At 63.2% G+C, this 52,544-nt stretch carries 58 protein-coding genes and 1 pseudogene (1 of these 59 only partly in view); 23 read left to right on the top strand and 36 right to left on the bottom strand.

Annotation, left to right across the window (positions count from 1 at the left end; all coding sequences use genetic code 11):
• Positions 1-324, top strand: a 324-nt coding sequence (locus C4S71_RS09240; RefSeq protein WP_200825265.1) for a transposase, incomplete at its 5' end; no start/stop codon positions are given.
• Positions 325-373: 49 nt separating this feature from the next.
• Here C4S71_RS09240 and C4S71_RS09235 read toward each other — a convergent pair.
• The 6 genes from C4S71_RS09235 to C4S71_RS09210 all read right to left on the bottom strand — a co-directional run bounded on the left by C4S71_RS09235 (position 374) and on the right by C4S71_RS09210 (position 3,972).
• A complete protein-coding gene (locus C4S71_RS09235; RefSeq protein WP_086510381.1) occupies positions 374-973 on the bottom strand; it encodes a Crp/Fnr family transcriptional regulator in 600 nt (199 codons plus the stop codon).
• An 89-nt stretch (positions 974-1,062) separates the two neighbouring features.
• Positions 1,063-2,001 (bottom strand): sensor domain-containing diguanylate cyclase, encoded by a 939-nt coding sequence (locus C4S71_RS09230; RefSeq protein WP_103968940.1) that lies wholly within the window; start codon positions 1,999-2,001, stop codon positions 1,063-1,065.
• Between the two features lie 160 nt (positions 2,002-2,161).
• Positions 2,162-2,425, bottom strand: coding sequence for a Txe/YoeB family addiction module toxin (locus C4S71_RS09225; RefSeq protein ID WP_103968939.1), 264 nt, complete (start codon positions 2,423-2,425; stop codon positions 2,162-2,164).
• Positions 2,422-2,664, bottom strand: coding sequence for a type II toxin-antitoxin system Phd/YefM family antitoxin (locus tag C4S71_RS09220; protein ID WP_103968938.1), 243 nt, complete (start codon positions 2,662-2,664; stop codon positions 2,422-2,424). The genes C4S71_RS09225 and C4S71_RS09220 overlap by 4 nt, the downstream gene beginning before the upstream one ends.
• An 85-nt stretch (positions 2,665-2,749) precedes the next feature.
• Entirely contained in the window at positions 2,750-3,412 is a 663-nt protein-coding gene (locus C4S71_RS09215; protein WP_103968937.1) for a dihydrofolate reductase family protein, read from the bottom strand.
• Positions 3,413-3,495: 83 nt separating this feature from the next.
• Positions 3,496-3,972 carry a LabA-like NYN domain-containing protein gene (locus C4S71_RS09210; RefSeq protein WP_103968936.1) on the bottom strand — a complete coding sequence of 159 codons (477 nt, stop codon included), beginning with the start codon at positions 3,970-3,972 and terminating at the stop codon, positions 3,496-3,498.
• A gap of 192 nt (positions 3,973-4,164) precedes the next feature.
• Between C4S71_RS09210 and C4S71_RS09205 the strand changes: the two genes are divergently transcribed.
• The 5 genes from C4S71_RS09205 (at position 4,165) to C4S71_RS09185 (ending at position 8,981) form a co-directional block, all read left to right on the top strand.
• A complete protein-coding gene (locus tag C4S71_RS09205) occupies positions 4,165-5,013 on the top strand; it encodes a MurR/RpiR family transcriptional regulator (RefSeq protein WP_086510378.1) in 849 nt (282 codons plus the stop codon).
• Positions 5,014-5,280: 267 nt separating this feature from the next.
• A complete protein-coding gene (locus tag C4S71_RS09200) occupies positions 5,281-6,318 on the top strand; it encodes a TRAP transporter substrate-binding protein (RefSeq protein ID WP_103968935.1) in 1,038 nt (345 codons plus the stop codon).
• A gap of 15 nt (positions 6,319-6,333) precedes the next feature.
• Entirely contained in the window at positions 6,334-6,975 is a 642-nt protein-coding gene (locus C4S71_RS09195) for a TRAP transporter small permease (RefSeq protein ID WP_086510376.1), read from the top strand.
• Positions 6,972-8,276, top strand: coding sequence for a TRAP transporter large permease (locus tag C4S71_RS09190; protein WP_086510375.1), 1,305 nt, complete (start codon positions 6,972-6,974; stop codon positions 8,274-8,276). The genes C4S71_RS09195 and C4S71_RS09190 overlap by 4 nt, the downstream gene beginning before the upstream one ends.
• 3 nt (positions 8,277-8,279) lie before the next feature.
• Positions 8,280-8,981 carry an aspartate/glutamate racemase family protein gene (locus C4S71_RS09185; protein WP_103968934.1) on the top strand — a complete coding sequence of 234 codons (702 nt, stop codon included), beginning with the start codon at positions 8,280-8,282 and terminating at the stop codon, positions 8,979-8,981.
• A gap of 9 nt (positions 8,982-8,990) precedes the next feature.
• Here the strand turns inward: C4S71_RS09185 and C4S71_RS09180 are convergent, their stop codons facing one another.
• The 7 genes from C4S71_RS09180 to C4S71_RS09150 form a co-directional block, all read right to left on the bottom strand.
• Complete coding sequence (locus tag C4S71_RS09180) at positions 8,991-11,201, bottom strand: OsmC domain/YcaO domain-containing protein (protein ID WP_103968933.1); 2,211 nt, start codon at positions 11,199-11,201, stop codon at positions 8,991-8,993.
• A 305-nt stretch (positions 11,202-11,506) separates the two neighbouring features.
• Positions 11,507-12,127 (bottom strand): ASCH domain-containing protein, encoded by a 621-nt coding sequence (locus C4S71_RS09175; RefSeq protein WP_103968932.1) that lies wholly within the window; start codon positions 12,125-12,127, stop codon positions 11,507-11,509.
• Between the two features lie 38 nt (positions 12,128-12,165).
• Positions 12,166-12,912 (bottom strand): SDR family oxidoreductase, encoded by a 747-nt coding sequence (locus tag C4S71_RS09170; protein WP_200825264.1) that lies wholly within the window; start codon positions 12,910-12,912, stop codon positions 12,166-12,168.
• On the bottom strand, positions 12,909-13,475 hold the full coding sequence (locus C4S71_RS09165; protein ID WP_103968930.1) for a dihydrofolate reductase family protein: 567 nt from the start codon (positions 13,473-13,475) through the stop codon (positions 12,909-12,911). The genes C4S71_RS09170 and C4S71_RS09165 overlap by 4 nt, the downstream gene beginning before the upstream one ends.
• A complete protein-coding gene (locus tag C4S71_RS09160) occupies positions 13,472-13,990 on the bottom strand; it encodes a GNAT family N-acetyltransferase (RefSeq protein WP_086510370.1) in 519 nt (172 codons plus the stop codon). Before C4S71_RS09160 ends, C4S71_RS09165 begins: the two co-directional genes overlap by 4 nt.
• A 30-nt stretch (positions 13,991-14,020) precedes the next feature.
• On the bottom strand, positions 14,021-14,404 hold the full coding sequence (locus C4S71_RS09155; protein ID WP_103968929.1) for a nuclear transport factor 2 family protein: 384 nt from the start codon (positions 14,402-14,404) through the stop codon (positions 14,021-14,023).
• A 41-nt stretch (positions 14,405-14,445) separates the two neighbouring features.
• Positions 14,446-15,021 (bottom strand): MAPEG family protein, encoded by a 576-nt coding sequence (locus tag C4S71_RS09150; RefSeq protein WP_146064595.1) that lies wholly within the window; start codon positions 15,019-15,021, stop codon positions 14,446-14,448.
• A gap of 250 nt (positions 15,022-15,271) precedes the next feature.
• On the opposite strand from C4S71_RS09150, the gene C4S71_RS09145 reads away from it, so the two are divergent.
• The gene (locus tag C4S71_RS09145) at positions 15,272-15,910 is read left to right on the top strand and encodes a DUF2931 family protein (protein ID WP_103968927.1); all 639 of its coding nucleotides are present in this window, start codon (positions 15,272-15,274) and stop codon (positions 15,908-15,910) included.
• Between the two features lie 63 nt (positions 15,911-15,973).
• The gene (locus C4S71_RS09140; RefSeq protein ID WP_307718941.1) at positions 15,974-16,423 is read left to right on the top strand and encodes a DCC1-like thiol-disulfide oxidoreductase family protein; all 450 of its coding nucleotides are present in this window, start codon (positions 15,974-15,976) and stop codon (positions 16,421-16,423) included.
• A 19-nt stretch (positions 16,424-16,442) separates the two neighbouring features.
• Here C4S71_RS09140 and C4S71_RS09135 read toward each other — a convergent pair whose 3' ends face one another.
• Both C4S71_RS09135 and C4S71_RS09130 read right to left on the bottom strand, forming a co-directional pair.
• Positions 16,443-16,916, bottom strand: a complete 474-nt coding sequence (locus C4S71_RS09135; RefSeq protein WP_103968926.1) for a GFA family protein — start codon at positions 16,914-16,916, stop codon at positions 16,443-16,445.
• A gap of 98 nt (positions 16,917-17,014) precedes the next feature.
• Positions 17,015-17,887, bottom strand: a complete 873-nt coding sequence (locus C4S71_RS09130) for a DUF3626 domain-containing protein (RefSeq protein WP_103968925.1) — start codon at positions 17,885-17,887, stop codon at positions 17,015-17,017.
• Between the two features lie 203 nt (positions 17,888-18,090).
• Here C4S71_RS09130 and C4S71_RS09125 point away from each other — a divergent pair, with 203 nt between their 5' ends.
• Positions 18,091-18,771 carry a type 1 glutamine amidotransferase domain-containing protein gene (locus C4S71_RS09125; protein ID WP_086510363.1) on the top strand — a complete coding sequence of 227 codons (681 nt, stop codon included), beginning with the start codon at positions 18,091-18,093 and terminating at the stop codon, positions 18,769-18,771.
• A 19-nt stretch (positions 18,772-18,790) separates the two neighbouring features.
• Here the strand turns inward: C4S71_RS09125 and C4S71_RS09120 are convergent, their stop codons facing one another.
• Positions 18,791-19,804 carry a GlxA family transcriptional regulator gene (locus tag C4S71_RS09120; protein WP_160113375.1) on the bottom strand — a complete coding sequence of 338 codons (1,014 nt, stop codon included), beginning with the start codon at positions 19,802-19,804 and terminating at the stop codon, positions 18,791-18,793.
• A 212-nt stretch (positions 19,805-20,016) separates the two neighbouring features.
• Here C4S71_RS09120 and C4S71_RS09115 point away from each other — a divergent pair, with 212 nt between their 5' ends.
• Positions 20,017-21,408: an FAD-binding oxidoreductase gene (locus C4S71_RS09115; protein WP_103968923.1), complete on the top strand. Its 1,392-nt coding sequence runs from the start codon at positions 20,017-20,019 to the stop codon at positions 21,406-21,408.
• A 93-nt stretch (positions 21,409-21,501) separates the two neighbouring features.
• Positions 21,502-22,095 (top strand): LysE family translocator, encoded by a 594-nt coding sequence (locus C4S71_RS09110; RefSeq protein WP_103968922.1) that lies wholly within the window; start codon positions 21,502-21,504, stop codon positions 22,093-22,095.
• Positions 22,096-22,133: 38 nt separating this feature from the next.
• Here the strand turns inward: C4S71_RS09110 and C4S71_RS09105 are convergent, their stop codons facing one another.
• Positions 22,134-22,967: an AraC family transcriptional regulator gene (locus tag C4S71_RS09105; RefSeq protein WP_086510359.1), complete on the bottom strand. Its 834-nt coding sequence runs from the start codon at positions 22,965-22,967 to the stop codon at positions 22,134-22,136.
• Positions 22,968-23,209: 242 nt separating this feature from the next.
• Here C4S71_RS09105 and C4S71_RS09100 point away from each other — a divergent pair, with 242 nt between their 5' ends.
• Positions 23,210-24,736 (top strand): sensor domain-containing diguanylate cyclase, encoded by a 1,527-nt coding sequence (locus C4S71_RS09100; RefSeq protein WP_103968921.1) that lies wholly within the window; start codon positions 23,210-23,212, stop codon positions 24,734-24,736.
• Positions 24,737-24,791: 55 nt separating this feature from the next.
• Here C4S71_RS09100 and C4S71_RS09095 read toward each other — a convergent pair whose 3' ends face one another.
• The 4 genes and pseudogenes from C4S71_RS09095 to C4S71_RS23030 all read right to left on the bottom strand — a co-directional run bounded on the left by C4S71_RS09095 (position 24,792) and on the right by C4S71_RS23030 (position 29,373).
• Positions 24,792-26,144, bottom strand: coding sequence for a cytochrome P450 (locus C4S71_RS09095; RefSeq protein ID WP_103968920.1), 1,353 nt, complete (start codon positions 26,142-26,144; stop codon positions 24,792-24,794).
• Between the two features lie 116 nt (positions 26,145-26,260).
• Entirely contained in the window at positions 26,261-27,973 is a 1,713-nt protein-coding gene (locus tag C4S71_RS09090) for a methyl-accepting chemotaxis protein (RefSeq protein WP_103968919.1), read from the bottom strand.
• Between the two features lie 120 nt (positions 27,974-28,093).
• Positions 28,094-29,269, bottom strand: a pseudogene (locus C4S71_RS09085) (methionine gamma-lyase); the annotation flags it as partial.
• On the bottom strand, positions 29,206-29,373 hold the full coding sequence (locus C4S71_RS23030) for a pentapeptide repeat-containing protein (protein ID WP_422666847.1): 168 nt from the start codon (positions 29,371-29,373) through the stop codon (positions 29,206-29,208). The pseudogene C4S71_RS09085 and the gene C4S71_RS23030, both read right to left, overlap by 64 nt.
• Positions 29,374-29,516: 143 nt before the next feature.
• Here C4S71_RS23030 and C4S71_RS09075 point away from each other — a divergent pair, with 143 nt between their 5' ends.
• The 4 genes from C4S71_RS09075 (at position 29,517) to C4S71_RS09060 (ending at position 32,615) form a co-directional block, all read left to right on the top strand.
• The gene (locus C4S71_RS09075) at positions 29,517-29,972 is read left to right on the top strand and encodes an Lrp/AsnC family transcriptional regulator (RefSeq protein ID WP_103968918.1); all 456 of its coding nucleotides are present in this window, start codon (positions 29,517-29,519) and stop codon (positions 29,970-29,972) included.
• 85 nt (positions 29,973-30,057) lie between these two features.
• Positions 30,058-30,963: a cation diffusion facilitator family transporter gene (locus C4S71_RS09070; RefSeq protein WP_086510353.1), complete on the top strand. Its 906-nt coding sequence runs from the start codon at positions 30,058-30,060 to the stop codon at positions 30,961-30,963.
• 77 nt (positions 30,964-31,040) lie between these two features.
• Entirely contained in the window at positions 31,041-31,658 is a 618-nt protein-coding gene (locus C4S71_RS09065) for an exopolysaccharide biosynthesis protein (RefSeq protein WP_086510352.1), read from the top strand.
• A 9-nt stretch (positions 31,659-31,667) separates the two neighbouring features.
• On the top strand, positions 31,668-32,615 hold the full coding sequence (locus C4S71_RS09060) for a threonine ammonia-lyase (protein ID WP_103968917.1): 948 nt from the start codon (positions 31,668-31,670) through the stop codon (positions 32,613-32,615).
• 18 nt (positions 32,616-32,633) lie between these two features.
• Here the strand turns inward: C4S71_RS09060 and C4S71_RS09055 are convergent, their stop codons facing one another.
• Positions 32,634-33,236 (bottom strand): LysE family translocator, encoded by a 603-nt coding sequence (locus C4S71_RS09055; protein WP_103968916.1) that lies wholly within the window; start codon positions 33,234-33,236, stop codon positions 32,634-32,636.
• A 98-nt stretch (positions 33,237-33,334) separates the two neighbouring features.
• Between C4S71_RS09055 and C4S71_RS09050 the strand changes: the two genes are divergently transcribed.
• Positions 33,335-34,732, top strand: a complete 1,398-nt coding sequence (locus C4S71_RS09050) for an aminotransferase-like domain-containing protein (protein ID WP_086510349.1) — start codon at positions 33,335-33,337, stop codon at positions 34,730-34,732.
• A 56-nt stretch (positions 34,733-34,788) separates the two neighbouring features.
• Here the strand turns inward: C4S71_RS09050 and C4S71_RS09045 are convergent, their stop codons facing one another.
• From C4S71_RS09045 to C4S71_RS09025, 5 genes are all read right to left on the bottom strand, one after another.
• Entirely contained in the window at positions 34,789-35,580 is a 792-nt protein-coding gene (locus C4S71_RS09045) for a DUF2182 domain-containing protein (RefSeq protein WP_200825263.1), read from the bottom strand.
• Positions 35,577-36,212 carry a DUF1326 domain-containing protein gene (locus C4S71_RS09040; protein WP_235014277.1) on the bottom strand — a complete coding sequence of 212 codons (636 nt, stop codon included), beginning with the start codon at positions 36,210-36,212 and terminating at the stop codon, positions 35,577-35,579. Before C4S71_RS09040 ends, C4S71_RS09045 begins: the two co-directional genes overlap by 4 nt.
• A gap of 59 nt (positions 36,213-36,271) precedes the next feature.
• Complete coding sequence (locus C4S71_RS09035) at positions 36,272-36,853, bottom strand: TetR/AcrR family transcriptional regulator (protein WP_103968914.1); 582 nt, start codon at positions 36,851-36,853, stop codon at positions 36,272-36,274.
• 127 nt (positions 36,854-36,980) lie between these two features.
• Positions 36,981-38,201 carry an acetate/propionate family kinase gene (locus tag C4S71_RS09030; protein WP_103968913.1) on the bottom strand — a complete coding sequence of 407 codons (1,221 nt, stop codon included), beginning with the start codon at positions 38,199-38,201 and terminating at the stop codon, positions 36,981-36,983.
• Positions 38,198-39,616 carry a bifunctional enoyl-CoA hydratase/phosphate acetyltransferase gene (locus C4S71_RS09025; protein WP_103968912.1) on the bottom strand — a complete coding sequence of 473 codons (1,419 nt, stop codon included), beginning with the start codon at positions 39,614-39,616 and terminating at the stop codon, positions 38,198-38,200. Before C4S71_RS09025 ends, C4S71_RS09030 begins: the two co-directional genes overlap by 4 nt.
• Before the next feature lie 153 nt (positions 39,617-39,769).
• On the opposite strand from C4S71_RS09025, the gene C4S71_RS09020 reads away from it, so the two are divergent.
• Positions 39,770-40,171, top strand: coding sequence for a RidA family protein (locus C4S71_RS09020; RefSeq protein ID WP_086510345.1), 402 nt, complete (start codon positions 39,770-39,772; stop codon positions 40,169-40,171).
• A gap of 12 nt (positions 40,172-40,183) precedes the next feature.
• On the opposite strand, the gene C4S71_RS09015 is transcribed toward C4S71_RS09020, so the two are convergent.
• From C4S71_RS09015 to C4S71_RS08975, 9 genes are all read right to left on the bottom strand, one after another.
• Entirely contained in the window at positions 40,184-41,179 is a 996-nt protein-coding gene (locus tag C4S71_RS09015) for a substrate-binding domain-containing protein (RefSeq protein ID WP_086510344.1), read from the bottom strand.
• A gap of 115 nt (positions 41,180-41,294) precedes the next feature.
• Entirely contained in the window at positions 41,295-41,813 is a 519-nt protein-coding gene (locus C4S71_RS09010) for a gluconokinase (protein ID WP_234245756.1), read from the bottom strand.
• 15 nt (positions 41,814-41,828) lie between these two features.
• Positions 41,829-43,112 (bottom strand): TRAP transporter large permease, encoded by a 1,284-nt coding sequence (locus tag C4S71_RS09005; protein ID WP_103968911.1) that lies wholly within the window; start codon positions 43,110-43,112, stop codon positions 41,829-41,831.
• 3 nt (positions 43,113-43,115) lie between these two features.
• Positions 43,116-43,706 (bottom strand): TRAP transporter small permease, encoded by a 591-nt coding sequence (locus C4S71_RS09000; protein ID WP_103968910.1) that lies wholly within the window; start codon positions 43,704-43,706, stop codon positions 43,116-43,118.
• A gap of 67 nt (positions 43,707-43,773) precedes the next feature.
• Positions 43,774-44,844 carry a TRAP transporter substrate-binding protein gene (locus tag C4S71_RS08995; RefSeq protein ID WP_103968909.1) on the bottom strand — a complete coding sequence of 357 codons (1,071 nt, stop codon included), beginning with the start codon at positions 44,842-44,844 and terminating at the stop codon, positions 43,774-43,776.
• Between the two features lie 202 nt (positions 44,845-45,046).
• A complete protein-coding gene (locus C4S71_RS08990; protein WP_103968908.1) occupies positions 45,047-46,135 on the bottom strand; it encodes a serine hydrolase in 1,089 nt (362 codons plus the stop codon).
• Between the two features lie 37 nt (positions 46,136-46,172).
• Positions 46,173-47,279 carry an acyltransferase family protein gene (locus tag C4S71_RS08985; RefSeq protein WP_103968907.1) on the bottom strand — a complete coding sequence of 369 codons (1,107 nt, stop codon included), beginning with the start codon at positions 47,277-47,279 and terminating at the stop codon, positions 46,173-46,175.
• A gap of 54 nt (positions 47,280-47,333) precedes the next feature.
• Positions 47,334-47,687, bottom strand: a complete 354-nt coding sequence (locus C4S71_RS08980; RefSeq protein ID WP_086510335.1) for a hypothetical protein — start codon at positions 47,685-47,687, stop codon at positions 47,334-47,336.
• A gap of 81 nt (positions 47,688-47,768) precedes the next feature.
• Positions 47,769-48,419 carry a LysM peptidoglycan-binding domain-containing protein gene (locus C4S71_RS08975; RefSeq protein WP_160113374.1) on the bottom strand — a complete coding sequence of 217 codons (651 nt, stop codon included), beginning with the start codon at positions 48,417-48,419 and terminating at the stop codon, positions 47,769-47,771.
• A gap of 290 nt (positions 48,420-48,709) precedes the next feature.
• Here C4S71_RS08975 and glnH point away from each other — a divergent pair, with 290 nt between their 5' ends.
• The 5 genes in view from glnH to C4S71_RS08950 are tightly spaced (at most 46 nt apart) and all read left to right on the top strand, a layout consistent with a single transcriptional unit that may run on beyond the window.
• A complete protein-coding gene (gene glnH / locus C4S71_RS08970; protein ID WP_086510343.1) occupies positions 48,710-49,447 on the top strand; it encodes a glutamine ABC transporter substrate-binding protein GlnH in 738 nt (245 codons plus the stop codon).
• A 46-nt stretch (positions 49,448-49,493) separates the two neighbouring features.
• A complete protein-coding gene (gene glnP / locus C4S71_RS08965; RefSeq protein WP_086510333.1) occupies positions 49,494-50,150 on the top strand; it encodes a glutamine ABC transporter permease GlnP in 657 nt (218 codons plus the stop codon).
• The gene (gene glnQ, locus C4S71_RS08960) at positions 50,147-50,875 is read left to right on the top strand and encodes a glutamine ABC transporter ATP-binding protein GlnQ (RefSeq protein WP_103968905.1); all 729 of its coding nucleotides are present in this window, start codon (positions 50,147-50,149) and stop codon (positions 50,873-50,875) included. Before glnP ends, glnQ begins: the two co-directional genes overlap by 4 nt.
• Entirely contained in the window at positions 50,865-51,920 is a 1,056-nt protein-coding gene (locus C4S71_RS08955) for a C45 family autoproteolytic acyltransferase/hydrolase (RefSeq protein WP_086510331.1), read from the top strand. The genes glnQ and C4S71_RS08955 overlap by 11 nt, the downstream gene beginning before the upstream one ends.
• Positions 51,889-52,544: the 5' portion of a MurR/RpiR family transcriptional regulator gene (locus tag C4S71_RS08950; protein ID WP_235014275.1), read on the top strand. It continues 271 nt past the right edge of the window; only the first 656 of its 927 coding nucleotides appear in the window; the start codon lies at positions 51,889-51,891; its stop codon lies off the right edge, out of view. Before C4S71_RS08955 ends, C4S71_RS08950 begins: the two co-directional genes overlap by 32 nt.

Below are 52,544 nucleotides of genomic sequence, written 5' to 3'. Positions count from 1 at the left end.
AAGTACCCCAGAGCCATGGAGTGCCTGGCCAAGGATCGGGAGGAGCTGCTGGCGTTCTATGACTACCCGGCAGAACACTGGGTGCATATCCGCACCACCAACCCGATCGAATCGACCTTCGCCACGGTCCGCCTGCGGAGCAAGCGCAGCCGGAACTGCGGCTCCAGAGCGACGACCCTGGCGATGGTCTTCAAGCTGCTTCAGAGCGCCCAGAAGCGCTGGAAGCGGATCAAGGGGTTCAACAAGCTGGAGCTGGTCGTGAACAACGTCCAGTTCAAGGACGGCGAACCCTTGACCGATCAGTCAGACAGGACTGCCGCCTGACCTGCCATACACAGGATTTGACAATAACTCCTGGTTGTAGTCGAGGATGTCAGGATGCATCCTTCTCCTCCATCTGCCGAAGCTTGATGCGTGCCTTGATTCGGCTGAGGGCAACGGGCGTGACTCTAACGTAGCCTGCTATGTCCCGATCCGTCACTCGCTCGGCGATGTGCGGGTACTCTTCGATGAAACGCTGATAGCGCTCCTCCGCGGAGAGTGTGAGCAGGTCGCGCTCACGCGCCTCTTTGCGAAAGCCATAGAGCTCGAAGCCTTTCCGGAGGGCACGCTGCCATTGTGGATGTTTGTCGCCTAGCTGATCCAGCAGGTGGTATGGCAACGATTCGACCGAAGCCGGGCAAGCGGCAACGGCGCTGAAGCTGGTGACACCACCAGGCAAAAGGGCGGCAAGACTGGCGAAGAACCTGTCTTCGGCAGCGAATGCCTTGACCCAGGCATCGCCGTCGCAGGTTTCGTAGATCATCTTGATGATCCCAGTCTCGACGAAGTAAACGTAGGGGCGCGCCATGCCAGATAGAAAAAGGGTTTCGCCCGACTCTAGTGTCTTGCGCCGAAGTGAAGGCTCGACGAGATGCCACTCAGGAAGTGGGCAGCCCGCCAGCCGCTCGAGAATTTCCTTTGCCGCGCTCACAACCCCTCACCGCTCATTAACTCAGGTTAACTCTGACCGTACATCACCAAGGGAGGCTGGCGCCAACTCCATCTCCTGAGACAGGTCAATCACGCCCCAACGATACGGTCCCGCCCGCTCTGCTTGGCCTGATAGAGCCGCCGATCCGCCTGTTCGATCAGGCTGGCCGGGATCCCCCCTTCCGCCGGGGTAGCGGTTGCCACGCCCATGCTGACGGTAACGAGGTGTGAGACGTCGGAAGCGCGATGCGGGATGGCTGCATCAGCCAGGGCAGCTCGACAGCGCTCTGCCACCTGACAGGCGGCTTCCAGGTCCGTTTCCGGCAATACGAGAGCGAACTCTTCGCCGCCGAAGCGTGCCAGCAAGTCGCGAGGCCGCGCGGCAGCGGTACTTACGATTTGCGCAACCCGGCGCAGGCAGTCGTCGCCGGCGAGATGGCCGTAGTAGTCGTTGTAGAGCTTGAAACAGTCGATATCGAGCATGATGAACGAGAGAGGCTGGCCGGCTCGCTTGGCACTGGCCCACTCCGACTCCAGCACGGAGTCGAGCAGGCGTCGGTTGGCAACACCGGTGAGGCCGTCCTGATACGAGAGCTCCTCGAGCTCCCGTTGCAGCTGCATCAGCTTCTCTTCGCTCTTCTTGCGCTCGCTGATGTCGAACATGAAGCCGACCAGCGCTTCGCCTTCGCCGGCACCGTTGCGTACTACGTGCACGACGTCACGAATCCACACGTAGCTGCCGTCGGCCTTCAGGGCGCGGTAATCCGCCTCATGATCGATCCCATTCCTGGACTGTTCGATACAGAAGCCAACCACCCGCTCGCGATCCTCAGGGTGCATGCGCTCGACCCAGTCGTCGACGCTGACCCAACTGCGCGGCGACCATCCCAGCAGGCGCTCGACCTGCGGCCCAATGTAGGAGAAACGCATGGTCTCCAGGTCGATTCTCCAAGGGATGGCCTGGGTAGACTCCAGCAGTGTTTTGTAGACGGCGGTGTCTACGCTCAACGGCGCGGCATCGTCACTCATGGCGCGTGGGCTCCACTAGGCTGGTATGCGCGTCCGTGCCGGATCGAACCTTTTCATGACTCAGTGTGCCACAAAGTGGGTGGCAGCAGACTAGAAATGCCATTAATGGAGGCGATAGTTTTAATTATCGAGAAAGCTGGTAGCCCCTCTTCTCGGGATCTTACTCGTAGTGGCTCCAGAGCCTGAGCACCTTCACGATGCGCTCGCCTTCGAGCACTTGGTAAACCAAGCGATGCTGGATATTGATCCGCCGTGAGTAGGCACCCGCCAGATCACCGACGAGTTTTTCAAAGGGTGGCGGTTTGCGGTAGGGATCTTGCGAAATCAGTTCCAACAGCTCCTGAGCCTTGGGCTTCAGGCCGCTAGCGGCCAGTTTTCTTGCATCCTTCTGAGCCTGCTTGGTGTAGACCAATCTCCATGTCACCAGTCCAGCTCCCCATCACACTCATCGACGGGTGTCTCCATCCCCTCGCGGATGGACTCCCGCATGCCGGGAACCGAGAGCAGGTACAGCGTTTCTTGTATGGCAGCCCAATCTTCTTCTGAAACCAACACGGCCTTGTTCCGTTTGCCCATGATGACGATCGGCTGGTGAGACTCGGCAGTTTCATCTATCAACCGGTACAGGTTGCTGCGAGCTTCCGTAGCGGTAATTCCGGTCATGACGCACCTTTGCATTCACTACTACATTATTCAGCAGTGTACGCCTTCCGGTACGTACGTCAATGCGAACGTGTCATGATGGATATCAGTTCGCTCTTGCTGCGCTTTTCCTGAGTACCATATGGGCCACCTTTTCCGTTGCTACCCGCTCTGCGCAGCGATAGCCGAGCGCGCGCATGTCGAGTCCGGTGAACAGGTGCTCCCCGGCGCCGAGCAGTACCGGGGTGACGGCAAGGTGAAGCTCATCGACGAGCTGCGCACGCAGGTACTGCTGCACGGTCGCTATACCGCCTCCCAGGCGTACGTCCTTATCTCCTGCGGCTTCGCGGGCGCGCTCCAGAGCTGCATGAATGCCTTGGGTGACGAAGTAGAACGTCGTGCCATCCGGCATCTCGACGGGATCGCGAGGATGATGGGTCAATACGAAGACCGGCATGTGAAACGGCGGGTTGTCGCCCCACCACCCCTTCCAGCCCTCATCCGGCCAGGGGCCGCGTACGGGACCGAACATGTTGCGGCCCATGATCCAGGCGCCGACATTCTCGAAGCCGCGGGTTACGAAATCGTCGTCGGGGCCGGTTTCTCCGCCCGTCTGGCCCAGCACTCTTCGCTGGAAAGTCGCGGTCGCAAACTGCCAGTCCTGATTCTCCAGACCGTTGATACCCATCGGATTTTCCAGGCTCTGCTCGGGGCCGGCGGCAAAGCCGTCCAGCGAGATACTGAAGCAGAAAACGCGTAGCTGGCTCATCGTGGCCTCCGTTGAGTGCGTATCTGCCAGTAGTCGAACTATCCGCATGGGATTCGACATCCCACCGGCCAGCACGGCCCCCTCTATGACAGCAGGAGCCTCTCATCGATGGGCTTGAACTCGTTGGCGGCGCTCATCAGTGAGTTAGCCGTCAACTGCGGTACGCCATAGACCTCCACCACCTTCCCATGGACTTGTCGGATCTTGTCGACCAGCAGGGCGAAATCGCCGTCGCCCGAAACCAGCACGATGACGTCCGCCTGCTCGGCGTACTCGATGGCATCGAGGGTAATGCCGACGTCCCAATCGCCTTTGGCGGAACCGTCCGCCCTTTGAATGTAGGGCTTCAGCTTCACCTCGAAGCCGATGGCGCGAAGGATGTTCTGAAACTCCTGCTGCTTCCGGTCGCCCCTGTCGATGGCATAGGCGATGGCCTTGACGACTTCCCTGCCGGCAGTGACTTCGGCCCAGAACTTGTTGTAATCGAAATTGCGCTTATACGCTTGGCGCACCGTGTAGTAGACGTTCTGGACGTCCACGAATATCGCCACCTTGTCCATTGGATAGCCCCATTGTTGTATCGCTCCAGTGACACCAAACGCAGCGCCCTGAGCCAGTATGAACTGACCCGGGGCGCTTGTGTGCTCCAGTCATGGCTTTTGCTAGCTTTCACCGCCAGGCCCGCGGTCCGATGGTTGCGGCACCGTTGCTCACCGGACATGATGTCTGAAACCACAGTTTCAGGAGTCGGCATGGCCAGATCCTCGCAGACGCGTTCCTTCCTCGCCCGAGTGCGCAGCGCCCTGCCCTCTCTGCACCCGGCCGAGCGCCGGCTGGGCGAGTTCGTATGCGATTTCCCCGGTGAAATCGCCAGCTACGATGCCCAGGAGCTGGCAAAGTTTGCCGGGGTCTCCAAGGCGACGGTGTCGCGCTTCGTACGCCGGCTCGGCTACGAGAGCTACGAGGCGGCGCGCAAGCACGCCCGCGAGGAGCAGACCACCGGCTCGCGCCTCTTCCTGCAGAGCGCGGCCCTGGAGCCGGGCGAGCGCTCTCTGGCGCTCAATCTCGACCAGGGCAAGGACAACCTCGACCGGACCTTCTCGGCGATCACCCAGGCGCAGGTGGACGCCGTGGCCCGGGCCATCCTCGACGCCCGCAAGACCTGGGTCATTGGCTTTCGCGCCAGCCACCCTTTCGCCGACTATCTGCGCTGGCAGCTCACCCAGGTGGTGGAGCAGGTGGTCAGCCTGCCCGGCGGCGGCGAGACCCTGGGCGAGCACCTGGTCAGCGTGCGCCCGGAGGACTGCGTGATCGTCATCGGCCTGCGTCGCCGGGTGGCGATCACCGAGCAGGTGCTGGCCGAAGCCCGTGAGAGCGGCGCCCGGGTGCTCTATATCACCGATGAGGGACTAGCCCCGGACCCCAGCGTCACCTGGCACTTCCGCTGCTGCACCCTTGCCGCCGGGCCGCTGTTCAACCACACCGCCGTCATGGCGCTCTGCCACCTGCTGGCCATGCGCACCATCGAGCTTGCCGGTGACGACTCGCGCCGCCGCCTGCGCCGTATCGAGACGCTGAACGATAAGCTCGAAGAACTGTAGGAAGCCGGCACCATCCTGGCGCATGGCGCTACCAATCTGCACACTTTCCGGGCAAAAAAAGAAACACCCGCGCGGCGGACTAATAGGCGATTCTGAAGTAATTGGCTGTTTTCGTTATGAAACTACAGTTTCTTGAATGCGATGGCATGAAACTTGGATCACTCAAGGCGACTGCCGCCGCCTGAACGCGGCGGGCCGACACCGCCACCTGGCGCCCAGCGGAGCCGTACTCCCTCCCAAGGTGCCACCGATGACAGGACCAAGACCATGCTGAAACGTAACGCTCTGGTAACCGCCGTCTCCGCCGCCCTGATGGCCTCCGCCGCCCAGGCCAGCGCGCTGTCGATCCAGGTGCTGGGCCAGCCCGCCGGCTCCGGTCTGATCGCCCAGCAGAAGGAGCAGCCCTTCTTCACCAACCTGGCGGAAAACACCGGTCTGGATATCACCGTGCAGTACCTGCCGGTGGACGTGGCGGGGGTTCCCGACACCGACGGCCTGCGCGTGCTACGTTCCGGTCTCTTCGATATCGTCTCCCTGCGCGGCCCCCAGGTGAGTCGCGATGAGCCCTCCATCCTCGGGCTCGACCTGATCGGGCTCAATACCAGCTTCGAGGCCGGCCGTGAGCACGTCGCCGCCTTCTACGATTACGTGGACAACCGCCTGCAGGAGCGCTTCAACGCCAAGCTCTTGGGCACCTGGCCCGCCGGCCCCCAGGTAATCTTCTGCCGCGGCGAGATCGGCGGCCTGGATGACCTGCGCGGCAAGCGCGTGCGCGTGGGCGACCAGAGCGCGGCCAACTTCGTCGGCCAGCTCGGCGCCACCGGCATCTCGATGCCCTTCGGCGACGTCCAGCAGTCGCTCTCCCGCGGCGTGATCGACTGTGCCATTACCGGCCCTGCCTCGGCCAACTCCGGCGGCTGGCCGGAAGCCACCACCACGGTACTGCCCATCGCCTTGCAGCTGGCCATCAACGGCTACGCCATCAACCTCGATACCTGGAACAGCATGACCGAGGAGCAGCAGACCCAGCTCGAGTCGGCCATCGCCGAGCTGAGCGACGAGATCTGGACCTACTCCGAGGAGCTCTATGAAGACGCCATGCGCTGCAACGCCGGCGAGACACCCTGCGAGTACGGCACCCTCTACTCCCTCACCGAAGTGCCGGTGACCGAGGAGGACCTGGCCAAGGTGGCCGCCGCAGTGGAAGAGGTCTCCCTGCCGATCTGGGCTCGCCAGTGCAATGCCGCCGCTGCGGACTGCGAGGACGTGTGGCGCGATACCGTCGGCCAGAAGCTCGGCCTCTGAGCCCGGGAGGCGACGATGACGATCTATGCTCGCATTCTCGGCATGCTGTTTGGCGCCATGATGCTGCTGCTCGCCCTGCTGATCACGGTGGAAACCGTGATCCGCAAGGCCTTCTCGATGTCGCTCGGCGGGGTCGACGAGCTGGGTGGCTATGCCATTGCCATCGCCGCCCCGCTGGCGTTCTGCGTGGCCATGGTCGAGCAGTCCCATATCCGCATCAACCTGGTGCACATGCGCCTGCCCTTCAGGGTGCAGGCGGTGCTCAACGCCCTGGCCGCCCTGACCCTCGGGCTGCTTGCAGCCTTTCTGCTCTATTTCACCATCCAGACTGTCCAGGACACCCGGCTCTACGGCTCCATCGCCCAGACGCCGCGGGCCACGCCGTTGATCTACCCGCAGACCGTGTGGCTGATCGCCATGGTCGCCTTCACCCTGGCCGCCGCGGTGCTCACCGCGCAGGCCATGGGGCTGCTGGCGAAGGGCGACTGGAAGGCGCTCAACCGCCGCTTCGGGCCGAGTTCGACCCAGGACGAGCTGGCAGCGGAGCTCGAGGACCTCAAGCAGCGCGAACAGCAATCGGACGAGCCGCTGCTCGACGAGCCGCAGGCGGATGAATCCCCTACCGGCGACCCGGCGCGCAAAGGAGGCCAGTCATGAGCATTCCCCTGATCGCCACGGCGTTCTTCATCATGCTCGGCCTGATGCTGCTGAGCATCCCGGTGGCCGTGGCCATCCTCTTCGTCGGCGTGATCGGCGGCTACCTGATGCACGGATTCCCCCTGGTGGACATGATGGGCGGCGTGGTTTGGAGCAGCCTGAACAGTCCCTCCATGCTGGCGATTCCGCTGTTCATGCTGCTCGGCGAACTGCTGCTGCGCGGCGGCATTGCCGACCGGATGTACGCAGCGCTCTCGGTGTGGTTCAACCGCCTGCCGGGCGGGCTGCTGCACACCAACATCGCCACCTGCACGCTCTTCTCCGCCACCTCGGGCTCGTCGGTGGCTACCGCCGCCACCGTGGGCACCATCTCGCTGCCGGCGCTGCAGAAATACCGCTATCCGGTGCGCCCCTCGCTTGGCTCTCTGGCTGCCGGGGGCACTCTGGGCATCCTGATTCCCCCCAGCATCAACCTGCTGGTCTACGGCCAACTGGCCAATACCTCGGTCAGTCAGCTGTTCGCCGCCGGGCTGATCCCGGGCCTTACCCTGGCCCTGCTCTTCTCCGTCTACCTTTTCATCGCCCACGGCAAGGCGGGCAGCAGCGCCATGGTGGAAGTCAACCTGCCGCTGCGAGAGAAGCTTGCCCTCTCGCGCCACTTGGTGCCGCCCTTCGTCATCTTCGGGGTAGTGATGGGCAGCATCTACGGCGGGGTCGCAACGCCCACCGAATCCGCGGCCATCGGGGTGATGATCGCCCTGGCCTTCATCGTGGGCGGGGGCAAACTGAGCCTCGACCTCTTGATTCACTGCTCGCTGCACGCCGCCAAGACCACCGGCATGGTGATCATCGTGCTGATGTGCGCGCTGCTGCTCAACGTGACCCTCTCGATGCTGGGGGTGACCCAGGCGCTGACCCAGTGGGTGGCGAGCTTCGGTCTCACCCAGGTGGGCCTGCTGCTGGTGCTGCTGCTCTTCTACGTAGTGCTCGGCACCTTCATGGATGCCATGTCGATGCTGGTGCTGACGGTGCCGATCACCGTGCCGATGGTGATGGCCGTTGGCGTGGACCCCATCTGGTTCGGCATCTTCATCGTGCTGATGTGCGAGATCGCCTTGATCACGCCGCCGGTGGGCATGAACCTCTTCGTGGTGCAGGGGGTGCGCAAGGATGGCGGCAGCTTCAACGACGTGATTTGGGGCTCGCTGCCCTTCGTGGCGATCATGGCGCTGTTCACGCTGGCCATCATGGTCTGGCCTCAGATCGTGATGTGGCTCCCCGACCTGTTGGCGGGGCGCTGATCGATGACCCATTACCCTGGAGACGCCACTCCGCCGGCCCCCGTTCGCGTGCTGGCCATCAACCCCAACACCAACCCGACCGTCACCCAGCGAGTGCGGGAGGTGCTGCAGGCCCAGGCACCGCCCGGCGTGATCATCGAGGCGGAGAGCCCGCACCAAGGGCCCCGAGCGGTGGAAAGCGGGCAGGACAAGACCCGCGCCGCCGGCCACGTGATGGCGCTGATCGAAAGCCGCATGGCGCAAGGCTACGCCGGCTATATCCTCGCCTGCTTCGATGACATCGCCGTCGCCGAGGCCCGCGCTCTGACCGGCGCCCCGGTGATCAGCCTGGCGGAGGCCGGCATTCGCCGCGCGGACGCCACCGGCGGCCCCTTCACGGTGATCACCACCTTCGAGGGCGCCGTGGCCACCATTGAGTCGCTCTGCGAGTACTACGGCGTGAAGGAGCGCTGCCGCGTCGTGGCCACCGGCATCGGCGTGAGCGAGACCGCGGCGCGCACCACCCTGGCCGAGACGCGGTTGGCGAGCCTCTGCGAGGGAGCCCGCGCGGAGGGGGCTCGAGCCATCGTACTGGGCTCCGGCGCCTTCGCCGGACGCGGCGCGCAGCTTGCCAGGCGCCACGGCCTTCCGGTGATGGACGGCTTCGCCGAGGCGCTGGCCTTCGTGCTGCGCCAGGCGGAACCCTTGAGAGCCCGGAGCACCTAGCGCCTTCGCTCAGGTGGGAGTGCACGCCCCTGCGCGCCTGGCGCGGTGGGCGTGCAGCTTCTTGTAGCTCTCGATCAGACGCTGATGCTTCTCCAGGCCTTCGAGCTGCATGTTGGTGGGCGTGAGGCCATGGAAACGTACCTCGCCGGTGACAGAGCCGACCACCGCGGCCATGGTCTTCTCACCGAACATGCGGGTGAGGTTGTGCAGGTAGTCGTCGAGTTCCAGCTCGTCGTCGAGCACGATCTCCAGCACCGCGGCCATGGCCTGGTAGAACAGCCCGCGCTCCACGGTGTTGTCGTTGTACTGCTGGAACATCTCGACCCGCTCCAGGGCCTCTTCGTGCTGCCCAAGCGCCAGGTGGATCAGCAGCTTCAGCTCAAGGATGGTGAGCTGGCCCCACACGGTGTTCTCGTCGAACTCGATACCGATCAGGGTGATGATGTCCATGTGCTCGTCGAGCTGGCTCTCCTCCAGGCGCTCAAGCAGCCCGGCGAGCTGCTCGTCGCTCAGGGCGTGGAGGTTGAGGATGTCCTCGCGGTAGTCCAGCGCCATGTTGGTGTTGTCCCAGATCAGGTCCTCCACCGGGTACACCTCGGAGTAGCCCGGCACCAGGATGCGGCACACCGGCGCGCCCAGGTCCTCGTGCACGGCCATGTAGGCCTCGAGCCCCAGCTCTTCCAGAATGCCGAACAGCGTGGCTGCTTCTTCATCCGTACTGTTGGAACCGCTGCCGGAGAAGTCCCAATCGGCGAACTCGAACTCGCTCCTGGCACTGAAGAAGCGCCAGGAGACCAGCCCCGAGGAGTCGATGAAGTGCTCGACGAAGTTGTTGGGTTCGGAGACGGCCTGGGAATTGAAGGTCGGCGGCAGGAAGTCGTTCAGACCCTCGAAGCTGCGGCCCTGCAGCAGCTCGGTGAGGCTGCGCTCCAGTGCCACCTCGAAGCTGGGGTGGGCACCGAAGGAGGCGAACACACCGCCGGTGCGCGGGTTCATCAGGGTCACGCACATGACCGGGAACTGGCCGCCCAGCGAGGCGTCCTTGACCAGCACCGGGTAGCCCTGGGCCTCCAGCGCCTGGATGCCTTCGAGGATGCCCGGGTAGCGCTCGAGCACCTCCATGGGCACGTCCGGCAGCGCCAGTTCCTGTTCGAGGATCTCGCGCTTCACCGCCCGCTCGAAGATCTCGGAGAGACACTGCACCTGCGCTTCAGGCAGCGTGTTGCCGGCGCTCATGCCGTTGCTGAGGTAGAGGTTCTCGATCAGGTTGGAGGGGAAGTAGACCGTCTCGCCGTCCGACTGGCGCACGAAGGGCAAGGCGACGATGCCCCGCTCCCGCTTGCCGGAATTGGTGTCGATCAGGTGCGAGCCGCGCAGCTCGCCCTCCGGGTCGTAGATCTCGCGGGTGTAGTCGTCGAGGATGCCTGCGGGCAGCTCGTCGTTGGGCCCGGGCTTGAACCACTCCTCGTTGGGATAGTGGACGAAGGCGCTACCCGCGATCTCTTCGCCGAAGAACTGGTCGTTGTAGAAGAAGTTGCAGCTCAGGCGCTCGATGAACTCGCCCAGCGCCGAGCACAGCGCGCTCTCCTTGGTGGCGCCCTTGCCGTTGGTGAAGCACATCGGCGAGGCGGCATCACGAATGTGCAGCGACCACACGTGGGGCACGATGTTGCGCCAGGAGGCGATCTCGATCTTCATGCCCAGCTCCGCCAGCATGGCGGACATGTTGGCGATGGTCTGTTCCAGCGGCAGGTCCTTGCCCTCGATCCAGGTGTAGGAGGCCTCGTCGGGCTGCACCATCAGCAGGGCCTGGGCGTCCTCGTCGAGGTTCTCCACCGTCTCGATCTGGAACTCGGGGCCGGTCTGCACCACCTTCTTGACGGTGCAGCGGTCGATGGAACGCAGGATGCCCTCGCGGTCTTTCTCGGAGATGTCTTCCGGCAGTTCGACCTGGATCTTGAAGATCTGGTTATAGCGGTTCTCCGGGTCGACGATGTTGTTCTGCGAGAGGCGGATGTTCTCGGTGGGGATGTTGCGCGCCAGGCAGTAGACCCGCACGAAGTAGGCCGCACACAGCGCGGAAGACGCCAGGAAGTAGTCGAACGGGCTTGGTGCCGAGCCGTCGCCCTTGTAGCGAATGGGCTGGTCGGTAATGACGGTGAAATCGTCAAACTTGGCTTCAAGCCTGAGATTTTCGAGAAAATTGACTTTGATTTCCATGACGGGCTACCGATGGGGAAGTGTTGCTGGCGCAGGCCGAGGCGCGCAGTCTATCACACCGCCCGGGTGCTTTCGGTAACCGACGGCAAGGGGGAAAGCTCGACGATACGTCGTGAGGCGGAGGATGAAGCCGTGGGGAGCCTGGCGGTAGGGCAAACAAGAATCTACCCGGCAAACTGGTTACCGGGTAGTTCCCTGCATACTTGTGTTTTTTCGTCAGAGCCGTCTCTGCGGCTTTGTTTACGCAAATTAACGTTGAGTAACGCTGAAAGCAACATAGACATTAGGCTAAAGCATGGCCGCTCTCAGGTCGTCGTACTCGGCTCTCTCACTATGGTGCAGTCCTCATGTTGCAGTGCTTCGAGCACTCTCCGGCCCCGCGGAGAGAGCCGATAGCCCGTGCCCAGGCTCTCTGTCAGGCCCAGATTCTTGAGCTTGCGCACGTTGAGCTTGAAGGCTTCCTTCTCCAGATCCATCATCTCGCACAGTTCCCCAGCGCGGACACCGGGACGGTTCCCTATCACTTCCAGCGTCTTTCGAGTCCACGGCCCATGTGCGGCTCGCTCATCCAGCCGCCGCAAACGCTCGCGCAAGCCCCGGATTTCCTCATTCGTCAGCTCCGTCGATTCGCGAAGGGCTATCCGAGGATCGGGGCGCAACTCACCCAGCTCGATTTTGTAGAACTCACCTTCACTACGCCGGGAGAGTTCGCGCAGCAGTGCCTCGCGGGATTCATAGCCAGCCTGCACCGCATCCTGCTCGGAGATCTCCTCGAGCGCGACCTGAGTCACCGACACGATGGGCAGCTCGCCCACGGCGGTAAGCAGCGTACCTCCTGACTTTACGGTTGGTCGCTGCCAGCGCCGAAAGGCCAACGTCACGCGGCCATCACGAATCTTTTCGAGAAACGCCTTCTTGAACAGCACGGCTATTGCCTCCCTTCCCCGCCTGATACTCCGCACCGCTATCTTCCGCCAGTTACGTCCAACAGCGTGCCGGTAGAGTACGAGGCTTCGTCGGAGAGCAGCCAGAGGATGGCGCGGGCCACCTCTTCCGGCTGGCCGCCGCGCTGCATGGGCACGCCCGCCTTCACGCGCTCGACCCTGTCGGGCTCGCCCCCGCTGGCATGGATCTCGGTGTAGATCACCCCGGGGCGCACGGCGTTGACACGGATGCCCTCGCCCGCGACCTCCTTGGCCAGGCCGATGGTGAAGCTGTCGATGGCGCCTTTGGCAGCGGCGTAATCGACGTACTCATCCGGCGCGCCGAGCCGCGAGGCGATGGAGGAGACGTTGACGATCGCCCCGCCCTGCCCGCCGTGCCGGGTCGACATCCGCCGTACGGCCTCCCGGGCGCAGAGAAAGCTGCCGATCACGTTGGTGGTCAGTACCCGGTTCAGGCGCGCGGCGTCCATCTCCTCCACTCGCATCTGCCTTTCCAGGATACCGGCGTTGTTGACCAGCGCCGTGACCGGTCCGAGCTTCTCGTCGACTTCGGCAAACAGGCGCATCACGTCGGCCTCGTGGCCGACATCGCCCGCTATGGCAATGGCTTTGCCGCCGGCGTGGGCGATCTCCTCGACTACGGCCTGCGCTGCCGCCTCGTTGTGGCGATAGTTGATGCACACGGCGTAGCCTCTGGCCGCGGCCAGGCGGGCGGTGGCCGCACCGATGCCCCGGCTGCCGCCGGTAACCACCAGGACTTTCTTCAATGCGATGCCTCCCTTGCGACCACCCCATACCGCAACTCGACCATACCGGTACCCATCTGGCGTACCGATTCGAGGCGCAGGGTTGGGCTCAGCACGCGGCGTGGAAATAGCGGTTTACCCTTGCCCAGGGTAACGGAACCAATCTGGACGATGAGCTCATCGAGCAGGCCGGCATCGTGAAACTGCCCCGCCAGATCGCCACCACCGACGATCCAGAGGTTTTTTCCGCCCGCAGCTGCACGCATCTCTTCATGGATAGGCCCCACCTCCCCCTGCACGAAGCGAACGTCCGCTCCTTCGGGAATCGCCAGGTTACGATGGGTGAACACCCAGGTCGGCTGGGTGTAGGGCCATGGCGAGCCGGTTTCGGCCGCCACGGTATCGGCATTGCGCAGGATCCACTCGTAGGTGGAAGCCCCCATGGCCAACGCCCCCACCTCGGCGATGAACGCCGGATAGCTGGAGTCGCTCAGGTCGCCCAGAGTGAACAACCACTCCAGGGAATCCTCTTCCGTGGCAATGAAGCCATCGAGACTGGCTGCGGTGTAGTACTGGGTTTTCATGATTGCCCATCCGCAAGAAAAGCTTCATGGAAGGTAACGCTACCCTGCGGAACATGATCGCCGAAGGGCAAAGCGAAGAAATACTTCGCTGGCACTCCCTCGTAGACGAGCCCAGGCACATTACGGAACCCGAACTTGACGTAATACTCAGGGTGGCCGACGAGACAGCAGCCTTGGGCGCCTATGGCTTGCAGCCGAGCCAAGCCCTCTTCGATCAGCGCCTTCCCGATACCCTGCCGCTGGTATTCCGGCAGTACGGAAACCGGCCCCAAGCCATACCAGCCCGTGGTGTCATCCGAGACGCTTACCGGCGAGAAAGCGATATGGCCCACCACCCGACCTTCCCTCTCCGCCACTAGCGATACTGCCAAGGCGCCAGCGGCGCGTAATTCGGCGACGATGAACTGCTCGGTATAGCTGCTGTGTTCCATTTCTCGAAAAGCCGCGACAGTTAGGTCGTGTATGGCATCGATATCGGCAGCTGTTTCTTCACGTATGGCGATGTTTGCTTCCATTTAGGTTTCCCATGGCGGCCGATGGCCAATTTAGCTACGGTCGACGATTCTGACGATCCGCTCCCCGCCGAACGTGAACTCGGTAGTGCCATTCAGTTCGAGCAGGCTTCCCGCCTTCGGCCCGCCGGGAATGTCCTGCGCCAGGCGGCCGCGGTAATCGATCTCTGCCGTAGCGCCGTCCTGACTGAAAACCAGAGAGGTCACACGCTGAAAGCGCTCGGTGAAGAGCCCCTTGGCCCGCTGTGCGAGCAGACGAAACTCCTCGATACCGCTCGCCGAGGCCGTCAACTCCTCGCCCGAGTAATTCTCGAACTCGACGTCCGGTGCCAGGACGGCCAGCATTCCTTCGATGTCGAAGTCGTTATAGGCAGCGATGTACTGCTCGATCAGCTCGCGTTGCTTCGATTCGTCCATGAAAGCTCTCCTGTCAGGTCCTGGCGGGGAAAATTTTCAGTTCAGGTACTGATTGCGTTAGTCAAGATTAGGATAAACACGACCGGATAGCCCACGATGGCAGGGGTCATGGTCAGCACCATGCCCAGCGCACGCCCTTCCACGCCTTGCCGGTAGCCACGCAGAAACAGCACGCGGCCGACAATGAAGAACGCCACGCTGACAGGAATGAGCGAGAGCCACGCCCCTGCCACCAGGCTGGCGTAGGCAACATAGAACCCGACCGCCAAGACCGCTTGCTCCAGGGTGTTCTGCAAAAACGCCACATAGATGGCGAGCCTCTCGCTCGGCGGCCCGGCAGCCGAGCCGCCGATGTCCTCAGGCGAAAACCGGCGGGTGGTCGAGACCAGACCGACGCCCACCAGCACGCAGAACAGCACCACGGCGCCGGCACGCACGGCAAAGGCCAGGCGCTCCCCGAGCTCGACGGGAAAAGCGATGAACACAGGCAAGAGCAGATAGGCCACGCCCACCGCTATGCCGAAAAGCACGAAGCCGAGCGTTCCCGCAGAACGGATCTTGCGCTCGGCACGCTGCATGTCGATCTGGTTGGGTGGTGTTCTGTAACCTTCAGACATGACGATTACACCTCGCGCACATTATTTATCACAACCACATATTAAGATACATAAAGACCAGATTCATTTTCTTCTGCACCAGTATTTTTTAGCTGGCTAGCGCCCTTCGTCAGAAATTTCCCATTACCACTGTAAGACATTCGCCATTTTCATTGGCGAATAAATGCGTAAGCTAATTAATTAGCCTGCCAAGGTTAACCATTGACTCGCCTTTCTCTTCGAAGGCCTATGGGATCGCTGAATCGACGCCATGAATACCCACGCCACACCCTATTTTCACCGCGCCAGATGCGCGCCAGCCTCCTGGCAAAGTAGCCTTCTGCGTCTTGGCTTGCTTCTTGCGCTTAGCATCTCCGTGTCTGCCTGCAAGTCGGAGACTCGCAGCCATGAGTTCTCGCTCCAGACTGTCGGCGGCCCAGCCGGCTGGCCGGTGTGGGTGGAAACTCTCACGTTCAATGACACCTGGAGCGGACCTAACGGCGATTTGCTGGAGGGCTTTGATCAACAACCGCCTTACAGCGGCACCTACAGCTTCGGCGCCCCGCTCCCTGCGCCGCAGACGATGCAGGCGCGCTGGTTCTCCTACCGCACCCAGACATTCTACGAAATCGATCTGGCGTTGCCCGATATGCTCGAGTCGTTGCCACGGTGGTATCGTGATTACCCCCTCTCCAGATTTCACCATGCCTTGACCGTCGGGCTTTCCGGCCATGGCGAGGTCCAGGTAGGTTGGCATGCCTGGTGCCGTAACTGCGCCGATAGAAGCGAAGACTTTTACGCTCCTATCGTATCAACGGCACGGGGTGAAGAAGCGGAGGGGGCAACGGAGCGATATCGTACTCGCACCCAGGCCTTCATCGATCAGGGGATCTTCCCTTCGCCATGGTGAAGAGACTTCGCTTCTTGCACAACGGCTCGATGTAACGAGAATGGAAATAGAACGCTTGAAGCAATGGGAAGCGGCATGAGCGGAAAAAAAGGTCTCGAAACTCAAGCCCGCGATAATAGCATATCGAAGCCCCAGCTTCGCCTGGTGTACGACGGCGAGTGCCCCATGTGCCGAAGCTACGTGCGCTGGCAGCGTGTCCGCCGGGACGTGGGCGAACTCGAACTGATCGATGCCAGGCAGGACAGCGAGGCGCGCCGCGAACTGACCGCCATGGGCTTCGACCTGGACGATGGCTTTGCCCTGCAGGTAGGCGAACGCTGGTATCACGGCAGCGAAGCCCTGCACCGCCTTACTCTGCTCGGGACCCGCAGCGGCCTGTTCAATCGCCTGATGTATCGGCTGTTTGCCAGCCCCGAGCGCACGGCACGGCTCTATCCCCTGTTCAGAGCGTGCCGCACCGGCCTGCTGAAGGTGCTGAGGAAAGGCGCCATCGACAACCTGGGGCGAAAGTGAGCCTGCCTGACCGAAACGCTCAAGGCATTTCCAGCCCCCGGCTCTGATGCCACTCGGCGATGCTCTCCTCGGGATAGCCGGCGAAGCACTGGTCACCTTGCTTCGTCTCGACTTCCACCCAGGCGGCCTTGCTGTCCAGCAGTAGATGGACCCGCTCCGGCGGCACCGGCAGTTCGGTGTCGATGGCCGATGCAAACGGATGTACCAGCTCGGGCCAGTCGGGATCGAAAACCCATAGCGCCGAGGCGCACTGTTTGCAGAAGTGGCGCTCGCCGGAGCTCTTTCGGCCGTCGATCACGGCATGATAAATACCCTGATGCTCTGCTCCCTCGACCTGCAGTGTCTCGGCGAGCCCACTCAGGTTGATGGCGTAGCCGCCCCCACCGGCGGTCTTGCGGCAGATCGAACAGTAGCAGCGCTGGTAAGGGTAAGGATGCGGCGACTCGACGCTGAAACGAACCGCGCCGCAGTGGCAGGAACCTTCGAGCAACATGTTTCTCCTCCTTGGCTGCGTGTCAGGTCCATTCGCAGTCTAGCCTCGATAGCAATGATCGTTCGAACGAGCGCGTGCCTGAACGAACGCACCGGCGTTTACAGGTTCTGGTCTCCGAAGCGGGCCAAGTAGTGCCATACTTTCTTCAACTTTTGAGCATCCTCGATGCGTTCATTCACGGCCTGACCTATTATTTTCGGAGTCAGCCAATCATCGACGGCGATTTCCTCACCGACTCTGACAATCTCATGTCCACGATAGTCAGGGTGCCTGGCCATTGTTTCGGTCGACAGCCGGAATCCCGAATGCCACATCGTTTCAAAAGGTAACTTCCCGGCCAATTCCTCGACTTCAGTGTGCTTGTAACTCGGGTCCAGGACCAACGCCTGGATATCTTCATGTATCGCTATGACACCATGAATATGCGCTTCGATATAGTTATCAAGCAAATCCGTCTCGTCGGCATCCGCCATCTCGATCAAGTGGCCTACCCGACATCCGGCGCCATAGCTCCTGGGCCCAAAAAAGCTTTCCGGGTAACAGAACGTGGTCCGCTCCAGCAACTCCGGCTTGAGCTTGAAATACGAGGAGCCGAAGCGAGGAGAGCCTCCCGAACCAAGCTTCTTGTAATTCAAGGCGCCATACTTCGGACGTGCAGAAGGCTCACAGCTATCGTAGGAGCCCTTGAATGCGCGACTTTCCCACGCCCATCGCCCACCACCCGGAAAAGCGCTCAGCCCCCCATTGCTGGTCCCTGTTTCGAACTGGGACTTGAGCACACCGTCCTTGGCAATCGCGTGCAGCAGAGGAATCCCCGATGAGGTCAATCGGTCAGGATGAAAGTTAATCGTGATTTCCAGCTCGCCAGATACGGCTTTTTCATGCCCGAGCCCCTTGAAGAGCTCAATACACGTCCATTGGGAAGCACTCAGGGTCGTTCGTGCGTTTTTCGTGTCTGTCTGATCAGCCATAGAAAAACCTTGGGCCTGCAACCGGTGACGTCATCGCTATCCGCCCGGCGTCACGGACGACGCACCTCATAGAGTAGCCCTGACCGAGCCCGGGTGGGTGAATCTTGAAATTAGGCCTTGCGGCGGTGGACACGCTACGCTCCTGTATAGCCTTTCGACCCCCATGGACCCGGTTGCCACCGGCATCGAGAAAGGAGAGCCTCATGAGCCCACGCATTCTGATGGTCCTGACTTCCCACGACCGCCTCGGCGATACCGGCGAGCCCACCGGCTTCTGGCTGGAGGAGCTGGCGGCTCCCTACTACGTCTGCCTGGATGCCGGCGCCGAGGTGGTGCTGGCCTCGCCCAAGGGCGGCAAGCCACCGCTGGACCCGAAGAGCGACGCCGAGGAGAGCCAGACAGACGCGACCCGTCGCTTCCAGCAGGACGATCAGGCCCAGCAGGCGCTGGCCAATACACACAAGCTGAGCGAGGTCAGCGCCGACGATTTCGACGCCATCTTCTACCCCGGCGGCCACGGTCCACTCTGGGATCTGGTCGACGATGCGGATTCGATCCGCCTGGTCGAAACCTTCTGGGCGCAGCAGAAGCCGGTGGCCGCCGTGTGCCACGCGCCCATCGTGCTGATCCACGCTCGCGATCCCGATGGCAATCCGATCATTCGCGGCCGTCAGGTCACCGGCTTCAGCAACGACGAGGAAGCGGCGGTCGGCCTTACCGAGGTGGTACCTCATCTGGTGGAGAACGCCCTCAAGGAGGGTGGCGCTCATTACTCAAAGGCGGATGTGTTTACCCCTTATGCCCGCCAGGACGGCAAGCTGATCACCGGGCAGAACCCGCCCTCCTCCGAGCCTACGGCCAAGCTGCTGTTGGAAGCCATTTGAGGGGCCCGGGCGGCCTGCATCAGCGGTGCGGAGCACGCCCGGCAGCAGCGACGTTTTCGGATGCCCTGAAGCGTTCTCGATACTGCTGCGGCGTGACACCGGTGTAGCGTTTGAAGAGTCGCCGGAAATGGCTCACGTCATCGTAGCCGACCGCGTTGCAGACGGCCTGCACCGATTGCCATTCATTCTCCAACAGGTGGCGTGCCGCGTTGATACGCACCCGGTGCAGATACTGTCGCGGTGTCTCGCCGGTAGCGGCCTTGAAGCGGCGCTCGAGGGTGCGGGCACTCATGCCGATGAAACCGGCGAGCTTGCCCAGCGGCGCCGCCTCGGTGAAGTTGCGAAATAGCCACTCCTGCACGTTGCGGATGCCACGATCCTCGTGGGAGCACTCCGGCGGTTCGGTACCGTAACCCGTCTGCCAGGCACGTGGCGTTTCCAGCACCAGTGCACGTGCCGTTTCCATCGCCACCTTGTGGCCGCACAGCTTCTCGACTAGATAAAGGCTGAGATCTACCGAGGCGTATACCCCACCGCTACACAGCACGTTGTCCGACTCGGTCAGGATGCGCTCGGGCTGCCAGCACACCCGCGGATACCGCCGCCGACAGGCATCGACGACTGCCCAGTGAGTCGTGGCCGGACGGTCATCGAGCAGCCCCGCCTCCGCCACCAACGCGGCACCGGCGCAAACGCCTGCGATCATCACTCCGCGAGCATGCCAGGCACGCAACCAAGGGTAGAGGTCCGCATTCAGTGGGCAGGCAGCCTCAAGGTCGGCACCGATGGCCGACACGACGATGAGCTCGGTGGACTCGACCTCGTCGATGGCGCAGTCCGGTTGCAGAGTCAATGGAACGGCCGTGCATACGGGCCGGCCGTCCTGGGTCACGGTGCGCACGTGAAAGAGCGGCTCGGCCGGCTTGCTGCACATCATGTTCCACAGCACACCTGCCGTACTGAATACCTCGACCGGGGCCACCGCCGTGGAAGGCATGCCACCCTTGACCAGCACCACCGTCACGTCATGCATGACTCCCCCCTCACTCATCTTATCGTTGTAGTAATTGCACTATAGCCGCTGAGGACCGACAGCCGACGGGCGCGACTTGACGCAAACGCCTCGCTGATTTGCCGCTTTCGCCGCTCCGCCACTCGACTGGCCATCGATAGACTTTTTCTCACGGAGCGAAGGATCCGTCCCGTATTAGCACGATAACAATCACATCACACGGGAGAACGGCCATGAACAAGACGGCTATCGAAGCACTGGATACGGCCCTGGGTGGCCACCTGATTCGTCCGGACGACCCGCAGTACGACCGGGCACGCCAGGTATGGAACGGCATGATCGACAGGCGGCCGGCGCTCATCGCGCGCTGTCGAGGAACGGCGGATGTCCTGGCTGCAGTAAGATTTGCCCGCGAGCACGGCCTGCCGATCTCCGTACGCGGCGGCGGCCATAACGTGGCCGGCACGGCAGTGGGAGACGACGCCATGGCGATAGATCTCTCGCCGATGCGCGGCGTGGTCGTGGACGCCGACAAACGCCTCGCACGTGTCCAGGGCGGCGCACTGTTGGAAGACGTGGATCGCGAGGCGCAGGTACACGGCCTTGCCACGCCAATGGGCGTGGTTTCGCAGACGGGGGTGGCCGGGCTCTGTCTGAGCGGCGGTCTCGGTTGGCTTCGCCGTCGCTACGGGCTCACCTGTGACAATCTGGTTCGTGCCGAAGTGGTCACCGGCAGCGGCGAAGTGGTATATGCCAGCGAAAGCGAGAACCCCGAGCTGCTCTGGGGCCTGCGAGGCGGCGGTGGCAACTTCGGCGTGGTGACCACCTTCGAGTTCCAATTGCACCCTGTCGGGCCGGAGGTCTTTTTCACCTTCGTGGCTTATCCGGCTGAAGAGCGTAAGAAGTGTTATCAGGCGTATCGTGACTTCACCGCCAAGACCTGTGATGAGGTATCGACTCTGGTCACCTCGATGACGGTACCGGATGCGCCGGATTTTCCGGTCCTGGAAGCCCGTGGTAAACCGGCCATCGCTTTTCTCGGTGCGTATGCGGGCGCTCCGGCCGAAGGTGAGGAAGCATTGCGGCCGTTGCGAACCGTCTCGGAACCGCTGTTCGATTTCAGCGGCACGATGCGCTGGACGGATATTCAATCCATGCTCGATCCAGGCTTTCCCCAGGGGAATCTTTACTACTGGAAGGGTCGCACCGTGACCGAGGAAGCCCTGAGCGATGAGGCAATCGAGCGGCTCCTGGAGCATGCCGCTGCCCGCCCCTCACCGCTGACGACGCTGGTGCTATGGCACATGGGTGGCGCGGTAGCACGCGTGGCCGAGCACGAGACCGCTTTCGGCGGGCGCAAGGCTGCCTATCTACTTGCTGCCGAATCCGTATGGACCGATCACACCGACGATGAGCCCAATATCGCCTGGGCACGCAATGCCGTGACGGATTTTGCACGCTACTCATGCGGCGGCTTCTACCTCAACTACCCAGGTTTTCTGGAAAATCAGAATGAAATCACCAGAGCCACATTCGGCAGCAAGTACGAACGATTGCAAGCACTGAAGAGAACCTGGGACCCGGACAACATGTTCCGCTTCAATGCGAACATTCCTCCCGCCTGAACGGCGCGGGGGAGATTCGTACATCAATTTCCTTCAATACCGCACCGCGCCGCAGCGGCAGACTCAGGCCCATTGCCACCCTGGAGGATGACGATGAGCCTTGCCATGATTCTGCCGATGTCGGCGTTTGCCCTTGCGGCTTCGATCTCGCCCGGGCCGGTGAACCTGGTATGCCTGAGCAGCGGTACGCGCTATCCGCTTACCCAGGGGTTGGTGTTCGTCACTGGCGCCACGCTAGGCTTCATTGCGCTGTTCATAGCCGTGGGGCTGGGGCTCTATTCGGCACTGGCGCTGGTGTCGGGTCTCGACCAGGCGCTGCGCTGGGCCGGTGTGACGTTCCTGCTCTACCTGAGCTGGCGGCTGTTTCGCGACGACGGCCGCCTGCCCGAGAACGAGGCCCAACGGGCACCGGGATTCATGACGGGAGCCCTGATGCAGTGGCTCAACCCCAAGGCGTGGCTGGCGTCGGCATCGGGCATCGGCGCCTACACCAGCGGCAGCGATCTGAATCAGGTGTTGCTGTTCGCCGCCCTCTATCTGCCGATCTGCTGGCTGTCGCTGGGCAGTTGGGTCTATGCCGGCGCCTTTCTGCGCCGCTATGTGCACCGCCCGGCGGTGCTGGTGACGATCAACCGCACCCTTGCACTGCTGCTGGCCGCCAGCTGCCTTTACCTATTGCTCGAATAAGGGCTTATTGCTTAAGGGCTTATTGCTTGAGTGAGAGCCTATTGCTCGAGTGAGGGCTGGCGATACTGCTGCGGCGTAGCCGCCACCATGCGCTTGAAGGTGCGCTGAAAGTGCGGCTGGTCGGCAAAGCCTGCGTTCAGCGCTGCTTCGGCAATCGGAGTGCCGTTCTTCAGCTCGTGCTGGCCGAGCTGGATGCGCCGATTGACCAGATAGGCATGCGGCGTGAAGCCGAAATGGCGCTTGAAGGCGCGAATCAGGTGGCCGGCACTGTAGCCGCTCCGCTCGCACAAGTCGTCCAGCGATATTTCCTCGCTGGCATGCTCGTCCAGATAGGCGGCCAATGCCATCAACGTGGCCGGCGCCTGAGCTATCGGCCGTGCCGGTTGGCCGGCCAGTCGGTGCATCAGCGCCGAGAGGTATTCCACCACTTCGGTCTGCTTGTCGAGCAGGTCACGGTTGGGGTCCAACAGGCAGGCTGCCATGCGGCAGTACCCCATGTACCACTCGTTCTCGTCTATCACCGCTGTGGCGATGTCCTGCCAGTACGGTGTATCCAACAATCCCGCCTGGTAGCGCAGTGCGGTAAGCCATTCGGCATCCACGTAGAGCATCAGGTAGCCCCAGGGTCGGTCCTCGATGGCACTGCAGGCGTGCATCCAGCCGGGGTTCATCATCACCAGGGTACCGGCCCTTACGTGATGGCGTTCGTCCAGGTAGCGGAAGGTACTCTCCCCCGCGGTGATCGCCCCCAGCGACCATTGAATATGACTGTGCGGCGCGTAGCAGACCTTGCGTCCATCCTCTACCTTGCGCAGCTCCACATGGGGCATGCGTGCATCGCGCCAGAACAGTGGCTTGGTGGGGGCTGTCATGATGAGCTTCCTAGCACTGAGACCTCGCTACAGTGTAGCGCCTTGGCACTCTCGATGCGTCATGGCCACTTATCTTCACCCACTCATTCGATAAAGGGGTGGCCTGAATACGAACGATCTCATTCATCGATACTGTCTACTGCTTTCACTAATGCTAGGCTAATGGAAATTCGCACGAGACGCTCCAGACTCGATGTGTTAACGCCGTCTCATCCATTTGGCCTTCAACACAGACTGAGATCTTGCTGACATTCAAGGCTCTCTCTCACAAGCCGTTCGGTGCCAGGCGTCCTCATCGACTCGCCCTGGCAACGCTGCCTCCCCGTGCCTTTGCCTTTCTCCACACTTTCGGCCTCACGGTATGGATCGCCCTGGTAGAAGGAAGCGGCTGGTCGCTGATTCTACCGGGGCTGCTGCTATTGCTATGGCCGGCAATCGCCTACCTGCACGCGGCCCAAGCCCAGGACTCGAAGCAAGCCGAGTTCAAGAATCTACTGTTCGACAGCCTGCTGTTTGGCGTGTGGTGCAGCGTGCTGGATTTTTACGTGCTGGCCACGCTCTCAATCGCACTCGCCTGCTTCATGAACAACATGGTGGTAGCTGGCCCGCGCCGCATGCTGGTCTCCATGGCACTGTTCGCCGGTGGCGCCCTGGGTTGGAGCGCGTTGACCGGCTTCGAGATTCGGCCATACGTCAGCACCGGGCTGGACATCTACCAGGGGGCCGGTGCCGTGGCCTATTTTCTGGCCATCGCCTATGTGATGTACGGGCAAAACCGTCAGCTCGGTCGTAGCATGCGTGAGATCAAGTTCCAGAACCGGGTCTTCCACGCTCTGCTCGAATTGGGCGGCGTCGCCAACAGCGCCTCGAACATTCATATGCTGCTGGACGACTCTCTGAAGCATCTGCATGCCGATTTCCCCGAGTACGGATTCGCCGTGTTCTTGCAGGAGCGCAATCGGCCCGAGGTGACACGCTACGCCGCCGTGGCAGGTCTGCAGCTCGGCGCCGAGGATGAGCGACGGCTGGGCGGCCTGCTGGCAAAGCTCCACGATCGGCAGGAAAGTGTGGTCAAGCTGCGCGAGAAGAGTGTCGGCGAGCAGCTTTATGCCACCTCCATGGCGGGCCGCCTCAGCCAGTACGAGGGCTGGCTGATCGTACGTGCGCCTAAGCTGGATGGTCGGCTGGAGCGCATGCTGACCCTTTTCGTCGATCAGTTGGCGGCAGCCACCGAGAACAAGCTGCTGCACCTCGCGCTGAAGAAAACGGCGGAGCGCGACGGGCTGACAGGGCTCTACAACCGTGGTTTCTTCGAATCGGCCCTGCAGCTGAGCGTCCAGGGCAAGGGGCAGACGCCGAGCCTGGATTTTGCCGTCTTGATGGTGGATGTCGATGGACTCAAGGTAGTGAACGACCGCTACGGCCATGTGGCAGGCGACCAGCTCATCACCACGGTGGCCGAGCGCCTGCAGGTGCACTGCCGCGCCAGCGACATCCTGGCCCGCTACGGCGGTGACGAATTCGTCGTCCTGTTTCCTTCCGCGGACCTCACGGCCGCGAACCGCCTGGCCAGCCTGATCAGAACGCATATCGAAGGCCAGCGCTGCAGCATCACCACCGCCGACGGCAAACGACTGACGCTGGAGCTTCGCTTGAGCCTCGGCGGCGCCAGCTCCACCGAGGTGCCTGCCCAGGAAGTGCTTACCCTGGCCGACGAGCGCATGTACGACGACAAGACCCGGAGGCGAAAGCAGCGAGCCCTCAGCTGAGCGACACTGTTCCCTTATGTTTCAGCCTCGCGCTGTCACTGGTAGGCTCTAGCATTCACTGTCTACTACCGACCTTGAACTCCAGATCGTAGTTGTTGAGCAGCGGCGGCATCGGTTTGCTGCTGAGCAGGCGGGTCGGCGGGTTCAGTTGGAACTCCCGGCCTTGCAGCAGCCTGGCCAGCATGTGGCTGGTCACCGTCAGCACCACCCGGCGCCCCGGGCAGATGCCGGTACCGCCGCTGAAGGGGATCAGCGGCCAGTCGCCTGCGGCATCCGGCTCCAGCCAGAGGTCGGGATTGAAGCGATCGGCTTCATCCAGGTGGCGATCATCGCGATGGAAATAGGGCGCCAGGATGAGGATCGACGTTTCTGCCGGCATGGTGCCGTTCTCCCACTCGGTTGCCTCGGTGGTCTGGCGCAGCACCATTGGCGTGGTGGGCCACAGCCGCAGCGACTCGAGCAGACAGGCGCGCAGGAAATCGAGCTCGGGGGCGGGTTTACCGGCATTCTCGGCTATCTCGGCCTGAGCCCGCTCGGCCTGATTGGGGTGAGCGGCAAGCAACGCCAGGGCACGGAAAGTGGCCATGCCTGCAGGGTCGAAGGCGAACAGGTACTGAGGAAACTGATGCTCGGGCTGGGTGGTGTCGTTGGTTGACACTCGGGCGACTTCCCCCGCCAGGCTGCCCTCTTCTCCGCGCTTGAGATAGGTACGAACGCGCTCGAGAAACTCGTCCTTCACCCGGTCGTGCCCCGGGTGGAAGAAGGCCCAGTTGGCCGCACTGCGCAGCTTCTCCAGCATCTCCGTCAGAGCATGGTCGTCGCGGGCGGTATCGCCCAGCACTACGCGGCGCACCACGCGGTTCCAGGTCGCTTCGAACATATCCCAATCGAGCTTGTCGGAGTGTCGTTCGACCTGGGTGAGAAGCTCATTGGCCTCTTGCTCCACCACCTGAACGAAGCGGGCCCCAAGGCCGTGCACTGGGCACTCGCTCTGTAGCACCTCTTCATTGAAACGACGACGCTCGGCCCGTTCGGGCCCGTGAGAAACCAGCGCCATGTCGGGCTCGAAGTGTTCCAGCGCCTTGCGCTTGGCCCATTCGGCAGTGGCGAACGGCTCGGGGGTTTCGTTGAGCACCCGATTGGCGTGGTCGGGGTCGAGGATCAATGCCATCGGCTTGCCCTCGGGCATGTTCAGCATCAGCGGGCCCGGGCCGTACTTCTCGTTGAGCGTCTGCAGGCGACGAATGGCCCGCTCATCCAGGCCAAGCTTCTCTGCCACCCCCACCACCTTGGGCCGCCGTATGATCACCCCTTTGGCGATATTGGGTACGTAGACGTCGCCCATTACTGCCAGCGTTTCGCCTGCCGTGGCTCGAGGCAGGCCATTGGCTGTCGAATCCCTCGTCATGTCGCGCTCCTTCTGCGGGCTTCCCTGCTCGCAGTCTAGTCGCGCCTTTTACTACAAATCGTTGTTTTCACAAAAAATTACAGCCACTCTTCAAGAGCCGGCCTCGATGCTCCAGCCTAGAACTCGCTCCAGTCCTCTTCGGCAGCGGTGCGCTTGCGGGAACCGCTCGGCTTGGGGTCGACCAACTTGGCAAGCCGAGGCTTATCGGCAGTTTCCGGCGTCGCTTGACTCTGCTCGGGGCGGCGGGGCTCCTGCGGCTTGGCCGGGGCGGCAGTCGACATGGCATCTTCGTCGACGCGGAAGGTGGCGATCAACGCTGCCAGACTGCTTGCCTGTTGCTCCAGCGAGGAGGCAGCAGCACTCGTCTGTTGCACCAGAGAGGCATTCTGCTGGGTGACGGAATCCATTTCGGTAAGCGCAGCATTGATCTGCTCGATGCCGCTGTTCTGCTCCCGCGTCGCGGTGGAAATCTCGGCCATCAGCGCAGTGACCTGGCGGATCGAGTCGACGGTGGCATTGATGGTTTCGCCGCTGCGCTCGGCCTGCTCGGCACCGGTGCCGATCTGACTGGTCGTGGCTTCGATCAGATTGCGGATCTCTCTGGCCGACTCGGCACTGCGGCTGGCCAGGGAGCGAACCTCGCTTGCCACCACGGCGAAGCCGCGCCCCTGCTCGCCCGCCCGCGCCGCCTCGACCGAGGCATTGAGCGCCAGGATGTTGGTCTGGAAGGCAATGGAGTCGATCACGCCGATGATCTCGTTGATGCGTTTGGCACTCTCGGAAATCTCGCGCATCAGCTTGACGGTGCGCTCCACCTCCTCTCCCCCTGCCTCGGCCGTTTGCGAAGCCGAAGCGGCAAGCCGGTCGGCCTCGATGGCGGTGTCGGTATTCTTGCTCACCGTGGAGGCCATCTCCTCCATGCTGGAGGCAGTCTGCTGCAGGGCGGCGGCCTGCTCCTCGGTACGGGATGAGAGGTCCTGGCTGCCCGAGGCGATCTCTCCGGCACCGGTGAAGACGAATTCACTGCTCTGCCGCAGCGATACCACCAGCGTCTTGAGCTTCTCCTGCATGCGTCCCAAGGCGCCATAGAGCTGGCCGATCTCGTTGCGCCCCCGGTCTTCGATACGAGCCGTCAGGTCGCCATCGGCGATACGCTCGAAATGGGCAATGGCTTCGCGCAGGGGCGTCACGACCGCCCGCATCATGGCGAGGCGAATGAAGAAGGCGGCGGCCAAGGCCACGATCAGCAGACCGAGGGCAGTCGCCCCGATGCGATTGCTCAGGGTTTTCACCTGCGCGATGGCAACGGCACCACGCTGCTCGCTGTAGGCAATGAAGGCCTCCATGGCCTCGTCCAGGCCTGCCCCCAGTTCGGCCAACTGGTCCTGTCGGCGCTGTACCAGGAAGGGCGCGGCATCCAGCAGCGGCACCAGCCCTTCGTTGACATAGGCATCGTATGCCTCGGCAATGGCGGCCACGTAGGGTGCGCGGGTATCGTCAGGCGCGATGGCAATCTGCCGGAACTCGGCGAAACGCTCCTGTGCGGTCTCTACCGCCGTCACGGCCATCTCCTGGTTCTCGCGGCCGAGGTCGGGGTTGCCCTGAGCGCTGTGGGCGGCATAGCGATCGAGGAAGGTTTGCGCACGCAGCACGTTGACCTGGGCGCGGTTGGCCAGGTTGGAGAGCTGCGCGTTGGTTTCCGCCAGCTCGTGCAGGGCAGCTTCACTGCTGCTGTTGGAATAGAACCCCAACCCACTGATCAGTCCGATCATCAGCACCAGCGCGGCCAGGGCTGCCGTCAGGCTCCACTTGATGGAAAGATGCTTCATCGTACCGCTCCCATGGGTCATAGAACTCTGGTGTTAAATCTCCAGCTATAAAGCTTCCATCGGCAGCCGAGCGGCAGAGTTTAACTAAAGGAGAAGAAATACGACTTTTGTCTATCCGGATTACGCCCTGACCTCCAGCGCCTGAGCCAGATCTGCCTGGATGTCCGACGGCGTCTCGAGCCCCACGGAAAGGCGGATCAGAGTCTCGGAAATCCCATGCTCGGCGCGCTCTTCAGGGCTCAGCACCGAGTGGGTCATGCTGGCCGGATGCTGGATCAGGCTTTCCGCGTCGCCCAGCGATACGGCGCGCTGAATCAGCTCGAGACGATTCATGAAGCGACGCCCGGCCTCCAGACCACCGGCGAGCTCGAAGGCGATGATGCCGCCGTAATCGCTCATCTGCCGCCGCGCCAGCTCATGCTGAGGAAAGCTGGTCAGCCCGGGGTAATGGACACGCTCGACCGCCGGGTGCCGCTCCAGCCATCGGGCCACCTCGAGCGCCGAGGCGGATTGCCGCTGCATGCGGATTTCGAGCGTCTTCAGGCCGCGCATGATCAGAAACGCGGTAAACGGCGACATCACCGCGCCGGTGAAGTCCTTGAGCCCGGTGAGACGCACCCGGTGGATGTCGTCCACGCTGCCCACCAGCACGCCGGCGATCAGATCGCCATGCCCACCCAGGTACTTGGTGGCGGAGTGCACCACGAAATCCGCCCCCTGCTCGATAGGCCGGGTGATGACCGGGGTGGCGTAGGTGTTGTCCACCACCACACGCGCCCCGTGCCGGTGCGCGATACGGCTCACCGCTTCGATGTCCACCAGGCGCATGGTCGGGTTGGCCGGGGTCTCGAAATAGACGAGCTTGGTGCGCTCGCCAATCGCCACCTCCAACGCCGCCGGTTGGGAGAGGTCCACGTGCTTGACGCGGATGCCGAACTCGGTCAGGCCATGGTGAAAGAAGGCATGCGTACAGCCGTAGAGATGGCTGTCCGTGATCAGCTCATCTCCGGGGCGCAGCAGGCTCCACATCAGCGCGGTGATGGCCCCCATGCCCGAGGCAGTGGCCAGGCCGGCCTCGGCTCCCTCCAGGTTGGCCATACGCTGCTCCAGGGTGGCCACCGTGGGATTGGAGATCCGCGAGTAGAAGTGGCCGGGCGCTTCGCCGGCAAAGCGTTCGGCGCCCTGTTCGACACTCTCGAAGGTAAAGGTGGAGGTCAGATGCATGGGCGGTGTCAGTGCCCCCTGCTCGTTCCGGCTGTCGTAGGCGGCGTGAATGGCTCGCGTGGCGAAGCCCTGTCCTTGCTGAGAGTGGCCTTGCTGAGAGTGGCCTTGCTGAGAGTGGCCTTGCTGAGAGTGGCCTTGCTGAGAGTGGCCCTGCTGAGAGTGGCCCTGCTGAGAATGGCGCTGCTGCATGACTCGACTCCACGGTGAGGAATGTCGCTCGTTGTCTTGTCATGCTATGCCCGCACCAAGAGAATTTGCTTTCGTTCTCTGCCTCGTTTGGTTAGTTTTTGGCAATAATATTCCAAGAAAAGGCCCAGCCATGGACAAGATCGACCGCAAGATTCTGCATGAGCTCCAGCTCGACGGACGTCTGAGCAATCAGGATCTGGCCCAGCGGGTCAACCTCTCTCCCTCCCCTTGCCTACGGCGGGTCCGGCGACTCGAGGAGCAGGGCGTGATACGCGGCTACACGGCGATCATCGATCAGAAACGCTACGGCTATCCCCTGACCGTTTTCACGCGCATCTCGCTGGCCCGCCACGACACCGAGACGGTGGCCAAATTCGAGCGCAGGGTGCGGGAGATCGACGAGATCATCGATTGCTTCGTGCTGACGGGGCAGCGCGACTACCAGCTGCGGGTAGTGGCAGCCAGCCTCGAGGACTACGAGCGCTTCATGCGCGACACCCTGCACACCATTCCCGGCATCGGCTCCATCGATACCAGCTTTGCGTTTGGAGTAGTGAAGCAGGCGCCGTCGCTTCCACACGCCTGATCGTCTTCACACGCCGAGGTGGCGCCCCTCCCCTCTTTTTACCGGCTCGGTTAGCATGGGAGGTTTTGCATTTCGAGGAACCATCATGCAAGCCTCTCTCGAGCAGCGAGCGCTGAAAGTTTCCATTGTCGTCACCCTGGTGGTTTCCAGCCTGGGGGTGACGTTCGGGCTGCTGGCCGGCTCACAGTCGATCCTGTTCGACGGGGTGTTCTCCACCATCGACGCGGCCATGTCAGCACTCGCCCTGTTGGTGGCAAGGCTGGCGGTGCGCGAGGCCAGCCAGCGTTTCCAGCACGGCTACTGGCACCTGGAGCCGCTGGTGGCGGCACTCAACGGCAGCATTTTGATGCTGCTCTGCTTCTACGCCTTCCTCAATGCGCTACAGGGGCTGATGGAGGGCGGCCAACCGCTGGCTTTCGACGTGGCCATCGCCTATGCCGTGGTGGTCGCCACCATGTGTTACGCCATGGTGTTCTACCAGCGCCACATCAACCGCCGGGCGCAGTCGGAGTTCGTGCGTATCGACATGCAGGGCTGGCTGATGGCCGCCCTCATCACCACCTCGCTGCTGGTAGCGTTCAGCATCGGCCTGCTGCTGCAGGGCACCGAGTGGGAACACCTGACCCGCTATATCGATTCGCTGCTGCTGGTGATTCTCACGGTCTGCTTCATGCCGGTGCCCATCGGTATCGTGCGTCGCGCGCTGCGCGAGATCCTGCTGATCGCTCCCAGCAACATCGACCGCGAAGTACATGCCGCCATGGAGCCGGTGATGCAGCGTGAAGGACTGCTCGAATACTTCAGCCACGTGGCCAAGGCCGGGCGCGGCCACTACATCGAGATCCATATCGTCACCACCCCGACGTTTGCCGCCGAGCGGGGCATCGCCGTGCTCGACGAGATTCGTGAAGAGATCGCCGCCAAGCTGAGCCCGCCGCCGGAGCGACGCTGGTTCACGGTGGCCTTCACTGCCGATCCGCGTTGGGCCTAGGCTTTCCCCTTCGCGGCAACGTCTATGCTGGTGGTGAGCAATCGGACTCATGCCACGACACCAGCAGCGAGACCCCAATGGAAGAGAGCCAGCAAGACGCCGCCGTAGAGAGTGACGAGCCCCATAACCTCGAGGAGATGATGCGCGCCATCGAGGCCATCGAGACCCCGTCGGGACGCATTCGCTTCGATGAAGTGCTCGATGCCATCGGCCGGCGCTCATTCGGTCCCCTGCTGCTGCTGGCCGGCATGGTCACTCTCATGCCGGTCGTCAGCGGCATTCCCGGGGTGCCTTCGCTGATGGCAGCGTTCACGCTGCTGGTCAGCGGCCAGCTCCTGCTCGGACGGCGCACGTTCTGGTTTCCCGGCTGGCTGCGTAACCGTACGCTGCCCAGCGACAAGGTACACACCGGCCTCAAGTGGATGTACAAGCCGGCCAGGTGGATCGACCGGCTGCTTCACTCACGCTTCTCCTTCATGACCGGCAAGCAAGGCATGCGTGTGACAGCCCTGGCTTGCTTCGTCCTGGCCCTGGCGATGCCGCCCATGGAACTGGTGCCGCTAACGGTCAACATTGCTGGCGTGGCCCTGACCCTGTTCGGGCTGGCTATCATGGCCCGGGACGGGTTGCTGTCTACTCTGGCCTTCATCGTCACCGGTACCAGCCTGTTCACCATCATCTACAACCTGACGTAGGTGTATCCCATGCTGCCACTCGAACGGATACAGGAAGCCCAGCGCCGCATCGCCGACAGCCTGCCCCCCACCCCGCTGCTGCTCGACCATGTGCTGTCCGAAAAATTCGGGCGGCGGATCTGGCTCAAGGGCGAGCTGTTTCAGCGCACCGGCTCGTTCAAGCCGCGCGGCGGGCTCAACTGGTTGCGCAGCGCCGGCGAAGAGGAACTGGCCGGCGGGCTGGGGGCGGTCTCGGCGGGCAATCACGCTCTAGGGCTCGCCTGGGCGGCCGGCCAGGCCGACGTGCCGGTAACCATCGTGATGCCCGAGAACGCCAGCCCGTTCAAGGTAGAAGGCAGCCGTAAGCTCGGCGCCGAGGTGATTCTGCACGGCGATATCAACAAAGCCTGGGAGCTGATGCACAGGCTGGTGGCGGAGCGCGGCCTGACCCTGGTACACCCCTACGACGATGAGCGCATCATGGCCGGCCAGGGCACGGTGGGGCTGGAGATTCTCGAACAGGCGCCCGAGGCCACCGCCATCCTGTGCCCGGTAGGTGGCGGCGGCCTGATCGCCGGTATCGGTTCGGCCGCCGCAGCACTGCGGCCCGGCCTTGCCTTGATCGGCGTGGAGCCCAGCGGAGCCGCCAGCATGGCCGCGGCCTGGTCGGCCGGCGCACCCGAACGTTTGGAGCGGGTCGCCACCTGTGCCAAGAGCCTGGGCGCCGCCATCGTCGGCGAGCACACCTACCCCGTATGTCGCGAAACGACTCAGCAGTTGCTTCAGGTGGACGACGATGCCATCGGCCGCGCCATGCGCCACCTGCTCTACCAGGCCAAGCTGATGGCGGAACCGGGAGCGGCCGTGGGCGTGGCAGCGCTGCTGGAAGATCTGGTCACGCTACCTCCCGAAGGCGATGTGGTGGTGGTGATCACCGGCGGCAACATGAGCCCGGAGGAGCTGTCCGACTTCCTGTAACCGTGGCTAGCGTCTCGCTCAGGCCAGAATGAAGTAGACGCAGGCGGCGGTCAGCGCGCCCATGGTCCAGTTGAAGATACGCCAGGCCCGGGGCGTGTCGAGCCAGCGACCGATGGCCACGCCGAACCCGGCCCACAGGGCGATGCAGGGCAGACCGACCAGCTCGGCAAAGGCCGCCAGCATCAGGGCGTTCATCACCAGGTTACCGCCTTCCGGCAGAAACCCCGCCATCAGCGCCAGCCCCATGACCCAGGCCTTGGGATTGGCGAACTGGAACGCCGCCGCCTGCCAGAAGCTCAAGGGTCGCCCTTTGCCCTCCAGGCGAAAATCGGGCGGCGGTGCGGTGGCGATCTTCCACGCCAGATAGAGCAGGTAGGCACTGCCGATCACCCGCAGCACGGTCTGCACCATCGGGTAACGCTCGAAGATCAGCCCAAGCCCCAGGGCAATGCCGGCGAAGAGCAGGAAGCAGCCGCCCAGAATGCCGAAGATGTGCGGCAAGGTGCGCATGAAGCCGTAGTTGGCTCCCGAGGCCGTGAGCATCACGTTGTTGGGCCCGGGAGTGATGGTCATCGAGATCATGTAGAGGGCCGCCGGCCCGAGTAACGCCAAAGCTTCCATTCTATTGCACCCATACAATTTTTGATTTCTGCTTGGATTGTGCGCACAATTTCCAGCATAATCCTGCCAATATTGGCGTCAAAGGTTTTATTGTCACCATGACAATATGGGTTCCTCAGCTCCCTTCCGAGGGCGTGCGCTACCGCGTGATTGCCGACGCCATCGCCCTGGCGATACAGGCCGGCGAACTCGCCCCGGGGCAGAAGCTGCCGCCGCAGCGTCAACTGGCCGACCGGTTGGGTGTCACCGTGGGCACCGTGACCCGCGCCTATGCCGAGGCGGAGCGCCAGGGCCGGGTCGTGGCCCGGGTGGGAAGCGGCACCTACGTGCGCGACAACGAAGCGCCGTCTGGCCAGTACTTTCTCGCCAGTCGCCCCGTCGAGGAGGGCATCATCGATCTCAGCCTGAGCCTGCCGCCCCCGCATCCGCTGCGGGCTGCCTCGCTGGGGCGCGTGCTGCAGGAAATCGCCGTCGAGGGTCCGCTGCTGCAGCGCGCCGTGGAGTACCAGTCGGATCGCGGCGTACCGGAGCATCGCGAACGGCTGGCGGTCTGGATGACCGAGCTCGGCATGCCCGCCGAGGCCGAGTCGCTGCTCGTCACCCAGGGCGGCCAGCACGGCATCAGTTTGGCACTACAGGCGCTGACACGCCCGGGTGAGCGCATCGCGGCGGATGTGTTGACCTACCCCGGCCTGATCAGTGCCGCCAGCCAGGCGCATCTCAAGCTGCTCGGGGTACCGATGGATGCTCACGGCATGGATGTCGAGGCCCTCGCCCGGCTGTGTGCCCAACAGCAGCCGCCGCGGCTGGTGTACGTCACGCCCGACCAGAACAACCCGACCGGCACGCCGCTGAGCGAAAGTCGCCGCGAACGGCTGGCGGCCCTTGCCCGCCGCCATGACTTCTGGATCGTGGAGGATGGCGTGCAGTACCTGCCGGCCACCGAACGCGGCACCCCGCTCTATCGTCTGGCCCCGGAACGCACGCTGTTCATCTTCAGCACCTCGAAGGTACTGGCCGGCGGCCTGCGCATCGGCACCCTGTTGGCGCCCGCCATGCTGCGTGAACGTTTGGGCGCGGCGCTGCGCGCCCAGAGCTGGATGGTGCCGCCCTTGATGGTCGAGGCGGTGTGCCGCTGGGTCGCCAGCGATGACAGCCGGGTGCTGCTCGACTGGCTGATCGAGGAACTGGGGGCGCGCCAGCGGCTGGCGCGGGAACGGCTCGCCGGGTATGCCCTGGGCGGGCGGGAGCACGGCAACAACCTGTGGCTGCCGCTGCCCGAAGGCCAGCGCAGCGCCATCCTGCTGGCGGCCCTGGCGCAACGTAACGTGCTGGTCAGCAGCGCCGAGCCCTTCTGCGTGGGCAGCGAACCGGCGCCCCAGGCGCTGCGGCTGTGCCTCAGCGCCGCCGTCTCGCGGGAAGCGCTGAGCCAGGCGCTGGACACCCTGGTCGAACTGCTCGCCGAACCGCCTACCGCTCCCTGGCAAACGCTGTAGCATTCCCCGGCATGGCACGGCGGCTCCTGCACGGCAGGAGCCGCCGTGAGTTCCTTTCAATGCATGTGCACCAGGGCTGGCATCCACGCCGGGCCGAGGAACACGAGTGCACCCAGCAGGATCAGGGCCATGCCGGCCGGCCGTACCACCCTGTCTCCAAAGCGGCCGATCTTCTCGTAAATCATGAGCGCGGCCAGGGGCGCCATCCACGCCAGGTTGGCAATGCCGACCACGAACATCACCAGCATGAGCGCCCAGCAACACCCCAGACAGAACAGCCCGTGTCGCACGCCAAGCGTCATGGCCCCACCCAGACCTCGCCGGTAATGCGCCAGCAGGAAAGAGCGTGGCTGGCGGCACTTGTCCAGGCACCGCGACTTGAGTGACGTGAACTGGAAGGCCCCGGCCAGCACGAGCACGGCTCCCATCATCCATTCAGGTCGATGCATCAACCAGTGCCAGTCCGCAAGAGCCATCCCCAGCAGCGTGTCGCCCAGCAAGGCCAGCACACCGAACATGGTCCACACGAGCAGATAGCCGCCAAGGAAGCAGGCCCATACCGCCCCCGGACGGGGCTGGCCGGCTGCCACCTGACGGAACAGGCCGATCATTGGCAGGGTGGACGGCAGCATCATGGCCGCGATATGCAGCTGCCAGGCGAGCAGGAACAGGACCAGGCTGCTCCAGAGTGTCATGTCGTCGACGACCAACTGGTGATGATGGACCCACTGCACCCTGCCGGTCAGCTCGGCCACGATGGCCAACAGCCACGCCAGGCCAATGATGCCCAGCAGCAGAAGGGTGTCGGCGGTAATCCGGTTTGCCTGCCGGTCGAGCACGGCACTCACGGCTCGAACTCCATCTTCCAGGCGGTCTGAATGGCATTCTGCCCGTCGTGAGTCCAGCTCATGCCATGCTGCGGCATGCTGACCCGATAACGCCGCGACTTGCCGAGATAGGCCGGGGCACCCTTGACCGTGGTGAAGGCACTGTCATGCATCGTGGCCGTGGTTCCGTCCGGTGAGGATTGGATCGGGGCAAGTTCCGCCTCGACCCTACCCTGTGCGATCAAGCGCCCTTCCACCTGCTGGGCCTCATGCACGATCGGCACACGCTCCGCGGCCACGACCTCACCTACCAGGCCTGCAAGGTCGGCCAACGGCCCACCCAACTTGCCACCGAAGGCGTCCAGCAGCGCTTCGTACTGCGCGTCGTCTGCGGCACTGTCGATCAGGATGACCGAACGCCAGCCTCCGGCCAGCGCATTGCCAGGTATGTGCGCCACGTTCATGAGAGTCAAACCGGATACATCGACGCCCCTGGCCCGCCCCTTTTCCAGCTTGAAGGCGATTACGCCATGGCATTCGTTGCCGTCGGGGTCTTCACCGAGAAAGCATGGACAGGGTGCGGAACACGAGCAGATCTCCAGCATCGTGCCCTCGAGTCGATAGCCTGCCTTTGGCGTTGTCGGATTCGTCATTGTTGTTGTCATGATCCACCTCCATCAGCTTGAGTGTGAGCACCGGCAACCCGGCACGTTCAAGCGTCACGAGTCGCCGCTGCAAAATAGAAATCCAGCATTCGATCGAGCGGTGCCGGATCTCTGAGTAAACGGCTGCGCAAGGCAGCCCCCTCCCAGCAGTTCAGCAGCAGGTTGGCCAGCTCCACGGGGTCGGCATCGGGCGCCAGCTGGCCCTGTTGTCTTGCCTCCTCCAGGCACTCCGCAATATGTCGCGTCACCACGGAGAAACAGTTCTCGATCTTGCGCGCGAAGGTCGGATTCACGCCGGAGAGTTCTTGTCCCAAAGCTCCCAGCATGCAGCCAAGGTGGCCGTCTTGACGGTACTTCTCCCGCGATAGCTCGAAGAAGCGTCGTGCCCGTTCCAACGGTTGCAGCGTCTTGTCCTGCAAGGCGGCTTTCAGCCCCTGATGCACCTCCTGCATATAGCGATCGACGACCTGCAGGGCGAAGTCCTCCTTGCTGCCGAAGTGATGATAGAAGGACCCCTTGGGTACGCCCGTTGCCTCCAGCAGCGCCTGAATGCCCAAGTCGTTGTAACCGTGCTTGAGCAGCATCGATAGCCCGGCTTCGAGCAGTTGCTCCTTGGTGTTGAGTGCCATTCTTGCTCCTAGACCGACCGGTCTGTTTAGAATAGAACGTACGCGGGTGGCGTCAAGGCCGGCTTGAAAGCCGACCCTTGGCTGAGAACCCGATGAAGCTGATAGAGGTGCGATCGATACCGCGGGATCAGATCCGTCGCGCCAGCTCGGTGGCGGTGTACCAGGCGATCATGCGCTCTTCGTCGGTGGGTATGACCCACAGGCCGAGCCGGCTGTCGGCCGCGGCGATATCGAGGGCATTCGCGGCATTGGCTGCTTCGTCGAGGCGCGCACCGAGCCATTCGCAGCCCTGTGCCACGGCGGCGCGGACCGGCGCGGCCCGCTCGCCGATGCCGGCGGTGAAGACGAGATGGTCGAGCCCACCCAGGGCCGCCGCCAGGCTGCCGATCTCGCGCACGATGCGATAGACGAACAGCGCAATGGCCTCGGCGGCTTCCGGTGCCTCGCTGGCCAGCAGTTCGCGCATGTCGCCGCTGATCCCGGACACCCCAAGCAAACCCGACTCCTTGTAGAGCAGCCGCTGCACGGCCTCGGCGCTCATGCCCTCTTGTAGAATCAGATGCAGTACCAGCCCCGGGTCGAGGCTGCCGCTGCGGGTGCCCATCATCAGCCCCTCCACGGCGGTGAAACCGGTGGTGGCGGCCACGCTCTGGCCATCGCGCAGCGCGCACAGGCTGGCCCCGTTACCCAGATGGGCGATGATCACGCGCCCACCCGGTGTCGCCTGACGACGCTGCCGCTCAGCGCTCAGTGCACGGCTGACGTAGTCGAAGGAGAGCCCATGGAAGCCGTAGCGGATCACGCCCTGCTCGCGAAAACGGCGCGGCAGCGGAAAGGTCTGCGCCACTGCCGGCTGAGTGGCATGAAAGGCGGTATCGAAGCAGGCGTACTGGGGCAGCCCGGGACGCAGGCCGGTCAGCGCGCGCACCGGTGCCAGGCCATGCGGCTGATGCAGTGGCGCCAGCTCGTTCAGCGCCTCCAGAGCGGCAAAGGATTCGGCATCGAGGTGCAGCGGCTCACGATAGCGGGCACCGCCATGCACGATACGATGACCCACCGCCCGAACGTCACCCAGCGCCGGATTGTCTTCGACCCATTGCAGCAGGCGTTCCAACGCCCCTGCGTGGTCCAGCGTTGCCGGTACATCGTAAAGCGCGGCGTCTTGCTCTTCATTCAGCTCAGTACCGACCCCGGCTTGCAGCTCGGCCCGAGCGCGGCTGCCGAGGCCCGAGAACTGGCCACGATAGCGCACCTGCATGGCCATGGGGCTGGCAGTACTGGCGGCATCGAACAGGGCGAACTTGAGGCTCGAGGAGCCGCTGTTGACGGCCAGGATCTGGCCACTCATGCCCGCGCCCTCTTCTGCTGCTCGGAGACCAGCAGCGCCAGGGCGCAGGAGGCCATGCGGGTGATGGCATCGTCGGCGCGGCTAGTTAGCACGATCGGTACCCGCGCGCCGACCACCAGCCCGGCGCCGGTGGCGTCGGCCAGGTAGGTGAGCTGCTTCATCAGCATGTTGGCCGACTCGAGATCCGGCGCCACCAGGATGTCGGCGCGCCCCGCCACCGGCGAGACGATGCCCTTGGCTGCCGCGGCTGCCTCGGAAACCGCGTTGTCGAAGGCCAGCGGACCGTCGAGCACTCCGCCGCGGATCTGCCCGCGATCCGCCATCTTGCACAGGGCGGCGGCTTCCAAGGTGGAGGCGATCTTGGGGTTGACCGTTTCCACCGCCGAAAGCAGTGCCACCCGTGGCGAGTCGAGACCGACTGCGTGTGCCAGGTCGATGGCGTTCTGCACGATGTCCTTCTTGTGCGCCAGGGTCGGGTAGATGTTGATCGCCGCATCGGTGATGAACAGCGGCCGCGGGTAGGTCGGCACGTCGAAGGCCATGACGTGGCTCAGGCAGCGCTCGGTACGCAGGCCGGTGTCGCGCTTGACCACTTCATGCAGCAGCTCGTCGGTGTGCAGCGCCCCCTTCATCAGTGCCTCCACCCGCCCCGCCCGGGTCATGGCCACGGCCTCGGCCGCGGCAGCATGGCTGTGGGGCACGTCGACCAGCTCGAACTCGGCGATATCGACGCCGGCGGCTTCGGCAGCGGCATGCACCTTGGCCTTGGGGCCCACCAGCACCGGTCGAATGAGCCCCTGGCGGGCCGATTCGACGGCGCCCATGATCGAGACCTCGTCCACCGGATGCACCACGGCCATGCTCACCGGCGCGGGGTGTTCGGCGGCACTGAGCATTTCGTGCAGGTGCGCCCGCTCCGCCAGCCGCACCCGCGGCAGCACGGTGCGCGGACGGCGAATCTTCTCGGTCGGCGCCTGGACCTCCGCCTGCCCTTCGATCACGGTCTCGCCGTTCTGGTTGGCGCACAGACAGTCGAAGGTAATGCGCTTGTGCGCTTCGTCCTTGGCCTGGGCGCGCACGCTCACCCGCAGCACGTCGCCGAGCCTCACCGGCCGGCGAAAACGCAGGGTCTGACCCAGATAAATGGTACCGGGACCGGGCAGCTCGGTACCCAGCACGGTAGAGATCAGCGCCCCGCCCCACATGCCGTGGGCGATGACTTCCTGAAAGCGGGTGCTCTTGGCGAAATCGTCATCCAGGTGGGCCGGGTTGATGTCGCCGGACATGATCGCGAAGAGCTTGATGTCGTCCAGCGTCAGCCGCTTTTCCAAGGCCGCTGTATCGCCGACCCTGATCTCGTCGAAGGTACGGTTCTCGATGAACCCGTTGTCTGCCCGCACTCCCTGATCGTCCATGCGCTTCGCCTTGATCGGATGAAGGAAAATACTGCATCGCAGCACGCTTCAGCCGATAGCATCGACCAGCCATGCAGCGAAGGCAAGCGCCTTGCACCCTGGGCAGATGCAACCACAATGAGAGGAACGCCAACCGCAGCCAGGGGCAGCGCCATGCACCGTTTCCGCAACGACCCGACGCTTGCCATTCCGGTCTTTCCCGGTAGCCACATCGTGCTGGACGGCCACTACATCTTCCTTTCCGGATTGACGGTGACCGACATTCAGGGAGGCGAAGCCGTACTCGGCGACATCGCCGAGGAGACCCGCTGGGTGATGCGCCGCCTGTCACGCATGCTGGAGTATGCCGGCGCCTCGATGGCCGACGTGGTGCGGGTGGACGTTCACCTGACCAACCTGGACACCATTCACACCATGGACGCCGCCTACGCCGAGTTCTTCGAAGAGAAGCGCTACCCCGCACGCACCTGCACCGAATCGCCACGCCTGAGCGGCGGCTCCAACGTCGAGATCACACTGATGGCGCGCCAACCCGAGCAGAACGACACAGACTAAGGGGAAGCGGGGCTACAGCGTCATACCGGGCTCGATCCGATACCCCAGATCGATCACGGGCTCCTGCAGCGCCTTGCCCTGGATTCTGGCCATCAGCTCGGTGGCGGCTCGCCTGCCGATGTCCCGCCGCGGCGTGATCACGCTGGCCAGCCGCGGCGACATCACCTGGCCCACGTCGTGGCCGTGGAAACCGGCGATGGCCATGCGCTGCGGTACCGCCACGCCCTGTCGCAGGCATTCGAAGTAGGCGCCGACCGCGACGTCGTCGTTGGTGCAGAAGATGCCGTCGGTGTCCGGGTGCTCGACGAGGATCTCGTTGAGCAACGCCGCCCCCACGCTATAGGAGGAGCGCTGGCTGCGGTGCAGGGTGAGAGGGTCGAGCCCGTGCTCTGCCATCGCCCGCCGGTACCCCTCTTCCCGCTGACGGGTACGCTGATCGAGACGCACGGCGAGATAGACGATGCGACGCCGACCTTGGCGAATCATCTCGCTGATCATGTCGTAGGCGGCACGCACGTTGTCGTAGCCCACTGCCTGGTGAAGCGGCTTGCTCAGCGAGTCCATGATCTCGACCGTGGGAATGCCCGCGGTTTCGAGCATGCGGCAGGTACGCGCGGTATGGTGGCTGTCGGAGAGAATCAGACCGTCGACGTTGTAGGAGAGCAGCGACGCCAGACTGCGCTCCTCCAGCTCCGGGCTGTAGCCGTAGTGCGCCAGCATCAGGTGGTAGCCCAGCGGTTCGGTCACCTCCTCGATACCCACCAGCACGTCGGCGAACACCTGGTTGGACAGCGACGGTACCAGCAGCCCGATGGAGTGGCTGGTGGCCCGCGAAAGCAGGTCGGGCGCCCGATTGGGGATGTAGCCGACCTGCTCCGCCACGCTGAAGATGCGCTCACGCAGGCCCTCGGAGACCGTCGTCGGATCGCGCAGGCAACGACTGACCGTCATCTTGGTCGCCCCGACCCGGTCGGCGATGTCCTGCAGTGTCGGTCGCTTCTTTTTCACGATTCCCCGCTGACGGTAATTGGGCCTGCCGGCATCCCGTGGTCGATATCGGCAAAGCAACGCATGATACCGGAGTTCCTCAGGCCACGCTGCCCAGCCCAACCGCTCCGGGCCGTCAGCCCCGGCAGTGTGGCAAGGCCTCGAGAAAGGTGTCGACGATGACCTCCGGTGCATCTCCAATACCGCAGGTCACGGCCTCATGCACAGCGGGCGCCTCGAGATCGCGCAGCTGACTGTCGAGCATCGCATCGCCGCGGAAGAAGTGCGCCTCCCTGGCTGCCAGGCGTTCACGCAGTTGGGCGCGCTCTCCCTGGAGAAACAGGAACACGAGCTCCGGGTCGCCTTGCCGCAACAGTTCACGGTAGCGATGCTTGAGCGCCGAGCAGGCCACCACCAGGGACGCATCGCGGCGACGATGATCGCCGATCAAGTTTGCCAAGGCCCCGAGCCACTCGCGGCGATCCTCATCGTCGAGCGGAATGCCGCCGGCCATCTTGGCGACGCTGGTCGGCGAATGGTAGTCGTCGCCGTCGATGAAGGCGACGCCGAGACGCCGGGCAAGCAGCGCGCCGACGCACGACTTGCCCGAGCCCGACACCCCCATCACCACGATGCGGTAGGTTACGTCCTTCACGCGTTCACCCTGTGCTCAGTTGCCGCGTACGGCGGTCAGATCGGGCAGCCAGGTCACGATGCCCGGAAAGGCGATCAGCACCACCAGCACCACCAGCAGCGCCGCATAGTAGGGCAGCATCGCCCTGACCAGTTGCTCCATGCTGACCCTGCCAACGCCGCAACCCACGTACAGGCAGGTGCCTACCGGCGGGGTCAACAGGCCGATGCCGAGAATGAAGGCCATCAGCACGCCGAAGTAGACCGGGTCGACCCCCACCGAGGTGACGATCGGCGTGAGCATCGGCGCCATGATCACCATCGCCGGAGTCAGGTCCATGACGAAGCCCACCAGCAGCAGCAGCGCCGCCACGATCAGCAGCAGCAGGAACGGCTCTTCGGTGATCGCCTGCACCTGGCGGACCAGGGTCTGCGGTACCATGTTGATGGTCAGGAACCAGGCGATGACGGTGGCGAAGGCCAACAGCAGCAGCACCATGCCGGTCAGTCGGGCGGTGCGGATCAACATGCCCCACAGCTCGCGCGGGTGGAACTCGCGGTAGAACACCATCGAGATGAACAGTGAATAGAGCAGCGCCACCACTGCCGCTTCGGTAGCGGTGAATACGCCGCCGATGATGCCGCCGATCACGATCACCGGCAGCACCAGCGCCAGCCAGGCCGACTTGAACGCCTGCCACAGGCGACCCAGCTCGAAGCGGCGGGTCTGCCCCGCGTGTTCGATGCTGGCCATGATGAACGTGGTCACCATCAGGGCGAAGCCGATCATCAGGCCCGGCACGATGCCGGCGATGAACAGGCGGCTGATCGAGGTCTCGGTGACGATGCCGAACAGGATCAGCGGGATCGAGGGCGGAATGATGATACCGATGACCGAGGAGACGGTATTGATCGCCGTGGCATGCGGCGCGGAATAGCCCTGCTGCTTCATCGAGGGAATCATCATCGAACCGGTGGCCGCGGTATCGGCCACCGCCGAGCCGCTGATACCGCCGAAGAACATCGAGCCGGTGATGGCAACCTGCCCCAGCCCGCCACGTACGAAGCCCACCAGCGCACCGGCCAGCTCCATCAGGCGACGGGCGATGCCGCCGTGACTCATCACCTCACCCACCAGAATGAAGAAAGGAATGGCCAGCAGCGGAAAATTGTTGACCCCACGGATCGACTGCTCGATCAGGATCGACAGCGGAATGTCGGAGAGGATGGCCAGGACCACGGCAGCCACGCCGAGACCGAAAGCAATCGGCAGCCCTATGGCGATGGAGGCGAACAGGATGCCCAGAAAGATCCACAGCATGGTTCAGTCTCCCGCCTGAGGTTGGTCGATATCCGGGTTGCGAATCAAACGCAGGCACTGCCACGCCCGCCACAGCGCAACGGCGACGATGAACAGCGAGCAGAGCACCAGCGAGACGTTGATCAGGTTCCAGGGCACACCAAGGATGGCGGTTCGCCCGGTGGAGCGTGACATGACCAGATAGCCGCCCCATACCATGATGCCCATCAGCGTGGCGATGATCAGATGCTGCAGCAGGTAGAGCACGTAGGCAGCCCGCGGCTGCAGCCGGCGGACGAGAAAGTCGACGGCAATGTGCTCGTAGCGGGCGAAAGCCGCCGCGGCACCGATGAAGATCAGCCAGATGAACAGCATGCGGGCCAGCTCATCGGCCCAGGGCAGCGAGCGATTGAGCAGCGAGCGTCCGATGACGTTGGCCGACACCGAGACGATCAGCGCCACCAGGATCGTGGCGATCAGGTGCTCCATGAAGCGGGTGAGCCAGCGAAACGGAGCCGGACCACGGCCACCTTCGATATCGAGTTCGAGCGGCTCGCGCCGAGGGTCGGCCAGATAGGCGCTCGCCTCGTCGGGCAGGGGATTGGGGGAAGTCATGCGGCGCTCCGAGCAGGAGCAGGGGAAGCGCCCCCCCTGCTCCTGCAAGTTCAGACGGATGGGTGAATTACTGGGTGGCGTCGACGATGGACTGGATTTCGGCGATCAGATCCTCGCCGATACGCGGCGCCCAGCGGTCGTAGACCGGCTGCACGGCCTCCTGGAAAGCGGCGATCTGGTCGTCGTCGAGCCGCGTGATCTGCATGCCACGCTCCTCGAGCTGCTCGCGCGCCCAATCGTCGTATTCGGTCGACAGCTGAATCTCGTACTCGGCCGACTGACGCGCCGCCTCCTGCACCAGCTCCTGATACTCCGGCGCCAGACGGTCCCAGGTACGCTGCGACATCATCATGATGAAGGGCGTGTAGACGTGGCGGGTCTCGGAGCCGTAGTCCTGCACCTCGTAGAAGTTGGAGGTCAGGATGGTGCTCCAGGGGTTCTCCTGACCATCGACCACGCCCTGCTCCATGGCGGAGAACAGTTCGCCGAAGGCCATCGGCGTAGGGTTGGCACCCAGGGTTTCCCAGATCGACAGGTGAACGGGGTTCTCCATGGTGCGCACACTCAGACCGCGCACGTCGAGCCCCGCCACGTCCTCCGGCGACTCAACCGCTCGTGCACTGTTGGTGAGCTGGCGGTAGCCGTTCTCGGAGAAGGTCAGCGCCTTGATACCGGTGCCTTCGAAGGCATCGAGCATGCGCTGGGCGGTGTCGCTCTGCATTACGGCGATGGCCGCTTCACGACTCGGCAGCAGGAACGGCAAATCGAACACGGCCAGCTCCTGGACGTAAGTGGTAGCTGGCGACGAGGAGGGATAGCTCATGTCCAGCGAGCCGGTCTGCAGCATCTCCATCATCTGCACGTCGTCGCCCAACTGGCTGTTGGGGAAGATGTTGACGGTAATGCGGCCTTCGGTGCGCTGTTCGAGGATGTCAGCGAAATAACGGCTGGACAGGTACTGCGGCGAGGTATCGGACAGACCGAGCCCCATGCGCAGCGTGTGACTGCCGTGGTCGCCCACCACCTCGCCCTCAATGGCAGGCGGGTCGGAGAGGTCGGGGGTCTGTGCGTAGGCAATGCCCAGTGAGAGCGTAGCCGCACCGGCTAGCGTGAGGGTATTGCGCCAGAAAATGGTCATGGCGGACTCCAGTCGATTGTCGTTGTGTGTTGGCACGTCTTGGCATCTCCCCGATGGCGTGTGGCCTCGAGCGTCGAATGTGGCTCTTGTTAAATGCAGCCATTGTTACCGGTAACATTCGATGTAGGAAAGGCTAGCCAGGCACGCGGGAGGTGTCAATCACGAACGGGCCGGCATGAAGTAGACTTTGGTCGCAGACGGTTCAATGTTCAAACGCACCCGCCTCGCGAACGGCCCGCCCCACCGCTGCCAGGATCTGCTCATTGCGCGCCAGATCCAGCTCACCCCGCACGCAGGCAACGATCACCACACGGCGGGCATCGTCGCCATAGCCCTGGGTGGCGATGCCGGCATCGCAAACGCGGCGATGCTGGGTGCCGGTCTTGTGGGCCAGACGAATGTCGCGGCCGAGGCCGGCCTTCAGGCGCCGTTCACCGCTGGTGGTACGCGCCATGATGCCCAGCAGCTCGGCGGTGGCTTGCGTGCCCAGGGCGCGACCTTCGGCGAGCGCCTCCAGCAGATCGGCGAAGGCATCCAGCCGACCGGCGTTGAGATCGGTGGCGTAGTAGAGCTGGAAGGCCTGATCGATGCTCGGTACCTGCAACTGCTGCGGTGTCAGGCCGAGGCGCTGACGCAGCCATGCCAGACGGGCGGCATCGCTTTGCCGCTTGCGCAGTTCGATGAAATCCATGCCGCCGAGGGCGAAGGCGCTGGGGTGCACGTTGGCATAGGCATGGCGCCGCACGTCGACCAGCGTGGTGATAGGCCCCAGCCCACCGGGCGGCGTCAGATGCCGGGCACGATAATTGACGCTCTCCAGGCCCAGGTGGCGTATCAGCATGTCGCTGGCGGTGTTGTCGCTGACGATCATCATCGACTCCAGCAGCCGTCGCAGCGGCAAGGCACTGCCAGGAGACGCCCAGTTGGTGGAGCCGGCACCGTCGACGTAATCGCTGCGCTGTAGCGTGAGGCGATCCTCGAGTGACATCTCGCCGGCCTCGACCCGCGCCATCAGCTCGATCGCCACCGGCAGCTTGACCAGCGAGGCCAGGTACCAGTACTCGTCGTCGCGCCAGCCCAGGCGCGAACCGCTTTCGAGCTCGCGGACATGCACCCCGATCTCGCCAGCATAGCCGGCCTCGAGCAGCGCCAGCCTGGCTTCCAGACGCTCCGCCCAGGCCGGCTCCGGGCGGGCATCGACCTGCTCCGCCCAGCTCGGCTGAGCCATGGCCATGGAAGGTAGCGCCATGGCCAGCAGCAACAGTCCTTGCGTGACCCACCTGCCCTTCATCTATCGTCCTTCTTTCATCGTCCTTGTTTCACCACCCTCATCGACTGTGCTCCCTGAACCAGCGCATCAAGGCGATCCAGCCGGCCGCGAGCAGTATCAGCGCCAGGCCGATGCCCAGTACCTGCGGATAGCTGTAGACCTGCCAGGCGTCGAAGAGCAAGCGCAGCACCAGGAAAATCGCCACGATATGGAAGATGAACGCCCGCAGGGCATCCGTGCCGATCACGGTGAGCGGCTTGAGCCACAGCGCCGCCGAGCGTCCGCCCAGCAAGCACAGCGCCAGGATGATCAACGCCCCGCCGACGCTGAACAGCATGAAGGGCACCTCCGGGGGGTGCTTGCCGGCGTTCCAGGCCACCGCCATCAGTGCCGAGTCGAGCTCGGGCAGAGAGAGCGCCACGAACCCCAGCAGGAACACCGCTCCCACACCTGCCAGAGCGGCGACCAAGCGCCGTCTGGTCGAGGGCTCGCCGTAACAGCGCAGAATGGCCTCGCCGATCAGCAGACCCAGCATGACCAGCGGCAACCGTGCCAACTGCCCCCAGGTGTAGTGGTCGGCATCCTCCACCAGCAGCGCCTTGAGAATCACGCTGTCCCAGAAGTGGAAGTGACGTTCGAGCATCACCGACAGCACGCCGACCGCAACCGGCGCCAGCAAGCGCGACCACAGCGGCATGCGACACCACAGCGGCAGGGCCCAGGGAATCCACAGCAGTGCCAGCGCATAGAAGCCGAGGATTTCCACCCAGATGGCGAAGCGCTGATAGAGCAGCGCATCGACGATGTCCTGGGTGGTGAACATGGGCAACATCTCGACGATGGTCAGCGCCTTGTACCAGAACAGCACTTCCAGCCCGCGCAGCATAAGCTTGAGCCTGCGCTGCGGCCAGTCGGCCGCTCCCGTCCTGGGCAGGAAAGCCACTGCCAGGGCGATGCCGAACACCATGATGAACAGCGAGGAGGAGAATTTGGTGATGAGATGGATCGGTACCATGCCCCAGTCGGGCACCTGGCGAATACCGAGCAGGCCACTGACCGTGTGGCTGAGTATCATCAGGGCGATGGCGATACCGCGAGCCAAATCGATGGCATCCACCCGGGCGGACAAGGCCGGCAGCTGCGGCGGCTGGTTGAGCCTGATCATGGCGATTCCCTAAATGATGTGCTTCCCTGATGCCACCGCGCCACCCGCCATGGTCTACTGGCCTGCGGCTGGCTCGACGCTCTCCAGCGTCAAACGACGCCCTTCCGTGGCAGAGTACTCGAAATTGCCGACGACGCGCACCGTTTCCCCCAGGTGAGGCGCGATCTGCTCATGAGGAAATATTTCGACCCGGTTCAGGTCCTCGTCCTCGATCCAGTAATGCAGCGGATCCTCGAAGTGCCGCACCACGCCCTCGGTGCGCACTCTGGTACCGTCGAGCTGTTCGGCCTGGTTGACCAGCACCGGCAGGGTGACCTCGCGCAGCTCGTCCGTGGCATCCGAGCAGGCCATGAGGCCTGCAAGCATCAGCCCTGCGACGATAGCCCGGCGCTGCCGTTTCGCTTTCATGTCCCGTTCGACCCTCCCTTAGGCCCGATAAAGTCCGAACATACCGCTCCGCCGCCGGCCCAAGGCCAACGGCGGAGGCCATCAACGCGGAACGACGAGCGTCAGCCCCGGCCACACGAGATCGGGATTCTCGAGCACGTGCCGGTTGGCCTCATGCAACTCCTGCCAGCGCTGGGAACTACCATAGAAGCGCCCGGCGATGCTGGCCAGGGTATCGCCACGGCGCACCTGGTACAGGTTGGCATCCAGCGCGCGCGCCACCAGCCGCTGATCCCGCTCGAGCTCCTCGACCAGCTCGTCGATGCTTTCCAATAGGGCTTCATCGCGCCCCCCGGCTCGCATCAGCTCAGCACGGGTCGCACGAATTGCGCCCATGGTCACGCTGGCCGAGCGCAAGGCGCCATCGAGGTCGATCTCACCGCCCTCTTCCGCGGGCAAGCGCGCGCGGAGTGCGGCTATTTCCCGCTGTGCCGCGCGCAACTGACGCTCACGCTCTTCCAACTCTTCAGCCAGCGCGGCAGCATCCTGCCCCGTGGTGTCATCTGCGGCTTCGTCGGCGGTCGCCTCATCGGCAGCCTCCTCGACCTGCGCTTCCGTGTCGGTTTCCGTCGCTTCATCCTGCTGCGCGTGAACGGTTTGGCCGAGTGTCAGCACCAGCAAGGCCGCCAGCAACAGCCCGGCGAACGGCCAGTTCCAGGAACGCTCCCACCGCGTGTCTGCAATTTCTTTCATGACGCAACCTCTCTGCTGTTCTTGTGATTTCGACCGATGCCATCGACAGGCCATCGGCGTTCAAGAGGAGCCGGGCAAGCTCGAAAGCCCGCCCACATGAACAGTATGGCCAGAGTGGGCCATTCATGCCCGCTTGCTAATCAACGCAATGCACAATGCAAATTTCTTGCGCTTTTGTTTTTTATGTACAAATATATTTGCAAGCAAGGTTCACATGCACTGCTTCTACACGAACCTTGTTCCACAGCAGCGCAACCATTGCTCAACAACAACGCCAACGAGGAAGCATGATGAAAACGCAGATACTGTGTGCCGCCATGGGGACCAGCCTCGCCCTTGCCTCTACTGCCTTTGCCGACAAGCTGATCGTCGCTACCGATACTGCCTTCGTTCCATTCGAGTTCATGAAGGACGGTGAGTACGTCGGGTTCGACATCGACATGTGGGAAGCCATCGCCGAGGAGAACGGCTGGGAGTATGAGCTACGCCCGATGGATTTCTCCGGCATCATCCCGGCGCTTCAGACCAATCAGGTCGACGTGGCGCTGGCTGGCATCACCATCCGCCCAGACCGTCAGGAGGTGATCGACTTCTCCGACGGCTACTACGACAGCGGTTTCACCCTGATGGTACCGGCGGACAGCGACATCGAGAGCACCGACGATTTGGCCGGTCGCACCCTGGCACTGCGGATGGGCACCTCGGCGGCCGATTACGCTCAGGAGCACTTCACCGAGACCGAGCTGCGGCTACTGCCGAATATCGACAACGCCTACCTGGAGTTACGGACCGGTCGCGTCGATGCCGCCATGCACGACACGCCAAACGTGCTCTATTACATCGCCACCGCTGGAGACGGCGAGGTGAAAGCCGTCGGGGAACAGATGATGGCCCATGAGTACGGCATCGGCTTCCCCAAGGGCAGCCCCCTAGTAGAAGACGTCAATGCCACCCTTGCCGCCATGCGTGAGGACGGTCGCTACGACGATATCTACGAGACCTGGTTCGGCACCCGTCCCGGCCAGTGAGCCGGATCACAGCGCTCCTCACCCCTGACGAATCTCGAGGTTCCCAATGAATACGGATTGGTCCGTCATCGTCACCTTCATGCCTCAACTGCTCAAGGGTGCGCAGATGACGATCTTCATTACCGTAGTGGGGCTGTGCGGAGGCATGGTGGTAGGCGCCATCGCCGGTATCATGCGCGCCTACGGCAATTGGCTGCTCAACTACACGGCAATGGTATACATCGAGGTGATTCGCGGCACCCCCATCGTGGTGCAGGTGATGTTCCTCTACTTTGCACTGCCCGTGCTGGCCAGCATCCGCATCGACCCGCTCAGCGCCGCAATGATAGCCATCGTGATCAATGCCGGCGCCTACATTGCCGAGATCGTCAGGGGTTCCCTGCAATCGATCAGCCGTGGTCTCGCCGAGGCCGGGCTGGCTCTTGGCCTGCCCCGCTGGAAGGTGTTGCTCTACATTGTCGGGCCACTCGCCTTTCGGCGGTTGATTCCACCTCTCGGTAACCAGTTCATCATCAGCCTCAAGGACACTTCTCTGTTCATCGTGATCGGCGTCGGTGAGCTGACACGAACCGGGCAGGAAATCATGGCGGCCAATTTCCGTGCCGTGGAGATCTGGAGTGCCATCGCCATCATGTACCTGATCATGACCGGCAGCCTGACCCTAATGCTGCGCTTCATCGAGAGAAGGATGAAGATTCTATGAGCATCATCGAATTCAGAAACGTATCCAAGCACTTCGGTTCGCTCAAGGTACTCGATGAAGTTGACCTTACCATCGACCGCGGCGAAGTGGTCGTGCTGATTGGTCCTTCGGGATCGGGAAAATCGACGCTGCTGCGCTGTATCAACGGGCTGGAAATGATCACCGGTGGCGACCTGGTAGTGGATGGGCTCAGCGTCCTGGCCGGTAACGCCAGGCTGAGAGAGATTCGCCAGGAAGCCGGTATGGTATTCCAGCAGTTCAATCTCTTTCCACAGTTGACCGCCGCAGAAAACGTCGCGTTCGGCCCCAGGCACGTGCGTGGTGTAAACCGCACGCAAGCGCGAGAACAGGCGCTGGCGCTGCTCGACAAGGTAGGGCTGAAGGCTCAGGCCGAGCAGTATCCCGACTCGCTTTCCGGCGGGCAGCAGCAGCGCGTCGCCATCGCCCGGGCATTGGCCGTCAAGCCCAAGGTGATGCTCTTCGATGAGCCGACTTCGGCGCTCGACCCCGAGCTGAAGCAGGAAGTGCTCAACGTGATGCGTACGCTCGCGGAAGAGGGGATGACCATGGTGGTAGTGACCCATGAGATGTCCTTCGCCAGGCAGGTGGGCTCACGCCTGATCTTCATGGAACACGGCAAGATTGCCGTCGACGGAGACCCGCGAGACATGATCTCGGCCCCCACCAACCCCAGGCTCAAGGACTTTCTTAGACATGTACATTGATCCGCCGAACGGCACGGAGCGCCGAGCCGGGCTGAGATGCCTGCGCGCTAGCGGCGATCACCGGCAGTTGGGTTACGCACTGGGGCAGGCCGGGCGCCGTGCCGTGCATGACAAGCTGCTGTCCAGCGAGCTGTGGCAGGACATTACCCATCCCCGTCACGATGCTACGGTAGCTCGCATGTTGGCATGCTGCCGAAGCCGTTTTCCCTGGGTGCTCGAAGAGCTCGAAGGTCTGGCCGAGGGACTCGAACTGCCCTTTCTGCAGGTCTTCGCATGGAACAGCCGGGGAGACTTGCTCTCTCACTGTCCGGACGGCTGCACTACCGTCGTCCTTCCTGGCCTCGAGCCCTGTATCGCACACAACGAAGATGGGCTCCCCTGCTTCGACGGCGACGTCTTCGTGGCTCAGTTGTCGCCGGTCGGTCAGCCGAGCTTCATGGCTTGCTGCTATCCAGGATCACTACCAGGTCATACCTTCGCTCTTACCGAGTTAGGCATCGTTCAGGCAGTCAACAACCTGCGCTTCGATGGCGTAGTACCCGCAATACCCCGTATGGTGCTGGGCCGCGCCATGCTGGCCGAGCCCACACTTGACGCCATTCTCAGCCTGCTCGCTGAGGCACCGGCCAGTGGGGGATTTCATTTCACGCTGGCCCAGCAGGGCGAGCGCAGGCTCTACAGCGTAGAAATAGGAAGCGGCCAATTATCCATCAAAGTCATCGACAGCGCCTGTGTGCACGCCAACCATGCGCTGCACCATCCACGAGCTGAGGAGGGTCAGACGATCACCCGTTCCTCTCGCGATCGCCAGCAGCGAGGCGACGAACTGATTGCATCGTCGCAACCAGACCCCCTACGCATCTTGCGCGATACCGGGGGCAACGGGTTGCCTATCTATCGTCGTGCGCCAGACGACCCCGATCACGAGAATACCCTTGCGACTGGCGTGTTCCGCCTGCTTAATGACGGCGTTCAATGGGAGATACACCCACCTGGCCATAGCGAGCCCTTTCATGGCAGCAGACACACCCTCTTTGACGGATAACGAACGCGCCCCGTCCGACCTCGAGTCGCTCCGCGCCCTCTCCCTGGCCATCGCCCGCGGCGAAAGTGACCGACACCTGGGACCCAAGGCTCAGGAGGTGCTTTCGCGACTGATCGAACTGCGTGGCGACCCGGCGCTGCTGTCCATCTCCGCGCTGGCCGAGAAACTCGAAGTCAATCCCTCGACGATTTCCCGGCTGGCCAGATCGCTCGGCTATACCCGCTTTGGAGAGCTCCAGCGCATCCTTCTCAGCGACTCGCTGACCTCGCCCCATTCGTTCTACCGCCAGCATGCCAGCGTTGCCCTGGCCGCGGACAAGAGCGATCTGCTGAACCAAGCTCGCCAGCTTGCCGGCGAGCAGTGCCGCAATATCGAGCGTTTCCTGGACAACCTGCGCAGCGACGAACTGGAAGCCTTTGCCAACGCCGTAATGAATGCAGCCCACGTTCGTCTGTACGGCGTGCGCCAGTTCCATGCCTTCGCCAGCTTTCTCGCCTATGGCCTGGGAATGCTGCGCTCCGACGTCAGTCTGCTCAGCGACAGCGGCCACGGCATTGCCGAAGGTCTGGCCGGCATGGGTACCGACGACGTGTTGATCGCCGCTAGCTGCAAACCCTACACACG

Origin of the sequence: Billgrantia desiderata, assembly GCF_900108215.1 — a bacterium.
GTDB lineage: Bacteria > Pseudomonadota > Gammaproteobacteria > Pseudomonadales > Halomonadaceae > Halomonas > Halomonas desiderata.
The sequence above is the reverse complement of the archived record's forward strand: the minus strand, read 5'-3'. Positions and strand labels throughout refer to the sequence as shown.

Bases quoted from the DNA above. Each gene is read 5' to 3' on its own strand.
- C4S71_RS09230 (WP_103968940.1), bottom strand. From the start codon at position 2,001: ATGAGTGACGATGCCGCGCCGTTGAGCGTAGACACCGCCGTCTACAAA.
- C4S71_RS09220 (WP_103968938.1), bottom strand. From the start codon at position 2,664: ATGACCGGAATTACCGCTACGGAAGCTCGCAGCAACCTGTACCGGTTG.
- C4S71_RS09215 (WP_103968937.1), bottom strand. From the start codon at position 3,412: ATGAGCCAGCTACGCGTTTTCTGCTTCAGTATCTCGCTGGACGGCTTT.
- C4S71_RS09210 (WP_103968936.1), bottom strand. From the start codon at position 3,972: ATGGACAAGGTGGCGATATTCGTGGACGTCCAGAACGTCTACTACACG.
- C4S71_RS09205 (WP_086510378.1), top strand. From the start codon at position 4,165: ATGGCCAGATCCTCGCAGACGCGTTCCTTCCTCGCCCGAGTGCGCAGC.
- C4S71_RS09200 (WP_103968935.1), top strand. From the start codon at position 5,281: ATGCTGAAACGTAACGCTCTGGTAACCGCCGTCTCCGCCGCCCTGATG.
- C4S71_RS09195 (WP_086510376.1), top strand. From the start codon at position 6,334: ATGACGATCTATGCTCGCATTCTCGGCATGCTGTTTGGCGCCATGATG.
- C4S71_RS09190 (WP_086510375.1), top strand. From the start codon at position 6,972: ATGAGCATTCCCCTGATCGCCACGGCGTTCTTCATCATGCTCGGCCTG.
- C4S71_RS09185 (WP_103968934.1), top strand. From the start codon at position 8,280: ATGACCCATTACCCTGGAGACGCCACTCCGCCGGCCCCCGTTCGCGTG.
- C4S71_RS09180 (WP_103968933.1), bottom strand. From the start codon at position 11,201: ATGGAAATCAAAGTCAATTTTCTCGAAAATCTCAGGCTTGAAGCCAAG.
- C4S71_RS09165 (WP_103968930.1), bottom strand. From the start codon at position 13,475: ATGAAAACCCAGTACTACACCGCAGCCAGTCTCGATGGCTTCATTGCC.
- C4S71_RS09160 (WP_086510370.1), bottom strand. From the start codon at position 13,990: ATGGAAGCAAACATCGCCATACGTGAAGAAACAGCTGCCGATATCGAT.
- C4S71_RS09155 (WP_103968929.1), bottom strand. From the start codon at position 14,404: ATGGACGAATCGAAGCAACGCGAGCTGATCGAGCAGTACATCGCTGCC.
- C4S71_RS09150 (WP_146064595.1), bottom strand. From the start codon at position 15,021: ATGTCTGAAGGTTACAGAACACCACCCAACCAGATCGACATGCAGCGT.
- C4S71_RS09145 (WP_103968927.1), top strand. From the start codon at position 15,272: ATGAATACCCACGCCACACCCTATTTTCACCGCGCCAGATGCGCGCCA.
- C4S71_RS09140 (WP_307718941.1), top strand. From the start codon at position 15,974: ATGGGAAGCGGCATGAGCGGAAAAAAAGGTCTCGAAACTCAAGCCCGC.
- C4S71_RS09135 (WP_103968926.1), bottom strand. From the start codon at position 16,916: ATGTTGCTCGAAGGTTCCTGCCACTGCGGCGCGGTTCGTTTCAGCGTC.
- C4S71_RS09130 (WP_103968925.1), bottom strand. From the start codon at position 17,887: ATGGCTGATCAGACAGACACGAAAAACGCACGAACGACCCTGAGTGCT.
- C4S71_RS09125 (WP_086510363.1), top strand. From the start codon at position 18,091: ATGAGCCCACGCATTCTGATGGTCCTGACTTCCCACGACCGCCTCGGC.
- C4S71_RS09120 (WP_160113375.1), bottom strand. From the start codon at position 19,804: ATGCATGACGTGACGGTGGTGCTGGTCAAGGGTGGCATGCCTTCCACG.
- C4S71_RS09115 (WP_103968923.1), top strand. From the start codon at position 20,017: ATGAACAAGACGGCTATCGAAGCACTGGATACGGCCCTGGGTGGCCAC.
- C4S71_RS09110 (WP_103968922.1), top strand. From the start codon at position 21,502: ATGAGCCTTGCCATGATTCTGCCGATGTCGGCGTTTGCCCTTGCGGCT.
- C4S71_RS09105 (WP_086510359.1), bottom strand. From the start codon at position 22,967: ATGACAGCCCCCACCAAGCCACTGTTCTGGCGCGATGCACGCATGCCC.
- C4S71_RS09095 (WP_103968920.1), bottom strand. From the start codon at position 26,144: ATGACGAGGGATTCGACAGCCAATGGCCTGCCTCGAGCCACGGCAGGC.
- C4S71_RS09090 (WP_103968919.1), bottom strand. From the start codon at position 27,973: ATGAAGCATCTTTCCATCAAGTGGAGCCTGACGGCAGCCCTGGCCGCG.
- C4S71_RS09075 (WP_103968918.1), top strand. From the start codon at position 29,517: ATGGACAAGATCGACCGCAAGATTCTGCATGAGCTCCAGCTCGACGGA.
- C4S71_RS09070 (WP_086510353.1), top strand. From the start codon at position 30,058: ATGCAAGCCTCTCTCGAGCAGCGAGCGCTGAAAGTTTCCATTGTCGTC.
- C4S71_RS09065 (WP_086510352.1), top strand. From the start codon at position 31,041: ATGGAAGAGAGCCAGCAAGACGCCGCCGTAGAGAGTGACGAGCCCCAT.
- C4S71_RS09060 (WP_103968917.1), top strand. From the start codon at position 31,668: ATGCTGCCACTCGAACGGATACAGGAAGCCCAGCGCCGCATCGCCGAC.
- C4S71_RS09055 (WP_103968916.1), bottom strand. From the start codon at position 33,236: ATGGAAGCTTTGGCGTTACTCGGGCCGGCGGCCCTCTACATGATCTCG.
- C4S71_RS09050 (WP_086510349.1), top strand. From the start codon at position 33,335: ATGACAATATGGGTTCCTCAGCTCCCTTCCGAGGGCGTGCGCTACCGC.
- C4S71_RS09040 (WP_235014277.1), bottom strand. From the start codon at position 36,212: ATGACGAATCCGACAACGCCAAAGGCAGGCTATCGACTCGAGGGCACG.
- C4S71_RS09035 (WP_103968914.1), bottom strand. From the start codon at position 36,853: ATGGCACTCAACACCAAGGAGCAACTGCTCGAAGCCGGGCTATCGATG.
- C4S71_RS09030 (WP_103968913.1), bottom strand. From the start codon at position 38,201: ATGAGTGGCCAGATCCTGGCCGTCAACAGCGGCTCCTCGAGCCTCAAG.
- C4S71_RS09025 (WP_103968912.1), bottom strand. From the start codon at position 39,616: ATGGACGATCAGGGAGTGCGGGCAGACAACGGGTTCATCGAGAACCGT.
- C4S71_RS09020 (WP_086510345.1), top strand. From the start codon at position 39,770: ATGCACCGTTTCCGCAACGACCCGACGCTTGCCATTCCGGTCTTTCCC.
- C4S71_RS09005 (WP_103968911.1), bottom strand. From the start codon at position 43,112: ATGCTGTGGATCTTTCTGGGCATCCTGTTCGCCTCCATCGCCATAGGG.
- C4S71_RS09000 (WP_103968910.1), bottom strand. From the start codon at position 43,706: ATGACTTCCCCCAATCCCCTGCCCGACGAGGCGAGCGCCTATCTGGCC.
- C4S71_RS08995 (WP_103968909.1), bottom strand. From the start codon at position 44,844: ATGACCATTTTCTGGCGCAATACCCTCACGCTAGCCGGTGCGGCTACG.
- C4S71_RS08990 (WP_103968908.1), bottom strand. From the start codon at position 46,135: ATGAAGGGCAGGTGGGTCACGCAAGGACTGTTGCTGCTGGCCATGGCG.
- C4S71_RS08985 (WP_103968907.1), bottom strand. From the start codon at position 47,279: ATGATCAGGCTCAACCAGCCGCCGCAGCTGCCGGCCTTGTCCGCCCGG.
- C4S71_RS08980 (WP_086510335.1), bottom strand. From the start codon at position 47,687: ATGAAAGCGAAACGGCAGCGCCGGGCTATCGTCGCAGGGCTGATGCTT.
- C4S71_RS08975 (WP_160113374.1), bottom strand. From the start codon at position 48,419: ATGAAAGAAATTGCAGACACGCGGTGGGAGCGTTCCTGGAACTGGCCG.
- glnH (WP_086510343.1), top strand. From the start codon at position 48,710: ATGAAAACGCAGATACTGTGTGCCGCCATGGGGACCAGCCTCGCCCTT.
- glnP (WP_086510333.1), top strand. From the start codon at position 49,494: ATGAATACGGATTGGTCCGTCATCGTCACCTTCATGCCTCAACTGCTC.
- glnQ (WP_103968905.1), top strand. From the start codon at position 50,147: ATGAGCATCATCGAATTCAGAAACGTATCCAAGCACTTCGGTTCGCTC.
- C4S71_RS08955 (WP_086510331.1), top strand. From the start codon at position 50,865: ATGTACATTGATCCGCCGAACGGCACGGAGCGCCGAGCCGGGCTGAGA.